This window comes from Streptomyces sp. NPDC001348 (assembly GCF_053597535.1).
The window spans coordinates 1-41,988 of the sequence record NZ_JBSFIK010000062.1 but is presented as its reverse complement, the minus strand read 5'-3'; the positions used below and the strand labels follow the sequence as shown (position 1 = coordinate 41,988).

Annotated in this window: 37 protein-coding genes and 2 pseudogenes; 18 read left to right on the top strand and 21 right to left on the bottom strand. The window is 70.8% G+C overall.

The window, feature by feature from the left end:
- Window positions 1-93 precede the first annotated feature (93 nt).
- From ACWC21_RS38945 to ACWC21_RS38935, 3 genes are all read right to left on the bottom strand, one after another.
- The gene (locus ACWC21_RS38945; RefSeq protein WP_450889203.1) at window positions 94-348 is read right to left on the bottom strand and encodes a hypothetical protein; all 255 of its coding nucleotides are present in this window, start codon (window positions 346-348) and stop codon (window positions 94-96) included.
- 147 nt (window positions 349-495) lie between these two features.
- Window positions 496-2,940 carry a glycosyl hydrolase family 95 catalytic domain-containing protein gene (locus ACWC21_RS38940; protein WP_450889201.1) on the bottom strand — a complete coding sequence of 815 codons (2,445 nt, stop codon included), beginning with the start codon at window positions 2,938-2,940 and terminating at the stop codon, window positions 496-498.
- A gap of 169 nt (window positions 2,941-3,109) precedes the next feature.
- Window positions 3,110-3,250, bottom strand: coding sequence for a hypothetical protein (locus tag ACWC21_RS38935; RefSeq protein ID WP_450889199.1), 141 nt, complete (start codon window positions 3,248-3,250; stop codon window positions 3,110-3,112).
- A 1,073-nt stretch (window positions 3,251-4,323) separates the two neighbouring features.
- On the opposite strand from ACWC21_RS38935, the gene ACWC21_RS38930 reads away from it, so the two are divergent.
- The gene (locus ACWC21_RS38930; protein WP_450889198.1) at window positions 4,324-5,106 is read left to right on the top strand and encodes a DUF1963 domain-containing protein; all 783 of its coding nucleotides are present in this window, start codon (window positions 4,324-4,326) and stop codon (window positions 5,104-5,106) included.
- 96 nt (window positions 5,107-5,202) lie between these two features.
- On the opposite strand, the gene ACWC21_RS38925 is transcribed toward ACWC21_RS38930, so the two are convergent.
- The 5 genes from ACWC21_RS38925 to ACWC21_RS38905 form a co-directional block, all read right to left on the bottom strand.
- The gene (locus tag ACWC21_RS38925) at window positions 5,203-5,853 is read right to left on the bottom strand and encodes a mycothiol-dependent nitroreductase Rv2466c family protein (RefSeq protein ID WP_450889196.1); all 651 of its coding nucleotides are present in this window, start codon (window positions 5,851-5,853) and stop codon (window positions 5,203-5,205) included.
- Window positions 5,854-5,864: 11 nt separating this feature from the next.
- A complete protein-coding gene (locus ACWC21_RS38920; RefSeq protein WP_450889194.1) occupies window positions 5,865-6,215 on the bottom strand; it encodes a DoxX family protein in 351 nt (116 codons plus the stop codon).
- A 54-nt stretch (window positions 6,216-6,269) separates the two neighbouring features.
- The gene (locus tag ACWC21_RS38915; protein ID WP_450889192.1) at window positions 6,270-7,316 is read right to left on the bottom strand and encodes a methyltransferase; all 1,047 of its coding nucleotides are present in this window, start codon (window positions 7,314-7,316) and stop codon (window positions 6,270-6,272) included.
- A 101-nt stretch (window positions 7,317-7,417) separates the two neighbouring features.
- Window positions 7,418-8,347, bottom strand: coding sequence for an NADP-dependent oxidoreductase (locus ACWC21_RS38910; RefSeq protein ID WP_450889190.1), 930 nt, complete (start codon window positions 8,345-8,347; stop codon window positions 7,418-7,420).
- Window positions 8,348-8,590: 243 nt separating this feature from the next.
- Window positions 8,591-9,067 carry a luciferase domain-containing protein gene (locus tag ACWC21_RS38905; RefSeq protein ID WP_450889188.1) on the bottom strand — a complete coding sequence of 159 codons (477 nt, stop codon included), beginning with the start codon at window positions 9,065-9,067 and terminating at the stop codon, window positions 8,591-8,593.
- Window positions 9,068-9,224: 157 nt separating this feature from the next.
- Between ACWC21_RS38905 and ACWC21_RS38900 the strand changes: the two genes are divergently transcribed.
- Window positions 9,225-9,590: a winged helix-turn-helix transcriptional regulator gene (locus ACWC21_RS38900; protein ID WP_450889186.1), complete on the top strand. Its 366-nt coding sequence runs from the start codon at window positions 9,225-9,227 to the stop codon at window positions 9,588-9,590.
- Window positions 9,591-9,719: 129 nt separating this feature from the next.
- On the opposite strand, the gene ACWC21_RS38895 is transcribed toward ACWC21_RS38900, so the two are convergent.
- From ACWC21_RS38895 to ACWC21_RS38865, 7 genes are all read right to left on the bottom strand, one after another.
- Window positions 9,720-10,424: an FMN-dependent NADH-azoreductase gene (locus ACWC21_RS38895; protein ID WP_450889184.1), complete on the bottom strand. Its 705-nt coding sequence runs from the start codon at window positions 10,422-10,424 to the stop codon at window positions 9,720-9,722.
- Between the two features lie 77 nt (window positions 10,425-10,501).
- Window positions 10,502-11,344: a prephenate dehydratase gene (gene pheA / locus ACWC21_RS38890; RefSeq protein ID WP_450889182.1), complete on the bottom strand. Its 843-nt coding sequence runs from the start codon at window positions 11,342-11,344 to the stop codon at window positions 10,502-10,504.
- A 9-nt stretch (window positions 11,345-11,353) separates the two neighbouring features.
- Window positions 11,354-11,758 (bottom strand): nuclear transport factor 2 family protein, encoded by a 405-nt coding sequence (locus tag ACWC21_RS38885; RefSeq protein WP_450889180.1) that lies wholly within the window; start codon window positions 11,756-11,758, stop codon window positions 11,354-11,356.
- A 16-nt stretch (window positions 11,759-11,774) separates the two neighbouring features.
- Window positions 11,775-12,695, bottom strand: a complete 921-nt coding sequence (locus tag ACWC21_RS38880; RefSeq protein ID WP_450889178.1) for an NAD-dependent epimerase/dehydratase family protein — start codon at window positions 12,693-12,695, stop codon at window positions 11,775-11,777.
- Between the two features lie 28 nt (window positions 12,696-12,723).
- Entirely contained in the window at window positions 12,724-15,477 is a 2,754-nt protein-coding gene (locus tag ACWC21_RS38875; RefSeq protein ID WP_450889176.1) for an alpha/beta fold hydrolase, read from the bottom strand.
- 645 nt (window positions 15,478-16,122) lie between these two features.
- Entirely contained in the window at window positions 16,123-16,875 is a 753-nt protein-coding gene (locus ACWC21_RS38870; RefSeq protein ID WP_450889174.1) for a response regulator transcription factor, read from the bottom strand.
- A gap of 636 nt (window positions 16,876-17,511) precedes the next feature.
- Complete coding sequence (locus tag ACWC21_RS38865) at window positions 17,512-17,916, bottom strand: ArsR/SmtB family transcription factor (protein ID WP_450889172.1); 405 nt, start codon at window positions 17,914-17,916, stop codon at window positions 17,512-17,514.
- Window positions 17,917-18,026: 110 nt separating this feature from the next.
- Between ACWC21_RS38865 and ACWC21_RS38860 the strand changes: the two genes are divergently transcribed.
- The 5 genes from ACWC21_RS38860 (at window position 18,027) to ACWC21_RS38840 (ending at window position 24,509) form a co-directional block, all read left to right on the top strand.
- Complete coding sequence (locus tag ACWC21_RS38860) at window positions 18,027-20,003, top strand: heavy metal translocating P-type ATPase (protein WP_450889170.1); 1,977 nt, start codon at window positions 18,027-18,029, stop codon at window positions 20,001-20,003.
- On the top strand, window positions 20,000-20,410 hold the full coding sequence (locus ACWC21_RS38855; protein WP_450889168.1) for a (2Fe-2S) ferredoxin domain-containing protein: 411 nt from the start codon (window positions 20,000-20,002) through the stop codon (window positions 20,408-20,410). The genes ACWC21_RS38860 and ACWC21_RS38855 overlap by 4 nt, the downstream gene beginning before the upstream one ends.
- 363 nt (window positions 20,411-20,773) lie before the next feature.
- Complete coding sequence (locus tag ACWC21_RS38850; RefSeq protein WP_450889166.1) at window positions 20,774-21,991, top strand: MFS transporter; 1,218 nt, start codon at window positions 20,774-20,776, stop codon at window positions 21,989-21,991.
- A gap of 511 nt (window positions 21,992-22,502) precedes the next feature.
- Window positions 22,503-24,092, top strand: a complete 1,590-nt coding sequence (locus tag ACWC21_RS38845) for a DUF1254 domain-containing protein (protein WP_450889164.1) — start codon at window positions 22,503-22,505, stop codon at window positions 24,090-24,092.
- Between the two features lie 48 nt (window positions 24,093-24,140).
- Window positions 24,141-24,509 carry a hypothetical protein gene (locus tag ACWC21_RS38840; RefSeq protein WP_450889162.1) on the top strand — a complete coding sequence of 123 codons (369 nt, stop codon included), beginning with the start codon at window positions 24,141-24,143 and terminating at the stop codon, window positions 24,507-24,509.
- 10 nt (window positions 24,510-24,519) lie between these two features.
- Here the strand turns inward: ACWC21_RS38840 and ACWC21_RS38835 are convergent.
- Window positions 24,520-25,469 (bottom strand): annotated as a pseudogene (locus ACWC21_RS38835) (NAD(P)-dependent alcohol dehydrogenase); the annotation flags it as partial.
- Between ACWC21_RS38835 and ACWC21_RS38830 the strand changes: the two are divergent.
- Window positions 25,460-25,628: pseudogene (locus ACWC21_RS38830) on the top strand (TetR/AcrR family transcriptional regulator); the annotation flags it as partial. The pseudogenes ACWC21_RS38835 and ACWC21_RS38830 overlap by 10 nt on opposite strands.
- 220 nt (window positions 25,629-25,848) lie before the next feature.
- On the opposite strand, the gene ACWC21_RS38825 reads toward ACWC21_RS38830, so the two are convergent.
- A complete protein-coding gene (locus ACWC21_RS38825; protein WP_450889160.1) occupies window positions 25,849-26,634 on the bottom strand; it encodes a DUF1963 domain-containing protein in 786 nt (261 codons plus the stop codon).
- A gap of 349 nt (window positions 26,635-26,983) precedes the next feature.
- Here ACWC21_RS38825 and ACWC21_RS38820 point away from each other — a divergent pair, with 349 nt between their 5' ends.
- The 3 genes from ACWC21_RS38820 (at window position 26,984) to ACWC21_RS38810 (ending at window position 30,195) form a co-directional block, all read left to right on the top strand.
- The gene (locus ACWC21_RS38820) at window positions 26,984-27,544 is read left to right on the top strand and encodes an RNA polymerase sigma factor (protein WP_450889158.1); all 561 of its coding nucleotides are present in this window, start codon (window positions 26,984-26,986) and stop codon (window positions 27,542-27,544) included.
- Window positions 27,541-28,743 (top strand): CU044_5270 family protein, encoded by a 1,203-nt coding sequence (locus tag ACWC21_RS38815; RefSeq protein ID WP_450889156.1) that lies wholly within the window; start codon window positions 27,541-27,543, stop codon window positions 28,741-28,743. Before ACWC21_RS38820 ends, ACWC21_RS38815 begins: the two co-directional genes overlap by 4 nt.
- A 183-nt stretch (window positions 28,744-28,926) precedes the next feature.
- Entirely contained in the window at window positions 28,927-30,195 is a 1,269-nt protein-coding gene (locus tag ACWC21_RS38810) for a hypothetical protein (protein ID WP_450889154.1), read from the top strand.
- A 175-nt stretch (window positions 30,196-30,370) separates the two neighbouring features.
- Here the strand turns inward: ACWC21_RS38810 and ACWC21_RS38805 are convergent, their stop codons facing one another.
- Window positions 30,371-31,336, bottom strand: coding sequence for an Lrp/AsnC family transcriptional regulator (locus ACWC21_RS38805; protein ID WP_450889152.1), 966 nt, complete (start codon window positions 31,334-31,336; stop codon window positions 30,371-30,373).
- Between the two features lie 115 nt (window positions 31,337-31,451).
- Between ACWC21_RS38805 and ACWC21_RS38800 the strand changes: the two genes are divergently transcribed.
- Both ACWC21_RS38800 and ACWC21_RS38795 read left to right on the top strand, forming a co-directional pair.
- Window positions 31,452-32,888 (top strand): FAD-dependent monooxygenase, encoded by a 1,437-nt coding sequence (locus tag ACWC21_RS38800; RefSeq protein ID WP_450889150.1) that lies wholly within the window; start codon window positions 31,452-31,454, stop codon window positions 32,886-32,888.
- Between the two features lie 176 nt (window positions 32,889-33,064).
- Window positions 33,065-33,748 (top strand): MFS transporter, encoded by a 684-nt coding sequence (locus ACWC21_RS38795; protein ID WP_450889148.1) that lies wholly within the window; start codon window positions 33,065-33,067, stop codon window positions 33,746-33,748.
- Window positions 33,749-33,920: 172 nt separating this feature from the next.
- On the opposite strand, the gene ACWC21_RS38790 is transcribed toward ACWC21_RS38795, so the two are convergent.
- Window positions 33,921-34,562 carry a TetR/AcrR family transcriptional regulator gene (locus ACWC21_RS38790; protein ID WP_450889146.1) on the bottom strand — a complete coding sequence of 214 codons (642 nt, stop codon included), beginning with the start codon at window positions 34,560-34,562 and terminating at the stop codon, window positions 33,921-33,923.
- A gap of 135 nt (window positions 34,563-34,697) precedes the next feature.
- Between ACWC21_RS38790 and ACWC21_RS38785 the strand changes: the two genes are divergently transcribed.
- On the top strand, window positions 34,698-35,480 hold the full coding sequence (locus ACWC21_RS38785) for an alpha/beta fold hydrolase (protein ID WP_450889144.1): 783 nt from the start codon (window positions 34,698-34,700) through the stop codon (window positions 35,478-35,480).
- A 502-nt stretch (window positions 35,481-35,982) separates the two neighbouring features.
- Here the strand turns inward: ACWC21_RS38785 and ACWC21_RS38780 are convergent.
- Window positions 35,983-36,378 (bottom strand): STAS domain-containing protein, encoded by a 396-nt coding sequence (locus ACWC21_RS38780; RefSeq protein WP_450889142.1) that lies wholly within the window; start codon window positions 36,376-36,378, stop codon window positions 35,983-35,985.
- A gap of 172 nt (window positions 36,379-36,550) precedes the next feature.
- On the opposite strand from ACWC21_RS38780, the gene ACWC21_RS38775 reads away from it, so the two are divergent.
- The 4 genes from ACWC21_RS38775 to ACWC21_RS38760 all read left to right on the top strand — a co-directional run bounded on the left by ACWC21_RS38775 (window position 36,551) and on the right by ACWC21_RS38760 (window position 41,214).
- Window positions 36,551-36,991: a pyridoxamine 5'-phosphate oxidase family protein gene (locus ACWC21_RS38775; protein ID WP_450889140.1), complete on the top strand. Its 441-nt coding sequence runs from the start codon at window positions 36,551-36,553 to the stop codon at window positions 36,989-36,991.
- Window positions 36,992-37,167: 176 nt separating this feature from the next.
- Window positions 37,168-39,429 carry a formate C-acetyltransferase gene (gene pflB, locus ACWC21_RS38770; protein ID WP_450889138.1) on the top strand — a complete coding sequence of 754 codons (2,262 nt, stop codon included), beginning with the start codon at window positions 37,168-37,170 and terminating at the stop codon, window positions 39,427-39,429.
- Window positions 39,426-40,175: a pyruvate formate-lyase-activating protein gene (gene pflA, locus ACWC21_RS38765; protein WP_450889136.1), complete on the top strand. Its 750-nt coding sequence runs from the start codon at window positions 39,426-39,428 to the stop codon at window positions 40,173-40,175. The genes pflB and pflA overlap by 4 nt, the downstream gene beginning before the upstream one ends.
- A 127-nt stretch (window positions 40,176-40,302) precedes the next feature.
- On the top strand, window positions 40,303-41,214 hold the full coding sequence (locus tag ACWC21_RS38760) for a universal stress protein (RefSeq protein WP_450889207.1): 912 nt from the start codon (window positions 40,303-40,305) through the stop codon (window positions 41,212-41,214).
- Between the two features lie 93 nt (window positions 41,215-41,307).
- Here ACWC21_RS38760 and ACWC21_RS38755 read toward each other — a convergent pair whose 3' ends face one another.
- Window positions 41,308-41,760, bottom strand: coding sequence for a pyridoxamine 5'-phosphate oxidase family protein (locus ACWC21_RS38755; RefSeq protein ID WP_450889205.1), 453 nt, complete (start codon window positions 41,758-41,760; stop codon window positions 41,308-41,310).
- Between the last annotated feature and the right edge of the window lie 228 nt (window positions 41,761-41,988).

Genomic DNA, 41,988 nt, shown 5'->3' with positions numbered 1-41,988 from the left:
GCGGCCGGGCCTGCTCACCCTGCAGCGCTGACCTGCCCGACCCGGCACGTACGCACCGCCTCGAGGACCCCGGCCGCACGCCGACCGGGGTCCTCAACTGTCTTCAGGCCGCGCTTCGAACGTGAAGTACACGCTCAGGCAGTGAGGCTCCCCCTCGCCGTCGAGGAAGTCCCAGGAGACATCCGCGATGCGCACATCGTGCTCGCTCACCCAGGCGTGTGCCTTCGAGAAGACATGGGCGGCGCTCCTCCCGAGGAAGAGTTTCCGGGCCATCGGATGCACCCCGGTCTCCGCCTCCGAGTCGTCGAAACCTTCCGGAACGTTCAGACAGAAAGCGGGGTTGAGCATCGGTACCGTCCTCGACGATCGGAGTGGCCGCACCCGGAAGGCCAGCTTCAGGGCGTGTCACCGGATAGGACGCCGTGCGGCGGGAAAGGTTGCTCCAAGGCCGCCGCCCCCCCGGAAGCATCGAAGAGGCTGCGCGCGGCGGTGTGCTCAGGCGGTCGGCAGCGAGACCGTGATCCGGGTGCGTTGCCCGGCGGTGAGGCCGACCGTTCTGGCGTGCGGGCCGAGGGCGGAGGGACCGACCCGCGCGGAGGTGGTGACGGACGCCATGCCGCGCCGGCTGATCAGGGTGACGTCCCGGGTCCGGTCGGCGGTGACGGTCACGGTCGTGGTGCCGCCGGCCAGGTCCCAGTCCAGGCTGTGCACACGGATTCCGCCGCGGCCCCGGAGGCCGGTGATGCTGCCCTTGTCCCACTGCTCGGGCAGTGCGGGCAGGATCTCCACGATGCCTGGCCTTGTGCAGAGCAGTGCTTCGGCAAGCACGGCGGGCAGGGCGTTCGCCGCGTCGGCGTTGTAGATGTGCCGACCGGGGTTGTGGGAGGTCATCAGCGAGCGGAAGAGCATGTCACTGCCGGTGATCTTCCGCAGGTTCTCGTAGACCCGGGCGCCGTCCTTGAGCCGGGCGGCCGCCAGGGCGCGATGGAGGCTGCCGTGCGCGGAGAGGTTCTGGTCTCCGCGCAGTTCGAGCGCCTTGAGCGCCGGGGGCACGAGGTCGGGCCGTTCCTCCGGATTGATCTCGTGCAGGGGCCAGGCGGCGTACAGGTGCTGGATGTGGCGGTGGTCGTAGCGGTCGGTCAGGCCGGGCCAGGACCATTCGGCGAGGGCGCCGGCCTCGTTGATCCGGTAGTCGGGGAGCCTGTCGAGCAGTGCTGTCCAGCGTTCGACACCCTCGCCGCTGCCCTGTTCGACGCCGAGGGCGCCCGCGGCGTCGATCGCGGCCCGGAGGGCGTGCCTGCCGGCCATGATGTCGCCGGTGGCGTTGACGGACAGGTACTCGCCGGTGTTGCCCGGGGCGTTCTCCATGGAGAAGGAGGGCACGAAGACGGCCCTGCCGTCCGCATCCGTGCGGGTGAGGAAGTCCTCGTAGAACAGGGCCAGTTCCATCAGGGCAGGGCCGAGCCTGTCCCGTAGGTAGGTCTCGTCCCCGGTGACCTCGTAGTACTCCAGAAGCGGGTGAAGCAGCCAGTCGGCGCCGCCGGTCCAGCAGTGGCCGGGGAAGTCGCCGCCGTCGAAGTGGAGCATGTGGCCGTATTCGCCGTCGGTGCGGGAGGGGGCCAGGAAGCCACGCGCTCCGTAGAGGTTCCCGGCGTTGGTGCGCCAGTGGTCGAGTTGGCCGAGAACCAGGTCGGAATACCCCTGCATGACCTCGGTGAGGTCGAGGATGTTGCCGCCCGCGACCTGGAGGTTGACGTTGGCGTCGGTGGTGAAGTCACCGGCCCAGGCGGCGGTCCACGCGCCCGTCCAGATGCCGGTCAGGCGGGGCGGCAGGATGCCGCTGGAGCTGAGGAAGAGGTAGCGGCCGGAGTCGTAGAGCCGCTCCAGCAGAGCCGGGTCGACGACGCCGCGGTCGGCGTTCTGCCGCGCGATCAGTTCCGTCGTCGTCAGTCGGCGGTCGGCCTCGGGGACGCCCAGGTCGAGTCGGGAACGGTCGTAGAGTTCGGAGTGCAGCTCCGTGTGCCGCCCGAGCAGCGCCTCGTAATCCCCTTCCAGGGCGGCCAGCCCGGCGCGCAGGAGCCGGGCCTCCGGAGCCGGCGGCGTCTCGTGGCGGTCCAGCCGGGTGAGGAGCGTGAGCCTGGTCGCCCCCGCGACCACGATGGCCGAGCCGCTGACGGCGACCGTGCCGCCCGTGGGCACCACCCGGGTGACGCCCTCGTAGCCGTACGCTCCCATGCCCGCCGGGTAGACACCGTGGAGTTCCAGCCACCCGGAGCCCTCGTCGATCCCGGCCAGGACGGTGAACGTGACGCGCGTGTGCAGGTCGTCGCGCCCGCCGTGGTCGGTGGGTGTCTCGTCGAGCGCGGTGTGCACGCTCAGGGTGACATCGACGGTACGGCCCGGGGCCGGCGTCAGTTCGTGGACGACGACCCGGTCGGCACGGGAGACGAAGACCCGGCGAGACCAGGTGCCGTGGCCGTCGGCCCAGGCGGAGGTGACCTCACCCGTGCGGAAATCGGTGACCCGGACGTACCCGGTGTACTGGCCGGCCAAGGGGCCGTTGGCGGTGGCGATCCGGAGCTCGTACGCGGGATGGTAGGTCTGGGTCCACCGCAGCTCCCAGCCGGCGGCGAAGTCGCGGCTCGCTCCGGCGTAGTCCCCGGCCAGCGCCTTGTCCCGGACCGCCGGCAGCCGATCCGCGAGCACGGGTGGGGTGAGGTCGCGGGTGCCGTTGGGCAGGACGAGGCGGTGGTGGTCGAGGATGACCTTCTCCAGCGCCGGGTCCCCGTACACCACGGCCCCGTACTCGCCGTTGCCGGTGAGGAAGCCGTCGGTCCACGACTCGGCGGGGGCGTTGTCGTGGATCCCGCGGTCGGGCAGCGGGACCCGGGCCGGTGCGGGCGCGGTCGGGTCGCCCGTGCGGGGACGTGCGGAGTGCATCGCTTTCCTGCCTTTTCCTGCTGCCGGGCCCGACGGTCGGCCACATCGGGACCGTGAGCCGTGTACAACGCCATTCTCGTTCTTCTCCACGGCCCCGGCGCGTGGGTCGGGGCCGTGGCCGAGGCGGCCGGTACCGTCCGCGGCGCTCGACGGCACCGGCCACCCCCGGTCAGTGGGTCTTGTCGTGGGCCTGCTGGTAGATCTGCAGGAAGCGCTTCAACCCGAGCTGGTCGAGGTTCTCGAGGTACGAGTCCCGGTCGGAGTCGAGGGACTTTCTGCCGGTGATGAACTGCACCGCGCTCTGCTGCACGAAGGTGCCGATGTTCGTCTGGAGCGTGGCGAGCTCACCCGCCCGCGCCGGGTCGATCCACGCCTCGCCGAGGGGGAACTCGGGCGGCGACTTGGACTCGCGGGGACCGGCCGTGCCGGTGCCGGGGCGTCGCGGCGGCGCGTTCGGCCCGGGATCGGCGACGCGCGCCAGCAGGCGCCCGGTACACGGAGTATGAGCGGTGCCGGGTGTCGACCCGGTCGGCGCGGATCCGAGGGCGTAAGAGGTCGCCGGCGCTCGGCCGGCCGGGGGAGGGGAAGGCGGCCCTCGGATGCGCGGTACGTTCGGCGCTGCCCGGCTCCGCGGCGCGCGGCCTCGGGGGCGCCTCCTCGCGGCCCGGCGCGTCATCGAGGTGGCGGGGGCCGACGCTGTCTCCGGTCGACGGCCGCGAGACGCCGCCGGGATCATCCGGTCCGTGTCCCTCGTCACCGCCGGTACGGACTGTCACATGGGCGGCGCCGTAATCGCGTTCGGGATTCACGGCGCCGGAACCGTCGGGCTCGCGCCGGGTCGGGAACCGTGTACCCACCGCTGCCACCGTGCTGATCAGGTCAGTCATGGTGCCCGGCCGTCCCGGCCCGGGAGCCGTGGTGTCGGTGAGGGGCCATGGAACCACCTGTCTCAAGCGTCGGGGGCGGTCCCCGTAGAGCGACGGGCGCCGGACATGGGATGAATTAAAGGTCGAGCGCCCCGCCTTGTCCATAGCGCCGACAGAAATTCAGTACGATATCCGAGGTGGGCCAGTAAATATGGCCGTGGCAGCCGTCAACGAGGCTCCCCATGCTTGCCCTGGGCATGGGATGTCCTGTCATGCCGCTGGAGGCCGGGTGGGGAGCTCACCCGCGGCGGTCCCGTTCGACGCAGGACATGCGCTGACGCAGGGCGCTGCCCCGTGCGGCGTCGGTTCGCTCGGCGGTGTCGTGGAGACGGCGGTGAGCGCGCAGCAGCCCGGCGAAGAACCGGATGACCGGCGATCCAGCCGTATGTCACGCGCACGTCGATCTCGGTCGGCCTCGGCGGACCTGGATGTCAGAGCCTCCTGGCACGATCACGGCATGACATCGATCGACGGGCGACTCGTCCACGACACGGCCCAGAAGCACGGCGTCCCGGACACGGTCGCAGCCGAGCTGCTCGCCCACTCCCGCCCGTGCATCCACCTGCTGGGCCTCGGCCAACTGACCCCGGCCCAGCGGGAGACCGCCCGCCCGGCCGCACGCACGGGCGGACTGCCCTCACTCCCGGACGACGCCGACTGGCCCGACGGCAGGGAACCCCTCGTCCTGACCGTCGACTGCGCGGCCCTGCCACGGGACATCCTGGACATCGAGCTGCCCGCCGACGGCCACCTGCTCTTCTTCTCCGAGATCGAGTACGAGCCGGAGTCCTCCGCGGTGCTCCATGTGCCCGCGGGAGCGCGGACCACCGAGCGCTCCCCGGCGTACGACCTCGACGGTGAGACCGTGCATGTCAAGGTCTACGAACCGCAGACCCTCTATCCCGTCGTCGGACTGACCCTGCACAGCGACTGGCAGGACGCCCCCGCGTGCCGCGCCTTCCTGGACGAAGGAGACGGCAACGAAGCGATTCTGGACGGCTTCAAGGAGGCAGTGCTCGAACTGGCCGCCCAAGGCGCCATGTTCGGCGTGCGCGTCCAGCTCGGCGGCTTCTCCGACCCCTACCAGACGCACCCCGACGAGGGTGACCTCGTCCTCTTCGCCCAGATGGCCGGCCAGGCGATCGACTACCGCGTCTACACCCTGAACCTGATCACAGGTACCAGGCAGGACATCGCCGCGCGCCGCTACACCGCACTGGAATACACGCAGCAGTACTGATCGAAGGGCTGTCTGCTCACCCGTACGAGCCGCCGGAGGGACAGCACCGCCGGCGACCCGCGAAAGTCGTGCGGCAGTGGTCCCAGGGCCTGCCGCTCAGTCGAAGACCGGGCCCCCCGACCGTGCCCGCTTCAGTTCCGCGAAGGCCGGGACCGAGGCCGCGAGCATGAGCGCGTCCCAGAGACGGGCGGCCTCCTCCCCCCTGGGGATGGGGGTGAGGACGGGGCCGCAGAAGGCGCGCCGCCCTCCCGTCCCGTCGGGGACCGCGATCACCGGGCTGCCGGACTCCTCGCCCACCGCGGTCTGGGACCGCTCGTGGGAGGCGCGGACCTCGGCGTCGTAGGTGTCCGTGTCGGCGTACCGGACGAGTTCCGCCGGGAGGCCCGCCGCCGTCAGCGCGGCCTCGATGGCCTCAAGGCTGGGGCTGGGGCCGTCGCCCTCCTTGTGGAAGCGGGTGCCCAGTTCGGTGTAGAGCCGGGCGATCGCGTCGCCGTCGTGCTGCTGCTGGGCCGCGACGATCACCCGGACCGGGCGCAGTCCCTTGGGGCCCACCAGTTCGTGGTACTCCTCCGGGATTTCGTGGAGCCGGCCCTCGTTGAGAAGGGCCAGGCTCATGACGTGCCAGCGGATGTCGAGGTCGCGCGAGCGCGCCGCCTCCAGCAGCCAGCGGGAGGTCGTCCAGGTCCACCCGCACAGCGGGTCGAACCAGAAGTCGACCGGGGTCGGGGACTTCACCGTGTCGGACATGTGCTCTCCCGTCAGACCGTCGCGATGCCGAACAGCACCGAAGCCGCCGCGACCACCATCAGGACGGCCGGCATCGGCAGGCCCTTGGTGTCCTTGGCACGGAGGTGGGTGATGACCGCGCCGATGAAGTAGAGGACGACCCCGACGCCGGCGGCTGTCCCCAGCGGCCGGTAGAAGATGCCGACGAGCAGACCGAGCGCTCCGGCGATCTCCAGGGCGGCCAGCCGCGGGAACCAGCTGTCCGGGACGCCGATCTTGTGCATCCCCTCGGTGATCTTCTCGTCCCGGACGAGCTTGGCTCTGCCGGAGGCGATGAGCACGAGGGCGAGCAGGCTCGCGACGACGACGTAGGCGATGAACACGGGGAACTCCTAGAGCGGTTCTTCGGAAATCGGTGACAGGTGGGACGCGGAGCGTCAGGCGGGCGATGCGGGGACGGCCTCCACCACGCTGCTCGGGGAGCGGGTGGGCAGGATGCGGGACAGGGTGAAGCCCGCCGCGGCGAGGAGCCGCCGGAACTCGTCGGCGGTGCGTTCCTGGCCGCCGCTGAGCACCATCATGTTGAGGTCGATGATCTTGCTGGGTGAGAAGCCGTCGCCCTCCGGGACGACCGTGTCCACGACGAGCAGGCGCGCGTTCGCTCCCATGACCCGTCGGCAGGACCGGAGGATCTCGACGGCGGCGTCGTCGTCCCAGTCGTGCAGGACCCATTTCATCGTGTAGAGGTCACCGCCCTCGGGGACCTTCTCGAAGAAGTCGCCGCCCACGAGTTCGCACCGGTCCGCGAGACCCGCGGCCTCGATCCGTTCGCGGCCGTGCGCCACGACGTGCGGCAGGTCGAGGACGACGCCGTGCGCCCGGGGATGGGCGGTGAGGATGGAGGCCAGGAAGCCGCCCTCGCCGCCGCCGACGTCGACGATCCGCTCGTGGCGGCCGAAGTCGTAGACGTCGAGCACGGCGTCGGCGACCATCGCGGTGAGCCCCGTCATCGCCTTGCCGAGGTGGGCGTTCATGGCGGGGGTGTCCGCGAAGAACTGCCAGATCTTCTTCCCCACCGCCCGCTCGAAGACCGGTTCGCCCGAGCGCACGGAGTCCACCAGCAGCCCCCAGGCGGCATGGTGGGCCTCACCCAGCTCCATCTGGACGAAGGACGCCAGGGAACCGGGGACGTCCGAGCGCAGGGCGTCGCCGAGGGGGGTGGTCGTGTAGCGGCCGTCGGTGTCCGAGCGCAGCACGCCCACACCGGCCAGGGTGCGCAGCAGCCGGGCCAGGGAGCGGGGGTCGGTGCCGGTCGCGGCGGCCAGATCGGCGGTGGTCCGGGGCTCGTCCGCGAGGGCGTCGGGCACGCCCAGCGCGGTGGCGGCGTGGACCGCCCGCGCCACCCAGAAGCTCGTGACGATCTGGAACATACCGTCGAAGTCGGGGTGGGTACCGACATCCTCGGGGCGTGCGGTGGCATCCATGGCAGTCTCCGGGCGGCTCGGCAGTGCTGGCAGCGAGAGGGTGGGGAGGAGCGTTCCGGCCGTGCGCGTCCACGGTGCCGCGCACGGCCGTCGGCGCCGGGTCAGGCGACGGTGATGGCGATCTTGCCGACGGTGCCCGCGCCGAACGCGCCCACCGCCTGGGCCACGGAGTCGAGCGGGTACGTCTGGCCGATCGGCACCTGGAGCGCGCCCGAGGCGACGGCGTCGGCGAGCCGGTCCAGCGTGGCCACGTCGGGGTTGGCCATCACGGAGGTGACCGTGATGCCGGCGCGCCCCGCCTGCTCGGGGCCGAAGCCCAGGGTGGAGGCGAGCCGGCCGCCGTCGGCCAGCAGCTCCACCAGCTGCGTCGGGTCACCGGCCAGGTGCACGAGGGCCGTCACTCCGTCCGGTGCGATCGCGCGGACCTGCTCGGCGAGGTCGCCGGTGTGGTCCACCACGTGCGCCGCGCCGAGGCCGCCGACGAACTCCGTCTCGGCGCCCGGCTTCGCGGTGGCGACGACCGTCGCGCCGGCCGCCGCTGCCAACTGGACGGTGTACGCGCCCACCCCGCCCGTGGCGCCCACGACGAGGACCGTGTCACCGGCCTTCGGCGCGATCGCGTCGACGATGCCGGCGGCGGCCGTGCCCGCCAGGCCGAGGGCCCCGGCCCGGTCGAGGTCCAGGCCCTCCGGGACGGCGGTGACGGCGTATCCCTCGGCGACCACCACGTACTCGGCGAAGGCGCCGTCGCAGACGACCGGCTTCATCACCACGCCGAACACCCGGTCGCCGACGGCGCGGGTCACGCCCTCGCCGACCGCCTCGACCGTGCCCGCGAAGTCCTTGCCGAGGGTGACCGGGAACTTGTGCTCCAGCACGTCCTTCAACACGCCGTAGATCACGGCGCCGTCGAAGCCGTTCAGCGACGAGGCGTGCACCTTGACCAGGATCTCACCCGGCCCCGGCTCCGGCTTGGCCACCTCGGTCACCGCGGGGGTGGTGCCGAAGTCGTCGATGGTTACTGCGCGCATGGATTGCTCTCGCTTCCTGATGGGATGTCAGAGGATCGTGAAGTGGGTGAGCTGCGGTGCGGGTTGGGGCCTGTCCGGCGGGCCAGGTCGCAGGGAACGGGCGGTGCCTCATCGGCGCCGGTGAGCGGGGGAGTCGGCAACCGACGACAATGCCGGTGGGGGCACCACCCCCCTCGAGCGGAGCCGAGAGTGGGGGAGGGCGTGCCGAACCCCGCGTCTGCGACATGATCCGTGGGACAGGCCCTAGCGGACGGCCTGTTCGTAGGAGGCCTGCATCACCGTCGCGACGACCTCCAGCTCATCGGCGTCGCGCGGGGCGTAGAGCATGACGATGCTGCTGGGGAACTCGGGCCGCCGGGAGATCGGGTGCGGTTCCACCCAGCCCAGCTCGGTCAGCGGGCCGAGCGACTCCATCGGCACCGTGAGGTGCATGAACCCGGAGCGGTGGATGTGCCCGAACTCGTCGACCGACGGGTGCAGGAACGCTTCGAAGGCCCGGTCCTGCTTGTTCAGGCGCAGCGCCAGGGAGGACGGTTCCGACACCTGGCTCTGGGTCATGAACACGCCCGGCAGGGCCTCCGCGCGGGCGATCAGCGCGGCCCGGATCTCCGGCGGGGAGAAGTCCTCGAGCTGGTCGTGCGGGATCTCCCGGCCGGTCGTGGCAGGCCGGGGCCCCTTGCGGGGAGGCAGCGCGCTCAGCGCGCTCGGTTCGGCGGCCATGGTTCTCCTCGGGTCCTCGTTCTCGTCTTCGCGGCAGCGCTCCACGGCATGCCGGAGTCACGCACGAACAGTGCGTTGGTCACTTCTTGTTCTCGTTGGAATTTTGGGTGATGCTGCTGGGATGGCAGAAGACGGCACCTCAAAAAGCGCTACGCACATGGATGTTCCCGACCAGGTCAGCGAGGGTCTGACCACGTGCCGGCTGCGGGACGTGCTGGACCGGGTGGGTGACAAGTGGAGCGTTCTGATCATGGCGCTGCTCGGCGACGGACCACGGCGCTACTCGGATCTGCGGCGCTCCATCGACGGCATCTCGCAGCGGATGCTCACTCTGACGTTGCGCAGCCTGGAGCGTGACGGCCTGGTCATCCGGACCGTCACCCCGAGCACACCGCCCCGGGTGGACTACGAGCTGACCCCGGTGGGGCACACGCTCTCCAAGGAGGTGAGTTCGCTCATCGCATGGTCCGAGCGCCACCGGGAGTACATCAGCATGTCCCGCCGCAGTTACGACGCCCGGTAGCCGTCGCGATCTCGCCGATCCCGCCGCCGGCCAGGTCACCGGCAGGGGTGGTCGTCCGGTGGCGGCGCGGACCGCGTGGGCCCCGCCCTCGGGCGCGCCCGCTGTGCCCGTCGTGACCATGGCGGGGATTCAGGACCGCGGCGTGGATGCGAGGGAAGTGGGGACGCGCCGGGCCTGGACACGCGCCCCCTCGAGGGCCTGCCCGAGGGAGGTGGCGGCCATGGCCTGGAACCCGCTGAGCCGGGGCACATGTCCGGACTTGGTCATCTCGGCGTGCAGGAAGGTGAGGTCGTCGGCGAGCGCGACCATGCCGAACGCGGCCTTGAGGTAGGGCTCCTGGAAGTCGTACGCGTACCGGGACGTGCCCGGTCCGTAGGCGCCGCCGCGGGCTGTGACCACCACGACCTGCTTGCCGGAGAGGGGCCCGGTGCCGGTCGCCGGGTCGACCATCAGCGGAGGGATCACGAGCCGGTCGAACCACGCCTTGAAGGTGGCGGGCAGTGACAGGTTGTGCATGGGCAGCCCGAGGACGAGCGTGTCGGCCGCCCGCACCTCCTCGACGAGATCCCAGGTGAGCGCCCAGCTCGCCTTCTCCTCCGGGGTGACGGCGGCGTCGCGGGCCTTGTCGAGGTCGCGCACCTCATCGCTCTCCAGCCGGTGCATCACCGTGATCTGGGCCGCGTCGACATGCGCCACGGGCAGCGCCGCCAGGTCCCGGTAGATGTGTTGCCCCTCGGGGTTGGCCGCCCGCCAGGACGCGGCGAACTCGGCGGTGACCCGCCGCGTGGTCGACTGGATCCGCGGGCTGGTGTCGAGGTGCAGAAGGGTGGGCACGGAGTCACGCTCCTGGGTGGGGTGGTCGGTCGAGGGGAGTGGTGAGGGGGGTGCGCGGGGTGCGGGACGGGGCCCGTTCAGACCGGCTCCTCCTGCCGCCCCCAGCGTGGATAGCTGCCCAGGAAGCGGGCTCCCGCGCTCAGCCTGGCGATCGCGGACATCGCCTCGCGGACGGGTGGGTTCTCGATGTGACCGTCGATGTCGATGAAGTACCGGTAGCTGCCGAGGCGGTCGCCGGTGGGCCAGGAGTGGAGCCGGCTGACCTCGATGTCCCGGGAGGAGAACTCGGTGAGGATGTCGATCAGCCGGCCGGGGCCGTCGCCGGGACTCACCATCAGGGAGGTGCGGTCCATACGGGTGCGCGCCGGCGGGAACCACGCGGGTTCGACCGAGACGAACCGGGTGATCGCGCCGGCCTGCTGGCCGATGCCGGTGGCGAGGGGCGTGAGGCCGTACAGGTCCGCCGCCAGCGGAGCCGCGACCGCGGCGAGGCCCGCCGCCGACTCCGCCTCGGCCACCTCGCGCGCGGCCGCCGCCGTGGAGTCGGCGGGCCGTACGCGCGCCCTGGGCAGGTGCTCCGTCAGCCAGGGCGCGCACTGGGCGAGCGCGTGCGGATGACTCAACACCTCGGTGACCTCGGCGAGTTCGGTGCCGGACCGGGCCATCAGGGTGAACGTCACCGGCACCTCCACCTCCGCCGTGATGTGCAGCTCCGCCGTGACCAGCTGGTCCATGGTGACGGGCACCACGCCTTTCACCGAGTTCTCCAGGGGCACCACGGCCGCCCCGCAGTCCCCGCGGCGCACCGCGTCCAGCGCCGCGGGGACCGTGGGGAAGGGGCGGTCCCGGCCGGTGGGCACGACCCGGCGCAGCGCCGCCTGGGTGAACGTGCCCTCCGGGCCCAGATAGGCGAACGTCATGACGTGCCGTCAGCTCTCTATCAGTCGGTGGAGGAGAACGGTGTCGAAGATGTCCTCCATACGGACGGCCCGGCCGTCCCGGAGGGTCCAGGAGTGCACGAAGTCCAGGGTCTGCGTGTGCCCGGAGTGCGAGGTGACGTCCCGTACGCCGAAGACCACGACCCGGTCGCCGGACTGGACGAACTCCATCGGGTGCAGGCGCATGCCGCCCAGAACGGTGGGCACATGGGCCAGGAACTCCTTGACGCCCGCATGTCCCACCTTGGTGCCGCCGAGGCCGTACTCGTGCATCCCCTCGGGGTGGATCCATTCCACGTCCTCGGAGAGGACGGCGAGCAGCGCGTCCACGTCCCGGGCGTGGAACGCCTGATACGCCGCGTGGATCAGATGGAGGTTGCTCTCCTGCGTCTTCACGGACTGTGTCTCCTCGTCACTTCGCGTACTCGGGATACATGGACTCGACGGTGCGGCGGATGCCCTCACGCCAGCCGACCTTGCAGGGGCCCGTCAGCCGTCTGCGCACCGTCGGGTCGAACTGGTACGTCTCCCGGGTGACCTCGCTCGGCACCAGCTTCGCCTCGACCCCCGTGAGCTCCTCCAGATAGCGGACGCAGTCGGTCATGCCGACCGGCTCGTCACCGCCCCAGTTGGTGAGGACGGCCGGCACCGACGCGGCCTCCCACAGCCGGGGAACCTGGTCGATCAGGTCGTCGGTGTACAGCAGAGAGCACCAGTTCTGGCCCTCGACGGGCACCGGTATGGGCTCGCCGGCCAGCATCCGCTTGAAGTAGAGCATCGGCACGCCGCCGTAACCACCGGGTCCGTAGGCGATGTTGAGACGGGCGATGACGGTCGGCAGACGCAGGGTGCGGGCGTACGCGCGGACCGCGCCCTCGGTGGCGATCTTGGCGACGGGATAGACGGGCAGCCAGTCGGCGACCCCGTCGACCGGGTCGTCCTCGGTGTACGCGTGGTCCAGGGTCTGGCGCGCGTACAGGGCACCGGTGGAGACGTAGAGGAACGCCTCCGCGCTGCGGCAGTGGGTCATCAGCCTGCCGGCGGCCACCGTGTTGACCTCGATCGCGGTGTTGAAGTCACCGTCCTCGCCGCGCCGTACGGCGGAGTGGATGACGTGGGTGAAGTCCTCCGGCAGGTTCTCGAGGGTTCCCTCACCGGTGTCGTCCATGTCCCAGCGGAAGGTGGTGATGCCGTGCCCGGTGAGCGTCTCCTCGGAGCCGGGGGTGCCGAACCGGCCCAGCGCCCAGACCTCGTTGTCCCGCGCGAGGGCCTTGGCCACCGGGCCGGCCACCTGCCCGGTGCCCCCGGTGACCAGGATCTTCTTGCCGTTCATCGTGCTCCTTGGTGTTCGGCTCGGGGTGTCAGCCGGCATCGCCGAGCGCGCGGTCGAGTTCCTTGCGCAGGATCGACTGGAACACGGCCACATGGTTCGGGCCCATCAGGGTGTAGTGCTCACCGGGCACGTCCAGGTAGCGGACGTCGGGGCAGTGCTCCTCCCACCGGCTCAGCTCGTTCTTCAGCCAGTCCTCCTTGGTGCCGCGCAGCGGGATCGCGTAGAAGACGGACATGGAAGGGACCGAGCCGCTGGGCGTGTACGTGCGGCCCAGGTCGGTGAGCCCGTCGGCGAGGGTGGCCCACGCGGTGAACTTCTCCAGGGTGAGGTCGAGTTCGGCGAGCCGGGCCTTCGGCGCGATGTCGATGAAGTGCGCCAGCTGCTCCTCGCGGGAGAGGTGACGCAGCTGCCCCGGCAGGTCCAGGGACTGCTTCTTGTCGATGAGTGCCAGGAAGAACGCCAGGTTGGCGGCGGTCTCGACGAAGTCGAGCTCGTTCATCCGGTACTTGATGTGCGGGGGCAGGTTGAAGCTGCCGACGAAGTCGACGCGTTCGCCCTGCGCCTGGAGGACCTTGGCGATCTCGAAGGCGACGGCACCGCCGTAGGAGTATCCGGCGACGGCGTACGGGCCGTGCGGTTGCTTGGCGCGGATCGCGTCGACGTAGGTGGCGACCATCTCCTCGAAGCTCTCGAAGGGCTTCTCGCCCGCGTTGAAGCCGCGCGCCCGCAGGGCGTAGAACGGCCGGTCGCCCACGAAGTACTTGGCGAGGTTGACGAAGACGAGGACCTCACCGACGCCCGGGTGGACGCAGAACAGCGGTGTCTTGTCGCCGACGGCCTGCATCGGCACGATCGGGTCGTACGGTCGTACGGCCGCGCCGTCCTCGCCCAGCCGGGCGGCCAGCTCGCGGACGGTCGGGGCCGTGAGCACGGTGATGATCTGGAGGTCGTGTGCGCCGAGCCGCTGGGCGACCATGCTGCGCAGCCGCAGGATGTCCAGTGAGGTGCCGCCCAGGTCGAAGAAGTTGGCGGTGGCGCTGAGCCGGTCCGGGTCGGTGTCGAACATCTCGGCGTAGATCCCGGCGAGCACCCGCTCGGTCTCGCCCTCGGGCGCGGTGTACCCGCCGAGACGGCGCAGGACGAGGTCGGCGACCGACCGGGTGACCTGTTCGTAGGCACCGGCCTCCAGCTTCTTGCGCATCAGGGAGCGCTGGATCTTGCCCAGGCTGGTCTTCGGGAACGCCTCCTTGGGCAGCGGCAGGATCAGCGAGGGGCGGAATCCCCAGTGCATGACGACACCGGAGCGCACCGCCGACAGGACCCGGTACAGGGCGAGTTCGTCGCCGTCCTCGGTCTCCGGGTGGAAGGCGACGACGAGTTGCTCGGTGTCGCTGCCCGGGGCGCGGGTCGGGAACGCGGCGACGTAGGAGCGGGCGACGCCGTCCAACTGCTCGAGCGCGGTCTCGATGTCGTGGCTGAAGTAGTTGACACCGTTGACGATGATGCTGTCCTTGCTGCGGCCGACGAGGGTGAGCCGGCCGTCGTCGATCCGGCCGAGGTCGCCGCTGCGGAACCAGCCGTCCGTGGTGAAGGCGTCCCGGGTGGCCTGCTCGTTGTTGTAGTAGCCCGGGGTGATCATGGGCCCGGTGAGCTGGAGTTCACCGGTCTCGCCCTCGCCCAGCTCCTGGTCGTGCTCGTCGGCGACGCGCAGCAGCAGGCCCTCGACGGGGGTGCCCAGGTTGGCGAATTCCTTGCCCTGGTCGGAGGCCGGGAACGCCTGGGAGTAGACGGAGCCGGCGCAGGTCTCCGTCATCCCGAAGGCGGGCCACAAGGCGTCGGGGCGCAGTCCGTGGGACGCGAAGCGGCGCAGGAAGGTCTCGCCGGTGGTGCGGACCACGGCCTCGCCGCCGCTGATGATGTGGCGCAGCCGGGTCAGGTCGACGGGCCCGGTCTCCTCGAGCCGGTCGGCGGAGGCGTTCAGCAGCCCCAGCAGGAAGTTGGGGGTGAAGGTCATGGTGACGCCGTGCCGGGAGATCAGCCGCAGGAACTCCAGCGGCTCCCCGAGGACGACGGCGGCCTCGACGTGCAGCTGGGTGGCGCCGGCGTAGAGGGGCAGCAGGTGGCATTCCAGGAGGGCGGCCACGTGGTCGAAGGACACCCAGTTGAGGGAGACGTCGTCGGAACCGAGCCGGTGGTAGCCGTTCTTGCCGGCCATGGACGCGAGCAGGTTGGCGTGGGTGAGCCGGACGGCCTTGGAGTTGCCGGTGGAGCCCGAGGTCAGCACCAGCAGCGCGGTGTCCTCCGGCGCGGCCTGGTGGAGCAGTCCGGCGGGTTCGGCGGCGTACAGACTCGACAGCGGGGTGACGCCGAGGCCCTCCACGTGCGGCAGCTCGGCCGCGAGGGTCTCGGTGGTGACGACCAGCGGCTGGTCGAGGAGGGTGTTCACATGGCCGAGCTGGCCGGCCCAGCGCTCGGGATCGCCGCTGAGGGGTGCCATCGGAACGGGGACGAAGCCGCCGAGCAGGCAGGCCCAGAAGGCGGGGAGGAACTCATGGGGGCGTTCCAGAAGCAGGACGACCTTGTCCTGCGGGGCGAGGCCCCGGCCGCGGAGGCCGGTGAGTATCTTGCGGGCCTCGTGGGCGAGTTCGGGATAGCTCTGGTGCCATGAGCCGTCGGGGCCGGTGGCGCCCTGTTCGTAGCGGAGGCCTGACCCGGGGTGGTGCTCGGCGGCCCGCAGGAGGAGGTCCGCGATGTTCCGGGTCGATGAAATGGGGATTGTCATGTCATTGACCTCTCTGGTTCCAAGGAAACGCGCCACGGGGCGGTGGTCGGGGGGTGTCACCGGGTGACGCCTGCGGCCGCCGTGGCGGGGGGCCGCCCACCTTCGACCGGGGAGGATCCTCAGTGCGGCGTGGGCTCGGGGCCGTGCGGCGGCCCGGCGGCCGGACACGGCCGACGGCGTTCCGCGAAGGCGGACTCCGAGGCGGACGAACAGCGCAACACGCGGCTCCCTGGTTCCCGGCAGTTCGATGAGTGAGTGGTCGACCGAGTCCCCTCGCACGAAGAGCGCACAGGGCCGTGACAACTAGCCTCTGCGGGGCGGGTCACCGGTTTCAACAGCCCTGCTTTCAGGGCTTCGTCAGGTTTCACAAATCGCGCGCGCGTGTGTGGGCTCCGGTTCAGATCCAGGTCAGAGGAGTGTCAGATGCCCAGGTCGGGCGAGGGCGCCCGGTGAAAGGCGCGGGCGGCCCACCGGACGGGGAGCGGGGCGCGGACCACTCGGCCGGTGCTCACGGCGGAGCGGCATTCCACTCCTTCCCCCCGGGACATTCTCTTCCTTTTCTGTCGGTCAGGCGTCAGCTGTTCCTGTCGGACGGCCGGTGGGCGGAAACTCTTCACTCCCGGGGGCTGCCCGTCGATTCGGAATTCAGCCGTTTCCGAGCCTGAACCCGACACCCCGGATGGTGATGATCCAGTCACTGGCGCCCAGTTTGCTTCTCAGACTGCTGACGTGTGTGTCGACGGTCCGCCGGGACCAGGAATCGCCCCACACCTGTTGCATGAGGCGACTTCGCGGAATCACACTGCCCGGATGGGAGGCCAGCAGATACAGGAGATCGAATTCCTTGCGGGTGACGAGGACGGGCCTTCCGTAGACGCTCACCTCGCGAGAGCCGGCGTCGATCCTGAGCGGCCCGTGCGAAATGACGTCGACGGGCCGTGGTGCTGGCCGGGCTCGCCGCATCACGGCCTGCATCCGGGCCATCAGTTCCCGGAACCCGTACGGCTTGACCATGTAGTCGTCCGCTCCGGCCTGGAGTCCGAGGACCCGGTCCAGCTCGGTGCCCCGGGCGGTGAGGGCGATGATGGGGAGGTCGGACACGGTCCTGATGGCACGGCAGACCTCCAGCCCGTCCAGGTCGGGCAGTTCCAGATCGATGAGGACCAGATCGGCGTGCCCGTACACCTGGAGCGCCTCCCCGCCCCGCTCGACCACGCTTACTTCATGTCCGTGGCGACGCAGATTATGGATCAAGGAATCCGAGTATTGGACGTCGTTTTCCACCACGAGGACGCGCCATGCCTCGGTCGCCACCGGCGGCGGCATGACGGCCGTTCCGGTGCCCGCGGCGAAACCGGGATTCGCCAGAACTGGCAGTTCCGGTGCACGCTGACTCATCGTCTCCCCCAAGACTCGTCTAGCTCTCAAGACCCCCGACTGGGCAGGGCCACAGCACTCGGCGAGTCTAAAAACGCTTTCTTCCGGCTGTCAAAGATCCATGGCGTAAACGAGTTGTGTCGAACGAGTCAAATGGAGTTCCGTGCTCCGATTGCGGATCGTGGATCATACCGGGCGAACGGGAGCGCCGGTCTTGCGTGGATCGAGCCCCTTTTGGATGCCCGCGACCAGCGATTCGTCCCCTCTCGGCCGTCGCCCCGCGGCATGTGACGGATACTCGGGGAATCGCCCTGCGCTTCCTGCATGTACACGATCGAACGGCACTGCGCCGCACCCCTGCCGCTGGCCGGAACCGTATGGTCAACGGCGTGCGCGGCTACCCCGCTCTCCTGTGCGCAATGATCTTGGCGCCATCCTTTCGGCTTCCGTGAAGAGTCGCATTCCCGACCTTACAAAGGCCGAAAAGGGCGCGAACACGAATGTGCCCAGCGAACGCGGAAGTTCCCTCGTGCGCGGAAGTTCCCTCGTGCGCGAAACGTCCAAGGCGGTCTCAATTCAGCCGCACAACATCGGTATGCGGGTCCGGATCCGTACGCCCCGGCGTGCCGCCACGGGACGGAGAAGAGCGGTCTGGCGTCACCGGCCCGGGAGGACCGCCTCTGCACGCTCCGGTCCGGTGTGCGCGGCGGCGGAGTCGGTCAGACCGAGACGGAGGTGTTCTACGTGGTAGATGGCCTGGTCGATCAGTTCGGCCACGTGGTTGTCGTACAGCGAGTACACGATCGAGCGGCCCTTGCGGGTGCCGACGACGAGGCCGAGGTTGCGCAGGAGGCGAAGCTGGTGGGAGCAGGCGGACTGTTCCATGCCGACTTCGGTGGCCAGCTCTGTCGCGGGCAGGGGGCCTTCGCGCAGGCGGGCGAGGATCAGCAGCCGCGACGGGGTCGCCAGGGCCTGGAGAGTGGTGGCCACCTTGGCGGCACCGGCCGCGTCCAGGCCCCTGCGCGGGACGCGTTCCGGCGATGGTGCGGCTCCATGACCCATGGGCTCATGGTACGGCACCCATCAATGAATACATGAACGACTCTTCATTCTTTCCTGTTACCGTGGTGGGGTCGGTCTCTGTGCTGCCCACCGTGAAGGACCCCGCGTCGATGTCATCCACACTCACCCGTCCGGCGCCGCCCGGTGCCGCGCACGAGGCCGTGGCGCCCCGCCGCCGCACCCGGATGCTCGCCCTGCCCGAGGCTCGCTGGGCGGCAGCCGCGCTGGTGCTGTTCCTGATCGCGTTGCCGCTGTATCTGTCCGGGGTGCCGGCCTGGACGTGGGGCACGTTGTTCGCCGCCGTCTACGCCACCGGCGGCTGGGAACCGGGCTGGGCCGGCCTCCAGGCGCTGCGGGAGAAGACCCTGGACGTGGACCTGCTCATGGTCGTCGCCGCACTCGGCGCGGCGGCGATCGGGCAGGTGCTGGACGGTGCGCTGCTGATCGTCATCTTCGCCACCTCCGGTGCACTGGAGGCGATCGCCACGGCCCGCACCGCCGACTCCGTGCGCGGCCTGCTCGACCTCGCCCCCACGACGGCCACCCGCATCGCCGACGAAGGCACCGAGGAGACGGTCCCCACGGAGCGCCTCGAGGTGGGCGACGTCATCCTGGTGCGGCCCGGTGAGCGCATCGGCGCGGACGGTCGCGTGCTGGACGGGGCCGGTGAGGTCGACCAGGCCACCATCACCGGTGAGCCGCTGCCGGTGGCGAAGGAGGCCGGGGACGAGGTGTTCGCCGGCACCCTCAACGGCAGCGGCGCCTTGCGGGTGAAGGTCGAGCGGGACCCGTCCGACTCGGTCATCGCCCGGATCGTGGCCCTGGTCGAGGAAGCCTCCGAGACCAAAGCACCGACTCAGCTGTTCATCGAGAAGATCGAACAGCGCTACTCGCTCGGCATGGTCGCGGCCACGGTGGCGCTGTTCGCGCTGCCGCTGCTGTTCGGCGCCGGTCTGCAGTCCACGCTGCTCCGCGCGATGACCTTCATGATCGTCGCCTCTCCGTGCGCCGTGGTCCTCGCCACCATGCCGCCGCTGCTGTCCGCGATCGCCAACGCCGGCCGCCATGGTGTCCTGGTGAAGTCGGCCGTGGTCATGGAACGCCTCGGGCAGGTCGACGCCGTGGCGCTGGACAAGACGGGGACCCTGACCGAGGGCACGCCGAGGGTGACGGACATCCGTCCGCTGGCCGCCTCCGGTCTGACGCGGGACGAGTTGCTGCGGCCGGCGGCTGCGGCCGAGCACCCCAGCGAGCATCCGCTGGCGCGCGCGATCGTGGACGCCGCCCGCTCCCGCGGCCTGCACATTCCGCCGGTGGACGATTTCGTCGCCATGCCGGGTGCGGGGGTGAGCGCGAAGGTGGAGGGCTGCGCCGTAGCGGTGGGCAGCCCCGCCCGCGTCCTGGACGACCCCGCCGGTCATCCTGCCGTCGCCGTGGCCACCGCCCTGGAACAGCAGGGCCGTACCGCCGTGCTGGTCACGCTCGACGGCAGCCCGGTGGGGGTGCTGGGCATCGCCGACCGGCTGCGCGAGGAGGCCGCAGGCACCGTCGCCGCCCTGGGCGGGCTGGCCGGCTCCGCCCCGGTGCTGGTCACCGGCGACAATCCCCGCGCGGCGACCCGGCTCGCCGCCGAGGTCGGCATCACCGACGTCCGCGCCGGTCTCCTTCCACAGGACAAGGTCACCGCGGTGCGGGAGATGGAGCAGGCCGGACGGAAGGTGCTGGTGGTCGGCGACGGCGTCAACGACGCCCCCGCCCTGGCCGCCGCCCACACCGGCGTCGCCATGGGCCGCGCCGGATCCGACCTCGCCCTGGAGACCGCCGACGCCGTCGTCGTCCGCGACGAACTCGCCACCATCCCCACCGTCGTACGCCTCTCCCGCCGGGCCCGACGCCTGGTGGTGCAGAACCTGGTCGTCGCCGCGGTGTTCATCACCGGCCTCGTCGTCTGGGACCTGGTCGGCACCCTGCCGCTGCCGCTGGGTGTCGCCGGGCACGAGGGCTCCACGGTCATCGTGGGCCTCAACGGCCTGCGCCTGCTGGCCGACGGCGCCTGGCGCCGCGCCGGCGCCGGGAACCGCACGTGAGCCGCCGCGGTCGCGGGACCGGCCGAGCCACGGCCGCCGGTACGGCCCGCTGCACCGTCACCGTGTGCCGCGGCTGCTGCTGCGGCACCGGGAAGATCCCCGGTGTGGACCACGTTGCCCAGCTCGCCCGGCTGCGCGAGGCGGTCGCCGACGTCGCGCAGGTCCGCGTGACCGGGTGTCTGGACGCCTGCGAGCACGCCAACGTGATCGTCGTGCAGCCCTCGCCGGCCGGTCGGGCCGCCGGCGGACGGCCCGTGTGGCTCGGCCTGGTGAACGACTCCGACGCCGCCGATGACATCGCCACCTGGATCGCCGCCGGCGGTCCCGGGCTGGCGGACCCGCCAGGTGTGCTCGACCTGTACGCGTTCACCCCGTCCAGGCGCGTTCGCCAGGCCGTCGAGGGCTGATCCGCCGCCCCGTCGGAGGCGCGACGGGGCTCTCGGTGACATCGCTGCGTGGTGCGTGCCTCCAGGCAGGGCGCTACCCTGGTCCGCGGCTGTGGTGTGAGGCCACGGCCGCGGCGGTGGGGCTCGCCGTACCCGAACCGCGGCATCGGTGCCGCCGGCAGTCCCTCCTCGCGATGGAGCGCGCCCACACGTCCGCGGGCACCGGCGAGCAGAAGACGCACGCACGGGTCCGCCCCCGGCCCCAGGCTGACGGACGGGCCCACACCCCCGGGCGTCGATCCGCACGTACCCGCACGGCGGGGGCAGTCCTGGGGGCCTGGGGGCGGTGTTCGGCGGGGTGTCTTTCGCGGAGGCGATGTGGGCGTGAAGCAGTCGGTGTCCGAGGGGCGCGAGGCGAACACAACCGCACGGATGGGGCCGTGGCGGTTCGTGGTCTGGTTCGGCACGGTCAGCCTGCTCGCGGACTTCGTGTACGAGGGCGCCCGCTCGATCACCGGACCCTTGCTGGCCTCGCTGGGAGCGTCCGCGCTCGTCGTCGGAGTGGTCACCGGCGCCGGTGAGGCGGCGGCCCTGGGCCTGCGACTGGTGTCCGGCCCGCTGGCGGACCGCACCCGGCGATTCTGGGGCCTGGCGATCGCCGGCTACGCGCTGACGGTCGTCTCGGTACCGCTGCTGGGTGTGGCCGGGACGCTGTGGGCGGCCTGCGCGCTCGTGGTCGCCGAGCGGATCGGCAAGGCGGTCCGCTCACCGGCCAAGGACACCCTGCTGTCGCACGCCACCGCCGCGACGGGGCGCGGTCGCGGCTTCGCCGTCCATGAGGCGATGGACCAGATCGGCGCCCTCGTCGGCCCGCTGCTGGTGGCGGGTGTGCTCGCGCTGACCGGGAACGACTACGGTCCCGCGCTCGGCGTCCTCGCCGTACCCGGCATCGCCGTACTGCTGCTGCTGTTCCGGCTGCGGGCCCGCGTGCCTGACCCGGAGGCCTACGAACGCGCAGTGACCGCCGCAGCGCCCGCCACACGGCAGGTCCGGGAGGGGCGTCTGCCGAGGGCGTTCTGGACCTACGCCGGGTTCACGGCGGCCACCACGACCGGGTTCGCCACCTTCGGTGTGCTCTCCTACCACTTGGTGCAGCAGCATCTGCTGACCGCCGCGTGGGTGCCGGTGGTGTACGCGGCGGCGATGGCCGTGGACGCGCTCGCGGCGCTGGCCACCGGGTGGTTCTACGACCGGTACGGCCCGCGTGTGCTGGTCGCCCTGCCCGTTCTGACAGCGGGCGTGGTGGCGCTGTCGTTCAGCGACACGGTCGCGGTCGCGGTGGCCGGAACGCTGGTGTGGGGCGCGGCCACCGGCATTCAGGAGTCCACCTTGCGCGCCACGGTCGCGGACCTGGTGCCCGGCGGACGACGGGCGACCGCGTACGGCCTGTTCGCCGGTGTGGTCGGTGCGGCGAGTCTGGCCGGTGGCGCGCTGACCGGCGGCCTGTACGGCTATTCGGTCCCCGTGCTCATCACGGTGGTCGTCGCCATTCAAGTGGTGGCTCTCGCCCTGCTGTTGGCCACCCGGACCGGCCACCGCTGACGCAGGGAGCCGCCCCCACCAACTCCTCCGGGCAGGTGCCGGGTCGGCGTCGCCACAACGGCCTGCTCCGCGCCGGAGCGCAGACGGGGCTCCGCGTGAGCGTGAGACGGTCAGCATCGGGCGCGGCCGCGCCCTGGCGTTGCCGACCTTCGGTCCGCGGGGGAGTGACCCGGCCCGGCGCCGCCGGGGCCTCCGGCCGGGAGGCGGCTGCTTCTCGGCGGACCGAGCCGTTGGTTTCCGTCCAAGGGTTCTCGCGCTCCGGCCGTCGCAGAAGGCGTGGCCCAGGCTGGTGGGCACCATGGCCCTCGCCCGGTGCGCTCTCCCCACCGCGCCGGTCACGCTGGTCACGGTGAGTCCGACGCGGCGTTGTTCAGCCGTGCCCCGCCGCAGGCCGCACTACGCACCCCTCCACTCCGCGAAGACCCTCCGATGGCCCAGGTGCGGTGGTGGTCCGCGGTACGTGAGGCACATGGTCGACAGGGCGGCCTCTTCCCGAGAACGGAGTGATCCCTTGCAGCGCACTGCACAGATCTCACCCCAGGCCCTGGAGTCGATCTCGACTCCCGAGCGGGTCGAGACCCACCTCGGCACTCTGGAATTCCCGCTGGGTGTGCCGACCGAGGAGACCGCGAACCGCGTCTACGACCATGTAAGGCACGTGCGCGCGGTCAGCGCGTTCCTCGACGCGTATTCCGGCGTCAGCCTGTGGGCGGCCCGCCGGGGATTCCTGGAGGCCGGAATCCAGGACCACGACGTCCTTCTCTTCTCGGAGTTCATGGATCCCGGGACGCTCGTGCTGACCGGGAACGCGGACACCGTCTACTTCCTGACCTTCCTCGACCTGACCGAGGGGCCGTTGGTGGTGGAGGTGCCGCCCCTGGCCCTCTGTTTCCTCAACGACATGTGGTTCCGCTGGGTCGCGGACCCCGGCATGGCCGGTCCGGATCGCGGAGCAGGCGGCAAGTACCTCTTCGTGCCACCCGATTACGAGGGCCCCGTTCCCGAGGGCGGGTTCTTCACGCTCCGGACCCGTACCACGCGGCTCGTCCTGGGCGGTCGGGCCTTCCTGGAGGGCGACGACCCGAAGCCGGCGGTCGAGCGGGTCAAGGAGGGCCTGCGCCTCTACCGCTACGTCCCCGGGTTCTACGGGACCAGCATCGGGGAGATCGTCACCGGCGGCACGGCCCCGCCGCTGCCGTGGACCGCTCGGACCTGGACCGCCGCCCTGCACAGGCCCGACCCGCCGCGTTTCGTCGAGGGCTCGGGGCTTGCCGTGAACACGGTTCCGCCCGGGGACGCGACGTACTTCGACTTCGCGAGCGAGCTCGTGCACGACCAGCCGGCCGAGGCGCTCGACCCCGAGATCGCCGGTGCTCTGGCCGCGGTCGGCATCGTCAAGGGCAGGCCCTTCGAGCCGGACGCGCGGACGCGGGAGATCCTCACCGAGGCAGCCGCGGTCGGCAACGCCACGGCCCGCACCCTCGCCTTCCGTCCGCGTCCGGCCGAGGGAGCGCACTACTACGGTGCCTCCTCCCGGTGGCTCAACGGCCTGCTCGTGTCCGGCCACGAGTTCCTGGCCCCGCCCGCGGACATCACCGACACAGGCGTCGAGCCCCGCCCGAACGACGGTGCCCGGAAACTCAACCTGCGGTCCTGGTGGTGGTACCTGGGCGTGGGCATCAGCCCGGCGTTCACGGCGCCGCTGCCCGGCGTCGGCTCGCAGTACGTGTTCTCCCTGGCGGATCAGGAGGGCCGGGCCCTCGACGGCGGCAGCTCCTACCGACTGGTGCTTCCGCCGGACATCCCCGCCGCGAGGTTCTGGTCGGTCACCGTCTACGACAACCAGACGCGGTCGATGCTCGACACCCCGCAACGGTTCCCGCGGGCCGGCAGCCAGGCCTATCCCACCCCGGCAGCGGTCCCCGACGCGGACGGCACGACCACGGTGCACTTCGGGCCCGACCGGCCCGACGGTGTGCCGGAGGGCAACTGGATCCAGACCACACCGGGCCGGGGATGGTTCGTGGTCCTGCGGCTCTACAGCCCGCTGCAGCCGTTCTTCGACAAGACCTGGCGACCGGGCGAGATCGAACCGGCGTGAGGTCTTACGGCGTCGCCGTGGCGCTGAGGTGCTGATACCACCTCCAGGGTGCGTTCCAACGGGCCCGCGTTGCTCCTGGGCTGGGCCCCGGGCCTGGCCCAGATGGGCCCGATCGTGCTGCTGGTATCCGGCGGCGCCGGCCCGAGCGACCGGACGCAGCCGGCCGGCTGGGGCAGCGCGCTCGACCTGGCGCTCGGCGTGCTGCCGCTGTGGGTGGGGGTGCAGGAGTGGGGCGGTCTGCCGCGGAGCGACGAGGGAGCTGACGTCGCCGAAGTTGTTGAACGGGTGTCGCCGGGGCCGGGCACCTGTGCGCAGTGGCCCGCAGGCGCATTGGGCGAAGCCGCGGCTCGGCCCGATGGGGCGGGGTCGACGCTGTCGCCGTCGACGCCGAGTTCTCCCGGGGCAGTTGCCGCCTGAGCCACGACGGTCAGGTTGCCGACCTCGACAGATCGGACAGGTCGAGCACGAAGCGGTAGCGCACATCGTTGCGCCGCAATCGGTCGAGGGCTTCATTCACCTGCGCCGAAGGGAGGACTTCGACGTCGGCCGGGACGCCGTGCTCAGCGCAGAAGTCCAGCATGGCGGCGGTCGCGGGACGGCCGCCACTGCCGGCCGAGGCCAGCTTCTTGCGGCCCACGAGCAGGTCCATCGTGCGGACGGTAACGGGTCCCAGGTGACCCAGATGGCTGAGGGTTCCGTCCACGGCGACGAGCCCGAGGTACGGACCGATGTCGTGCGGTGCGGAGATGGTGTCGATCACGACGTCGAACCGGTCCCGGGCGGCGGCCATCTGCTCCGCGTCCGCGGACACGACGAGGTCCTCGGCGCCCAACCGGCTTGCGTCGGCGGTTCTTTCGTCGTCCGGCTGATGACCGTCGTCTCCGCGCCGAGCGCGACGGCGAACTTGACCGCGAGGTGCCCGAGGCCGCCGAGGCCGGCGACCGCGACTCGCATGCCCTTCCCCACTCCGAGACTGCGCAACGGCTCCCACACGGTGATCCCGGCACAGAGGAGGGGCGCCGCGGCCGCCGGATCGAGCCCGGCGGGCAGGCAGTGAGCGAACTGGTCGCGGAAGACGTACTCGCGGGCGTACCCGCCTGAGGTCGTCGAGCCGTCATGACGGTCGGTACCGCCGTAGGTCAGGGTGGGGAACTCGCGGCAGAAGTTCTCCTGACCGGCTTCACACATGACGCAGACACCGCACGAGTCGACGATGTTGCCGACGGCGACCGGGTCGCCGACGGTGAACCGCGTGACCTCGGAACCCACCCCGGTCACGACCCCCGTGAACTCGTGCCCCGGCACGAGCAGCCCATCGGCGTGAGCGTCGAGGGAATGGACATCGGTGTGGCAGACACCGCAGTAGTCGACCCGGACACCCGTTCGACGTGATGGCCGTGGTCATCGCCATGTCAATGGCGTGGTCACCTGTCAGCGACGTCTACGCGGCGACCGCGGACGAGCCCCGGCAACGGCACGACGAACGCCGCGCCCTGACTGCGAGACACCGTCCGGCGGGCGGTGATGACGGGCTGAGTCCGGCCGCGAGCGGTCAGCGGAGGAGGCGGAAGGCTCCGCGCACCCGCTCGACGAGGGACTCCGGCTTCTCCGGTGCGGCGAAGTGGCCACCTCGCGGCAGTTCCTCGAACCGGCCAGGCCGCACGCTGCCCCGACCCGCCGGTCCGAGTCGAACCGTAAAACCGGTTCCCACCGGAAGGGAAGGAGCCGGAGCCGCGGTCAGGAAACCGGTGGCTGTTCAGACCTGCTGCTCGAACTTCAAGGCTCCGTACCGGCGCCCTGCGATGTCCTCGTGGGTGCCGACGATCAGGGTCTGAGTGTAGACGTCGAGGTCGATCGACTGACCGTGTATCTGCGCGAGGAGGACGAGATCGCCCTCGTCCGGAGCTGACTGCCAAGGGCTGGAGAAACCGCCCAGTTGGACGGCGACTCCGTGTGCGGCGCCGCCCGCTGCCGCCTCCCGCGCGGCGTCCTCGAAATCGTCCAGGATGTCGTCCCGGTCCGCGCCACTGTCCAGGAACGCGCTGGTCGCCGGGGAGTCGCGCCAATCGGGTGAGACGGTCAGTCCCGGCACCGGATACAGGACATGCGGCTGGTAGACCCTGACCTGCTCCGGCTCCCCGTCGAGCTCATACGCCGCCGGGCGTTCCGTGGTCCGCACGCCGACGGGAACGTGGAGCACCACCGACGACTCCGGCTCGTACTCGATCTGGGTGAAGAACAACAGCCTCCCGTCGGAGGGCAGCTCGATGTCCAGGGTTTCACGGGGGAGCGCCGCGCAGTCGACGGTCAGCACCAGAGGTTTGCGCCCGTCGGGCCAGTCGACGCCGTCCGGCAGGGAGGGGAGGCCTCCCGTGCGTGCGGCAGGACGGGCCTCTTCCTGCTGGGCGAGCGTCAGGCCCTGGAAAGGGACCAGGTGGAGGCACGGTCGGGAGCCGGCGAGCAGCTCCTGTGCGACCGGCCCGGGAACGCCATGCCTCGCGGCGGTCCGGAGAACGAGCTCTTCCACGACAGAAGTAGTCATGCCGCGATCATGCCGGAACCCACTGACACCGACTGACCCCGAACTCCCGCCTCGCAAAGTGCAGTTGTCACGCACAAGGGCGGTGGCTTCGGCCGAACTGCTGCGGCGGTCGCGCTGCTCGAACGGCTCGGCCCGGTGGCGGGCGACCGCCGAAACGGGAACGCCGTAGGCCGTTCGCCCAGGCCGGCACCCGAACCGGCCGCGCATGCCCGCCACCGTGCGACCGGCTCGGACGCCCTGCTGAGCCGAGCCGTCGCGGAGGCCGTCGTCACGGATTTCTGCTTGGCCTGTAATAACTCGACCGGCACGCACATTTCTCGGTGACAGAGCCGATACGAGGAGACGGCGCGTGACCCAAGCCGAACGCTTCCGGGACGTCTACGAGGAGTGCTATCCGCGCGTACTCGCCTACGCCACGAGCCAGGTGGGACGACAGGTCGGTGAGGACATCACCAGCGAGACCTTCACCGTTGCCTGGCGGCGGATACGGGACGTTCCGCAGCCCGCGCTGCCCTGGCTCCTGGGAGTGGCCCGCAACCTGGTGCGGGAGCTGCGCCGCCGGGACAGCCGCCAGTACGCCCTCGCCGCACAGGAGGCACAGCGCATCAACAGCGGCGCCCTGACCGAGGCGCAGGACGTGGCCATGGGGGTGAGCGATCGCGAGGCAGCGCTCCAGGCCCTGGCGAGCCTGTCCCCCTCCGACCGGGAACTGCTGACCCTGATCGCCTGGCACGGACTTGCGCCCAAGCAGGCCGCACGTGTTCTGGGCTGCCCCGCCGCGACCTTGACCGTCCGGCTGCACCGGGCCCGTCGCCGTCTGGAACGGGCCCTGGAGGCCGTGTCCGTACCACCCGCACCGGCAGCGCGCCGCACCGACGGCCGCACTGACCGCGAAGGAGCACTCACGTGAGGAAGACCCACCCACGGTCCGCGCAGCGTCACGACGTCATGAGGACGCTGGCGGACGCCCGGCCCGCCGAGCTGGACCCGTCCCTGCTGGCGGGCTCCCGGCGGCAGCACGAGGACCTGTCGCGCATCATGGCCGCGGCGCAGGAGAGGTCCGCCGGACGCCCCCTGACGCGGCTGCTTCCCCGGCTCCTGCCGCTCGGAGCCGTCGCGGCCGCCGCGGCATCCGCGGTCGTCGCGGGCACTCTCGTCCAGCAGGACTCGCGCGGAACCACGAGTGCGCAGGCGGGCACACACCCGCCGTCCGCCACCGCGACGGCGCCGGCCGGCCGTATGGAACTGCTGGGGGTGGCGCGGGCGGCGGAGGCTGCGGCTGCCGAAGGAACGTACTGGCGGGTGACGACGCGGTCGCAGAACGTGGACGTCGTCGGCGAGCCGGGGCGGCGCTTCGCCGTGCGGAGCACCGCGACCTCGGAGTGGTCGGTGGGTGTGCGCCCGGGAACCCGGAGCCTGATGGTCAGCGGTCTGGACGCCGAGACCCGGCCCCGCACCGCGGCGGACGAGGAACGCTGGCGGGCAGCCGGTTCACCGCGACAAGTGGAGAGCCCGGCAGACACTGACGGCCGGATGAAGGTCGCGCTCAGGATCGGACCCGGGCGGCCCATGGTCATGCGCACGGACAGCGACGACAAGATCTACGCCATCGGCCCGGACAACGTCTCCTACCAGGATCTGCGGAAACTGCCCACCGACAGCGCACGGTTGCGCCGACACTTGGAGCGGCTGTACGAGCGGGAGGGCGACGCGGAGACCAGCGGCGCCCGTACGGCCTGGATGCTGCGCCAGGCGGGCAATCTCATCACCATGCCGGTGAAGCCCGGCACCCGGGCCGCCGCGTACCGCCTGCTCGCTGACCTGCCGGGCATCCGCGTCCAGAACTCCGCCACCGACCCGCTGGGACGCAGGGGCATCGCCATCACGCTCCCCGACGACGCGCAGACCCCGCTGGGGAGTGTCGAGCAGCGGCTGGTCGTGAACCGGTCCACCGGCGCTCTGCTCGCTGAACTCACCGTCATGGCCGAACCGTCGGCCACCGCGCGGCAGGCGGGGCTGGGCGCCGGCACGGTCGTGTCCTACTCGGCGACCACCCGGATGGAATGGGCGCAGCGGCAGATCACCGTTCCGGAGAACGCCCGGCACTGAACTTCCCTCCCCGCGGGCCCGGCACCGCCGGACCACCCGCCCCTCGCCGGAGGGCCATCCCCCTGGTCGCCTCGGCGGCCCGGGACGCGTGGGAGACCGGCGGGTCCGTCACGGGTACACACCTGCGAAAGGCACGACTTGATGACAACCCCTGTACGACGGTCCACCTCACGCGGCGCCCGCGTGGCCACCGCAGTCGCGGCCTGTGCCCTCGCCCTCGCCACACCGTGGGCCGCCCAGGCGCTGCCCGCGACGAAGGCCCCTGCGCCGACGCCCTGGAAGGTCGCGTTACCGCTCTCCCAGGCGCAGTCGGGTGACTTCTTCGACATCGACGCGAGGACCGGTACCGATGCCTGGGCGGTCGGCAGAACGGTGGACGACTCCCTCTCCACCAGCCCGCTGGTCAAGCACTGGGACGGCAGGCGGTGGAGCGATGTCCGGCCCGCGGCGACCGAAGGCAGACCCACGCAGTTCGACGCGGTGACCGCCTCGGGCCCCGACGACGCCTGGGCCGCCGGGACGTACACCGACGTGCAGATCGGCTCCGCGTCCGCGGTCCGGATGCCGGACCGCCTCGCGGCCCGGTTGCCCGGCTCCCCGGCGAGCCGGTTCCGCGGTGGCGCCGCCGCGCCTCCCGCGACCGCCGGCCCGATCGTGCTCCAGCACTGGGACGGCACCCGGTGGAATCGGGTACCGCGTCCGGCACCCGCCGAGGGCTGGCTCCGCTTCGTCGGCGATCTCACCTCGTTCGGCCGGGACTCCGTGTGGCTGACCACCGCGGACTGGAACCCGGTGACGAACGCGAACGCCGCGCAGCTCGAGCACTGGGACGGCCGCACCTGGCAGCGGACTGCTCTTCCTCCGGCACCGAACGGCGCCCCGGTACAGCCCTGGAGCATCACGGGAACCGGCCCCGACGACGTGTGGGTCACCGCCGAGGCCGACGCCGGCGGCACCGCGACGCCCCTGCTCTACCACTTCGACGGCAGGCGTTGGACGGTGGACACCATCCCCGTGCCCAGGAAGTACGACGTCGGCTGGGTGGCCAACCACATCGTGACGACGAAACGCGGAACGGTCCAGGTGTTCGGCAAGACCAACGACGGCGGGGTGCCCCGCGGACTGCTCGCCGCACAGTGGGACGGCCGCACCTGGCAGCCGATCTCCTTGCCCGACGTCGACGAGGTGAACGCCGCGGGCGTGGACGGCTCGGGAAAGGTGTGGATCGCGGGCTGGCCCGTGGGCAGCAGCCACACGGTGCTCTCCCGATGGGACGGCGCCTCCTGGACCGACGAGCAGCTGCCCGAGGACATCACGACCAGGGCGGGCAGTTCGATCCTCGGTATCGACGGTGTTCCCGGCACTCGCGGCGTACTGGCCGCGGGAGACACCGCCTGCGAGAACACGTCGTCGGGCGCGTGCGGTCTGGTGGTTTCGCGCGGGATCGGCTGACAGGCGGATCAGCCGGAAGGCGTGCCGGAACCCGGTCCTCGCTCCTCGCGCGATGACCGCCTGTGGCCCAATGGTGCTTCGACACTTCGCGCGCTGCAGGAGACAGATAGCGTGCTCACCTGGTGACAGGCAGTGTGCTTTGCGCGATCGAAACACCCGGGGGCCGGGCCGGTTGCTAAGCCTGGTTCGCTGCCTGCTTGACGGTCCTGATCACGGGTGCCGTTTCGATGTTCGTGATGGCGGGGAGTGCGGCGACCCGGGTGGTCAGGTAGCGGTACAGCTCCTGTTGGTTCGTGCAGACCACAGTCGCGTACAGGTTGGTAGGGCCGGTCGTGGCGGCGGCGAACGCGATCTCTGGATGCCCGGCCAGGGCCTGACCGACCTCCTCCAGGTGTGCGGGGGCGACGGAGAGCCAGAGCAGGGTTCGGGCGTGCACGCCGAACATGCGCCAGTCGACGTCGATGTCGAGATAGAGCAGTCCGTGTTCGCGCAGCTCCGTCATCCGGCGCCGGACCGTCGTCGGCGACCAGCCAGTCGCTGCGGCCAACTGCTCAAACCCGGCCCGGCCGTCGGTAGCGAGCAGGGCGAGGAGCTTGCGGTCACCGTCGTCGAACCGCACAGGTCCCCGTCGTCGCGGTACTGGGGGCGGGCGCAGCCGCTCGATCGCCTCGGTGTCCAACGACCCGAGCTTTCCGACCAGGTTGTCCGGACCGCCGTAGAAGGCATGCAGCAAGCAGTGCGCGGTCACGCCCTCCACGCGCGGGGTGCGGGGGAGTTTGGCCAGCAGCAGTGCCTCGCTGTCCGCCTCGCTCTCGGTACGGACCACGCAGGTGATCTCGGTGCCGCCGGAACTGAGGCTCACCCAGGACGTGTCGGGGCGTCTGGCCAGCGCCTCGGCGACCGGGAGCGACGCGGCGGGCGCACATCGCACCCGCAGGAACCACAGGGTGGCGCCGAGCGCGGTCGAGTCGACTCCGGCCAGCACTCGTACCGCCCCGGCCGACCGCAACCGGGCGTAGCGGCGGGCGATGGTGCGATCCGACACGCCGAGAACCTCGGCGATGGTGCTGAACGGGGCACGGCCGTCGATCTGCAGGGCGTGCACAAGCCGACGATCGAGCTCGTCGTAGTCGGATTCCACCGAGCTGAGGTTAGACAGTGCCAGATACCAACGCAATCGAGCCGGTCTCTGGCCCAGATGGCTCGGGCGACAGAGCGTTGCTTCTGTCCTGATCAACACAGACAGAGGAGAGTCCATGGACACCGATGTGCTCATCGTCGGCGCCGGCCCGACCGGAATGACGCTGGCCAACGAGCTGCTGCTGGCGGGGGTGTCGACCGTGCTGGTCGACAAGCTGTCGCAGCGCAGCGACCTGTCCAAGGCAGGCGGCGTGCAGTCGCGCACACTGGAGGCGTTCGACCAACGAGGGCTGCTGGAGCCCTTGCTGGCCACCGGAGATCACCCCGTCACCACCGGCCACTTCGCCGGTATCCCGCTCCCGCTCCACTCCAACAGGCACCGGCTGCCATGGCGGTCCGTGCCCCAGGTGGTGATCGAGGGATTCTTCGAGCAGCACCTCGACGCGCACGGCCTCCACGTCCGGCGGGACCACGAACTGGTCGGCCTCACCCAGGACGACAAGGAGGTCACCGCAACCTTCACCAGCGGCGAGACCCTCCGCTCCCGTTACCTCGTCGCCGCCGACGGAGCCCACAGCACCGTACGATCGCTGCTGCGGGCCGGGTTTCCCGGCCAGCCCGGCACCTTGACGATCATCGCGGCCGACGTGCGGCTGAGCGGCGTCGACCAGCCGCTGTCGCACACCTGGAGCGAGGACGGGCACTGGGCGGCACTGTTCCCGCTCGGCACCGATCCGCAGGGCAGGCAACTGCGACGACTGGTCCTCGGCGGGCCGGGCCAGTCACTGCCCAGGGAGGTCCCGGTCACCGAGGAGGAGATGCGCCACGGCCTGAGCACCGTGTTCGGATCGCGGGTGCAACTGCTCGAACTGCGTTACGCCCGCCGTATCACCAACGCGTCACGGCAGGTCGAGCAGTACAGGCACGGGCGGGTGTTCCTGGCGGGCGATGCCGCCCATGTCCACCTTCCGCTCGGCGCGCAGGGCATGAACACCGGGATACAGGACGCGCTCAACCTCGGTTGGAAACTCGGTGCCGCCGTGCATGGCTGGGCACCGGAGAACCTGCTCGACACGTATCACGCGGAACGGCATCCGGTCGGGGCCGCCGTGTTGCGCAACGTCCGGGCCCAGAGCCTGCTGATGGACTGGGCCGGCACCTGCGATCCTGACGTGCTGGCTGCCCGGGAGACATTCACGGCCATGGCCCAACTGCCGGAAGTACAGCACTATCTCGCCGAACTGATGTCCGGGATGTCCGTCCGCTACCCGATGCCGGGCAGCGAATCCCATGCGCTTGTCGGCCGACCCGCACCTGACCTGGACCTCGGCCCGGCCCGGGTGCACGAACTACTGCGGTCCGGGCACGGCATCCTGCTGGACCCGGCCGACACCTTCGCCAAGGTCGCCGCCCCCTGGTCCGACCGGGTGGACCGGGTGGGCCAGGGCGCCGACACAGAGCCGATGCTCATCCGGCCCGACGGCTACGTGTGCTGGGCCGGCGCGGATGACCTGGAACCGGCGCTCGACCGCTGGTTCGGCGAGCCCTTCTGAGCCGACGCACGGGAAACCGGCCGTCGTGGAGAGACTGGTGGACATCAGTGGGCGCCCATGGCGACAACTCTCGTGCTTCGCACGCGGCTTTCGGCGCGTTGCCACGCACATGAAGAAGGGTCCCCGGGGAGCGTCCCTTCCCGCGAACCTTGCGGTCAGCCCCGTACCGAGGCGCTGTGAGACGCCCCGCCAAAGCCGGGCACCGATCGCTGCGCGAACCATCGCTCGGTGACGAGGAGAGCGGGCTGTTCGGGTTCATCTGGCGGTCGCGGACGCGGCGCGCGATCCTGCTGTCCACCGTCACCGGTGTGTTCCTCACCGCGCCCAAGGCGCTCGCCGCACCACTGGTGTTCGAGCTGGGGCTCGGCGGCGGCTGGGCCGGGCTGTTCATGGCTTCGGAGGGTCTGTTCCCCGTGGTGGCGCCGGCGGTCTTCGCCAGGTACGTGACCGCGGATCGGTACGCGCGGATCTTCCCGGTGGCCTGCCTGGCGCCGTGCGTGCCGTTGCTGCTGGTCTTCAAGGTGGGCGACCCCCTTCTGATCATCCTGGCCTTCGGCTTCAGCGGAGCCATGTGGGCCGCGCTGACCGTGGTCGCGGCGTCCTCCTTCGTCGACCTGCTCCCCGGCGACCAGCGCGGCCGCGGCATGGGAATCGCCGGATCGATGAACGCGACGGCGCAGGGCGTGGGAGCGTTCCTGGCCGGGGTGGCCGCGGACCGGGTCGGCGCCGGCTGGTCCATCAGCCTCGGCCTGGCCGGCATCCTCTTCGGACTGCTTCCCGCGTTCCTGCGGGGTTGCGCGGTGGACGGTCAGGTGAACGAGGTCCAGGTCTTCACCACGCGGAGTCGCACCGACTTGTAGAGCGGGCGTCTGTCCCCGGTCGGCCTCGTCGACGAACACACGCCACGCCCTTTGACGCCCGCCTGTACGTCGCCGACCGGGGCTCTCGGTTTCTCCACGGTCCTGCCGCGGCAGGTGCGGAGAACGAACGCTGGACTGAAGCTGCCCGTGTCGGCGCGGTTGCCGGGAGGGGTCAGGACGGCGATGCCGACCCTGTCCGGGGTGGTGTGTCCGGCCAGGCAGCCATGGCCGCGTCGACCACTCGATCCAATGTCTCCCGCGTCGCCCCGTCGCATGCTTGCTGGTTCATCCCCTGGATGACCGCCGCGTAGAAGGCCGCCAGCCCGTCGGCGTCCGTATCGGCGGGGAGCAGTCCCGTATCGATGTCGATGCGGAGGCGGGCGGCGATCGAAGCCTTGGTCTCCTCACGCATCGCGCGCAGCTTGTTCTTCACGTCCTGCGAGCCGGGGGCGCAGTTGGTCGCCCCGGTGATGATGAAGCAGCCGGGCGGGTGGCTCGGGTCGGTGTAGTCGGCGGCGAGGTGTCGCAGAAACGCGGCGACGGCCGAGCGGGCGTCCAAGTCCTGCCGCAGCCTCGCTCCATAGGTGCGCGTGTACAGCTGGACGGCCTCGTCGAACAGTTGCCGCTTGTCGCCGAAGGCGGCGTACAGGCTCGGTGGGTTGATCCCCATCGCCCCGGTGAGTGAGGCGACGGACGTGGTCTCGTAACCGTGCGTCCAGAACTCGTGCAGGGCGGCGGCCAGGGCCTGGTCGCGGTCGAAGGCGCGTCGGCTCCGCTTGGGGGCGGCCTTGGCCGCCGGGTGTCCGCTGCTCATGAACGCAGTCTAACGCGGGTTGTAGCGAACGCTAAAGCTCTCTGTTATCGTCCCGGGTGCGGCAGCTTTAGTGACCGCTAAAGCTTGCTTGCCGGTCGGACCGCGCCGACCGCCGTCGTCACGAAAGGAACCCCGATGACCATGCCGATATCCGCCGCCTTCGCCCGTACGGTTCGCGGCACCGGGCCCGGCCTCCTCCTCGCCCACGGTGCGGGCGGCGGCATCGAGGCCAACTACGGGCCGATCATGGAGGGGCTTGCCGCACGGCACACCGTCGTCGGGGTCGACTACCCCGGCGCGGGCGCCACCCCGAAGGCCCAGAGTCCCCTGGAGGTCGACGAGTTGGCCGATCAGCTCGTCGCGGCGGCCGACGCCGAGGGGCTCGGGACTTTCGCGGTCAGCGGGTACTCACTCGGTGGGCCCGTCGCGATCCGCGTGGCCGCGCGTTACCCCGAACGGGTGAGCTCGCTCGTCCTGAGCGCGACCTTCGCGCACACCGACACCCGCACCGGCCTCGTGGCCTCCGTCTGGCACCAGCTCTTCGAATCCGGTCAGCACTCCGTCCTCGCCGAGTACCTGAGCCTGATGACGCTGAGCGCCGCGGCCTTGAACGCCCTTGCCCCCGCTCAGGTTCAGGCCGCCGCCGAACAGCTCGCTCTCGCCGTTCCCGCCGGCACCGGTGACCAGGTCGACCTGGTCCGAAGGGTCGACGTGCGCGGCGACCTCGTCGGCATCGCGGTACCGACACTCGTCGTCGTCACCACCGCCGACCCACTCGTTTCCCCGGCTCTGCAGAGGGAACTCGTCGCCGCCATCCCCGCCGCCGAGGTCGCCGAACTCCCGACCGGCCACCTGCCGTTCGTCGAGCGCCCTGAGGAGTGGCTCAAGCTCATCAGTGATTTCCTCGCGCGCAACTGAGAGCTCGACCAGGCGCAGGGTGTTTCCTCCCGGCAAGGGGAGAGGATCCCGGCCGCTGCAAGCGAGATGCGGTCGGCGAGACGGAAAGCGCAGATGCGCGTACGACGTAGGGACAGCGCTCAGGAACTCATGGCCCTCATGACGGACCTCCACTCACCGACCGTTGATCCACCGTCACGTCCCCGTCGACGCGCGGCGAAGTGGTCAGCCATACCCCCTCTGAGCAAAGCAAACGGGGGAAGATTTCTCCCCCCTCACATCGCTCGGCCGCCGTGCAAGGCCCCTTCCCTCGGGCGTCGATCCAGACCCTGACCGTGGAGCCGGCCTTCTTCTCGGTGGTCACCAGCGTCATTCCGTTGTGCGTGGCGCCATCGGAGGCCATCCAGCGGACCCTGGCAGAGGCCACCCTGCCCATCACCGTCGCGGCACGCGGGACATCATGTCCGTACGGGTGCTGAGACTTCATCCCTGTGTGGTGTGCGGGCGGCTCGCCCAGGTCTTGTCAGCCCGTCGCAGCGGTGAGAATCCCGCCGGGCACGGCAGTCAGGGCTTCGGGCAGGCGGTCGTAGATCTCGAACACGCCAACCAGCCCCGCACCGCTCAGTACACGAAGGAACTGGTGGCTGTCAGTGACGAGACGCAGCCGACCGTGCCGTTCCATGACCCTGTTCCGCGCGTGGCACAGCACCCTCAGTCCGGCGCAGTCGATGAAGGACACGGCGCGAAGGTCCATTACGAGGTCGGGGAGGGCGGCGGCCGTGAGATCGTCCAGGCGCGCCCCGAGGGACGGTGCCGTGAGGATGTCGATCTCACCGCTCAGTTCCACGACGGTCGTCCCGCCGACGACACGTTCGGTGTGGCGGGGTGCGGATGTGATGAGGGTTGCGACCATGGTCATGAGGAAACCCGGGCCGATGGGCGTGCCGGAAGGGCCGTCCGGCCCCCCTTCGCCGCCGCGTTTCCTCGGGCCTCTCTCCGGCCGGGGTGGGACCCGTAGCCCTCTCCCCGCGGGCTGCCGGCGGCTCAGCATGGAGTGTGATCCCGCCACCGGGCGAAAGACGGGCTGACTCATGTACTCGAACGATGGTTTCCGCGAACTCGGTCGTCATGAGTGCCTGCGCCTGCTGGCGACGGCTCCCATCGGCCGTGTCGTCTACACGCGCCAGGCGCTGCCCGCGGTCGTGCCGGTCAACTTCGGCCTGGACGCCGACGGAGCGGTGCTGCTGCGCACCCCGGCCACCTCCGAGCTGGCCCGCGCAGTCGACGGCGCGGTCGTCGCCTTCGAGGCAGACTCGGCCGACATGGACGCGCACTCCGGCTGGAGCGTCGTCGTCACCGGCCGGGCCGAGATGGTGACGGAACCGGCCGAGGCGGCACGCCTGGAGCGGATCGGTCCGCGCTCCTGGGCTCCCTCGCCCGAGGAGGTCTTCGTGCGCATCGAGCCTGCACTGGTCACCGGGCGCGAACTCGCCGGGGGCCGCACGATGTACGGCCTGCGCCTCTCCGCCTGACCGCTGGACGTCCAGACCGCGACCTGGCCCGAAAGGCCCAACGATGCAGGGCCGGACGGCACGGCGACGGGTTCCCGCAGGCCCTGTCCCAGTCCGGGGTGCGCGAGGAGCATCGTCAGTGGAGCCGCACACGGAAGGTGTCCGTGTGCGGTGTCGCGAACGATGCGGAGGCAGTGATGACCGTGGCAACCCGTCCCGACGTGGACGCTCCCGCCGATGCCTGGCGTGGCTTCGCCGGCAGGGGCTGGCGCGAGGGGATCGACGTACGCGACTTCATCCAGGCCAACTACACGCCTTACGAGGGCGGCCCGGAGTTCCTGGCCGGCCCGACCGAACGCACGCTCGCCGTCTGGCACAAGGTCAGCGCCCTGTTCCCCGAGGAGCGGCGCAAGGGCATCCTCGACGTGGACACCGCCACTCCGTCGACCATCACCTCGCACGCCCCCGGCTACATCGACCGGGACCGCGAGCTGATCGTCGGTCTGCAGACCGACGCCCCGCTGAGGCGCGCGATCATGCCGAACGGCGGTCTCAGGATGGTCGAGAACGGACTGAGGGCGTACGGCTATGAGCCCGACCCGTTCGTGACCAAGGTCTTCGGCACTTACCGCAAGACCCACAACGACGGCGTCTTCGACGCCTACACCCCGGAGATGCGCGCCGCCCGCAAGGCAGGCGTCATCACCGGACTGCCGGACGCCTACGGACGCGGCCGGATCATCGGTGACTACCGGCGCGTGGCCCTCTACGGCACGGACCGTCTGATCGAGGCCAAGAAGGCCGAGCGGGCCATGCTCGACGCCTGTGCGTCCTCCACCGAGGTCATCCGTGACCGGGAGGAACTCGCCGAGCAGGTGAGGGCGTTGGACGAGCTGACGCGGATGGCGGCATTGTACGGCTGTGACGTCTCCCGCCCCGCCGGCACTGCCCGGGAGGCCGTGCAGTGGCTCTACCTCGGCTATCTGGCTGCGGTGAAGGAGCAGAACGGCGCTGCCATGTCGCTCGGCCGCACCTCCACCTTCCTCGACGTCTACCTCCAGCGGGACCTGGCGGACGGAACCATCGACGAGACCCGGGCACAGGAGCTGATCGACGACTTCGTGATCAAGCTGCGGATCGTGCGCTTCCTGCGCACACCCGAGTACGACGCCCTGTTCTCCGGCGACCCGACCTGGGTGACGGAGTCCATCGGCGGTATGGGCGCCGACGGCCGGACCCTGGTCACCCGGACGTCCTTCCGATTCCTGCAGACCCTCTACAACCTCGGTCCCGCCCCCGAACCCAACCTGACCGTGCTCTGGTCGCCCCGGCTGCCCGACGGCTTCAAGGAGTTCTGCGCCCAGGTCTCCATCGACACCAGCGCCGTCCAGTACGAGTCCGACGACCTGATGTGCCCCCGGACCGGGGACGACACCGCCATCGCCTGCTGCGTCTCCGCCATGGCGGTCGGCAGGCAGATGCAGTTCTTCGGCGCACGGGTCAACCTCGCAAAGGCGTTGCTCTACGCGGTCAACGGTGGCCGTGACGAGATGACCGGTGAACAGGTCGCCCCCGCCACGCCCCCGTTGACCGGTGAGTACCTCGACTACGAGGAACTCAGCGCGGCCTTCGACCACGTCCTGGACTGGCTGGCCCGGACGTACGTCAACGCGCTCAACGTCATCCACTACATGCACGACAAGTACGCCTACGAACGCCTGGAGATGGCGCTGCACGACTACCCGGTGCACCGGTTCATGGCCTGCGGGATCGCCGGTCTCTCGGTGGCCGCGGACAGCCTGTCCGCCGTCAAGTACGCTCGGGTGAAGGTGTTCCGGGACGCCACCGGACTCGCTGTCGACTTCCGCACCGAGGGCGACTTCCCGGCGTACGGCAACAACGACGACCGCGCCGACGGCATCGCCGTCGACCTGGTGGAGTCCTTCATGGCGAAGGTGCGCCAATACCCCACCTACCGTGGCGCCGAGCACACCCAGTCGGTCCTCACCATCACCTCGAACGTGGTCTACGGCAAGCACACCGGCAACACCCCCGACGGGCGTCGTGCCGGACAGCCCTTCGCGCCCGGCGCCAACCCGATGAACGGCCGGGACCGGCACGGAGTCGTCGCATCGGCCCTGTCGGTAGCGAAGCTGCCGTACGAGGAGGCCCGCGACGGCATCTCCCTGACCACGACCATCACGCCCGAGGGACTGGGCCACAATCCCACGGAGCGGGCCGGCAACCTGGTCGGCATCCTCGACGGGTACATGACCTTCGGCGGCTTCCACATGAACGTCAACGTGCTGAACAGGGCGACGCTCGAGGACGCCATGGAACACCCCGAGAAGTACCCGGAGCTGACCATCCGGGTCTCCGGCTATGCGGTCAACTTCGTCCGCCTCACGCGTGAACAGCAACTCGACGTGATCAGCCGCACCTTCCACGGGGCGCTGTGAACGTCACGACGGCGGCCGTGGCGACCGGCCGGGTGCACTCCTGGGACCTGTCCACCGGCGTGGACGGTCCCGGGACCCGGTTCGTCCTGTTCCTCAGCGGCTGCCCGCTGCGCTGCCTGTACTGCGCCAACCCCGACACCTGGCACATGCGCGACGGGCGGGAGGCCTCGGTCGACGAGGTCATGGCGGAGATCGGCAAGTACCGGGGTTTCCTGACCGCGGCCGGGGGAGGGGTGACCATCACTGGCGGGGAGCCGCTGCTCCAGTCGGCGTTCACCGGCTCCGTCCTGCACCGCTGTAAGGAGGCCGGACTGCACACGGCGCTGGACACCTCCGGCTTCCTGGGCGCGCGCGCCTCCGACGAACTCCTCACCGACACCGACCTGGTGCTGCTGGACGTCAAGGCGTTCGACGCCACCACCTACCGCAAGCTCACCGGCGCCCGGCTGGCGCCCACCCTCAGCTTCGCCACCCGCCTGGACCGGCTGGGCGTCCCCGTGCACGTCCGCTACGTCCTCGTCCCCGGCTGGACCGACGACCCGTCCGCCGTCGACGGCCTCGGCGCCTACCTGGCCGGGCTGAGCAACGTCGACCGGGTGGACGTCCTGCCCTTCCACAAACTCGGCGCCCACAAGTACGACGCCCTCGGCATCGACTTCCCGCTGCGCGCCACACCCGTTCCGTCTCCGGACCTGACGGAGCGCGTGCGCGAGCAGTTCCGGGAGCACGGGCTGCGGGCGTTGTGAACCGGCCGATCTCCGCCGCACGTTCACCCCAGAGTGGGCCACCCGGCCTCCACAGAGGGACCTGAGACCTCTCCCTTCCCAAGTGCCCGGCCTCGACACTGGATTCGTGACTTCGAAGGAGGCCGAGATGCCCCGCACCATCACCGCAGGTCTGGACGGATCCCCGGAAAGCCTGACCGCCGCCGACTGGGCAGCCAGGGAGGCCCTGCGCCGCGATGCACCGCTGCGCCTGGTCCACGCCCTCGGACGGCAGTCGTACGTGTCTCTGGGCGAGATACCCCAGCCGTCCGTGAGCCCGGACGAGCGGATTCGCTGGGCGGACCGCATGCTTCGGGAGGCCGAGGCGACGATCGCGGGGCGCCACCCGGGCCTGCAGATCTCCACCGACCGGCTCACCGACGAGCCCGTGCCCGCCCTGCTCGGCGCGGCCGGGACGGCCGACCTGTTGGTACTGGGCTCTCGCGGCCTGGGCAGCGTGGCCGGATTCCTTGTCGGGTCCGTCGCCGCCGCGGTCGTGGCCGGCAGCCGACGGCCTGTCGTCCTCGTTCGGGGCGGCCTGCGCCCCGAGGACGAGCACCAGCCTGGTGCGACCGGATCCGGGGCCGCACCGTTCCGCGACGTCGTCCTGGGCCTCAACTCTTCGGCTCCGAACGATGCCGTGATCGCATTCGCCTTCGAAGCGGCCTCGCAGCGTGCCGCGAGGCTGCGCGTCGTCCACGGCCGGAGCCCGGAACTGCCCTACTACGACAATGGCGGCGACCTCAACGCCGAACTGCACGACGAACTCACCGGGGAGATGCACCGTTGCCTGACCGAGGCGCTGGAGCCCTGGCGGGACAAGTTCCCCGGTGTCGAGGTGACGGAACAGGCCGTGGTCGGCAAGGCCGGCTCGCACCTCGTGGAGGCCTCGCGCGACGCGTCCTTGGTCGTGGTCGGCCGCCGCCGACGCCGGACGGCGATCGGCGTGGTCATCGCCCCGGTCACCCACGCGGTGCTGCACCACGCCACCGCACCGGTCGCGGTGGTCCCGCACGACTGACGGGCGACCCGGCGAAACGGGGCCGGCAACCGCTGAACGCGGCGTGGGAACCTGAGGGTTCTCACGCCGCACCGCTGTGCAGCCGGATCGCGTTCAGGCGTCGTCGGCGATGAGCCGGACGCCGGTTATCAGGTCCGGGCGGATGCGCACCGCGTAATCCATGGTCCGGTGCACCCACGGGTTGAGCAGTGCCTGGTAGCGGGCCAGCTCATCCGGGTCGGTCACCAGGCGCGCGTAACCGGTGACCACCACGCTCCAGCCGAGGTGCGTGCCGGGGTCGATGGCGTCGGTCTCGTAGGCCACCACGACGCCTTGGCCGTCGGCCTGCCCGGCGCGCGCGGTGAGGGCCGCGCCCTCGTGGGTGCGGATGACGATATCGCCGTTGTCCAGGACGTGGTTGACCGGGCGGACGGTCGGCAGCGCGTGGCGGGTGAAGACGATCCTGCCGAGGGACACGCTGCCGAGCAGCCGCAGGGCTTCGTCACTGTCCAGCTCGATGCTCCGGCGCGGCCCGGCAGGCAGGTCCTGAGCGGTGTCGGTGGTCATGGCGGGCTTCCGTACGGTGACGTGGTGGTTGCCCGGCCGTGGCACCCGGCTGGGAGCCACGGCCAGGCTCATCAGGTCATTGGAACGGCACCGGAGCTCTTCACGCCAGGGCCGTTCGGCCCTTGTCCGGGTTCGGTCGGCCCTGCGTGCCCCAGGAGTAGGCCGTGCGCATGATCTCCTGCATGTCGTCGAGCATCGGCATGCGCGGGTTCGCCGGTGCGCACTGGT

Coding starts and splice junctions, on each gene's coding strand:
- ACWC21_RS38925 (WP_450889196.1), bottom strand. CDS start 5,853: ATGTCCGACACGGTGAAGTCCCCGACCCCGGTCGACTTCTGGTTCGAC.
- ACWC21_RS38800 (WP_450889150.1), top strand. CDS start 31,452: ATGGACACCGATGTGCTCATCGTCGGCGCCGGCCCGACCGGAATGACG.
- ACWC21_RS38775 (WP_450889140.1), top strand. CDS start 36,551: ATGTACTCGAACGATGGTTTCCGCGAACTCGGTCGTCATGAGTGCCTG.
- ACWC21_RS38755 (WP_450889205.1), bottom strand. CDS start 41,760: ATGACCACCGACACCGCTCAGGACCTGCCTGCCGGGCCGCGCCGGAGC.
- ACWC21_RS38760 (WP_450889207.1), top strand. CDS start 40,303: ATGCCCCGCACCATCACCGCAGGTCTGGACGGATCCCCGGAAAGCCTG.
- ACWC21_RS38780 (WP_450889142.1), bottom strand. CDS start 36,378: ATGACCATGGTCGCAACCCTCATCACATCCGCACCCCGCCACACCGAA.
- pheA (WP_450889182.1), bottom strand. CDS start 11,344: ATGACGTTCGCCTATCTGGGCCCGGAGGGCACGTTCACCCAGGCGGCG.
- ACWC21_RS38790 (WP_450889146.1), bottom strand. CDS start 34,562: ATGAGCAGCGGACACCCGGCGGCCAAGGCCGCCCCCAAGCGGAGCCGA.
- ACWC21_RS38875 (WP_450889176.1), bottom strand. CDS start 15,477: ATGACAATCCCCATTTCATCGACCCGGAACATCGCGGACCTCCTCCTG.
- ACWC21_RS38910 (WP_450889190.1), bottom strand. CDS start 8,347: ATGCGCGCAGTAACCATCGACGACTTCGGCACCACCCCCGCGGTGACC.
- ACWC21_RS38825 (WP_450889160.1), bottom strand. CDS start 26,634: ATGACTACTTCTGTCGTGGAAGAGCTCGTTCTCCGGACCGCCGCGAGG.
- ACWC21_RS38945 (WP_450889203.1), bottom strand. CDS start 348: ATGCTCAACCCCGCTTTCTGTCTGAACGTTCCGGAAGGTTTCGACGAC.
- pflB (WP_450889138.1), top strand. CDS start 37,168: ATGACCGTGGCAACCCGTCCCGACGTGGACGCTCCCGCCGATGCCTGG.
- ACWC21_RS38880 (WP_450889178.1), bottom strand. CDS start 12,695: ATGAACGGCAAGAAGATCCTGGTCACCGGGGGCACCGGGCAGGTGGCC.
- ACWC21_RS38915 (WP_450889192.1), bottom strand. CDS start 7,316: ATGGATGCCACCGCACGCCCCGAGGATGTCGGTACCCACCCCGACTTC.
- ACWC21_RS38900 (WP_450889186.1), top strand. CDS start 9,225: ATGGATGTTCCCGACCAGGTCAGCGAGGGTCTGACCACGTGCCGGCTG.
- ACWC21_RS38905 (WP_450889188.1), bottom strand. CDS start 9,067: ATGGCCGCCGAACCGAGCGCGCTGAGCGCGCTGCCTCCCCGCAAGGGG.
- ACWC21_RS38865 (WP_450889172.1), bottom strand. CDS start 17,916: ATGGGTCATGGAGCCGCACCATCGCCGGAACGCGTCCCGCGCAGGGGC.
- ACWC21_RS38930 (WP_450889198.1), top strand. CDS start 4,324: ATGACATCGATCGACGGGCGACTCGTCCACGACACGGCCCAGAAGCAC.
- ACWC21_RS38860 (WP_450889170.1), top strand. CDS start 18,027: ATGTCATCCACACTCACCCGTCCGGCGCCGCCCGGTGCCGCGCACGAG.
- ACWC21_RS38940 (WP_450889201.1), bottom strand. CDS start 2,940: ATGCACTCCGCACGTCCCCGCACGGGCGACCCGACCGCGCCCGCACCG.
- ACWC21_RS38870 (WP_450889174.1), bottom strand. CDS start 16,875: ATGAGTCAGCGTGCACCGGAACTGCCAGTTCTGGCGAATCCCGGTTTC.
- ACWC21_RS38785 (WP_450889144.1), top strand. CDS start 34,698: ATGACCATGCCGATATCCGCCGCCTTCGCCCGTACGGTTCGCGGCACC.